42 protein-coding genes and 1 tRNA gene (2 of these 43 cut by a window edge) are annotated in these 57671 nt (G+C 60.5%); 26 read left to right on the top strand and 17 right to left on the bottom strand.

Translation table 11 applies throughout. From position 1 onward, the window contains the following. Nucleotides 1–2291 carry the 5' portion of a dermonecrotic toxin domain-containing protein gene (locus GVN17_RS13940; protein ID WP_166595842.1) on the bottom strand. It extends 217 nt beyond the left edge of the window, so only the first 2291 of its 2508 coding nucleotides appear in the window; the start codon lies at nucleotides 2289–2291; its stop codon lies beyond the left edge, outside the window. Between the two features lie 217 nt (nucleotides 2292–2508). On the opposite strand from GVN17_RS13940, the gene GVN17_RS13945 reads away from it, so the two are divergent. Continuing rightward, nucleotides 2509–2585, top strand: a tRNA-Arg gene (locus GVN17_RS13945). Nucleotides 2586–2754: 169 nt separating this feature from the next. Here the strand turns inward: GVN17_RS13945 and tagQ are convergent. From tagQ to tagH, 12 genes are all read right to left on the bottom strand, one after another. Continuing rightward, entirely contained in the window at nucleotides 2755–3696 is a 942-nt protein-coding gene (gene tagQ / locus GVN17_RS13950; protein ID WP_166595843.1) for a type VI secretion system-associated lipoprotein TagQ, read from the bottom strand. Between the two features lie 82 nt (nucleotides 3697–3778). Beyond that, the gene (locus GVN17_RS13955) at nucleotides 3779–5470 is read right to left on the bottom strand and encodes an SUMF1/EgtB/PvdO family nonheme iron enzyme (protein ID WP_166595900.1); all 1692 of its coding nucleotides are present in this window, start codon (nucleotides 5468–5470) and stop codon (nucleotides 3779–3781) included. Between the two features lie 34 nt (nucleotides 5471–5504). Beyond that, nucleotides 5505–6707, bottom strand: coding sequence for an ABC transporter permease (locus tag GVN17_RS13960; RefSeq protein ID WP_166595844.1), 1203 nt, complete (start codon nucleotides 6705–6707; stop codon nucleotides 5505–5507). Next, a complete protein-coding gene (locus tag GVN17_RS13965) occupies nucleotides 6707–7423 on the bottom strand; it encodes an ABC transporter ATP-binding protein (RefSeq protein ID WP_166595845.1) in 717 nt (238 codons plus the stop codon). The genes GVN17_RS13960 and GVN17_RS13965 overlap by 1 nt, the downstream gene beginning before the upstream one ends. Beyond that, nucleotides 7423–10503, bottom strand: a complete 3081-nt coding sequence (locus tag GVN17_RS13970) for a serine/threonine-protein kinase (RefSeq protein WP_166595846.1) — start codon at nucleotides 10501–10503, stop codon at nucleotides 7423–7425. The genes GVN17_RS13965 and GVN17_RS13970 overlap by 1 nt, the downstream gene beginning before the upstream one ends. An 8-nt stretch (nucleotides 10504–10511) precedes the next feature. Next, complete coding sequence (locus GVN17_RS13975) at nucleotides 10512–11243, bottom strand: PP2C family serine/threonine-protein phosphatase (RefSeq protein WP_166595847.1); 732 nt, start codon at nucleotides 11241–11243, stop codon at nucleotides 10512–10514. Next, nucleotides 11244–11897, bottom strand: a complete 654-nt coding sequence (tagF, locus tag GVN17_RS13980) for a type VI secretion system-associated protein TagF (RefSeq protein WP_166595848.1) — start codon at nucleotides 11895–11897, stop codon at nucleotides 11244–11246. Beyond that, nucleotides 11894–15397: a type VI secretion system membrane subunit TssM gene (gene tssM, locus GVN17_RS13985; RefSeq protein WP_178115726.1), complete on the bottom strand. Its 3504-nt coding sequence runs from the start codon at nucleotides 15395–15397 to the stop codon at nucleotides 11894–11896. The genes tagF and tssM overlap by 4 nt, the downstream gene beginning before the upstream one ends. Then, a complete protein-coding gene (locus GVN17_RS13990) occupies nucleotides 15394–16719 on the bottom strand; it encodes a DotU family type VI secretion system protein (RefSeq protein WP_166595849.1) in 1326 nt (441 codons plus the stop codon). The genes tssM and GVN17_RS13990 overlap by 4 nt, the downstream gene beginning before the upstream one ends. Before the next feature lie 6 nt (nucleotides 16720–16725). Then, nucleotides 16726–18060, bottom strand: coding sequence for a type VI secretion system baseplate subunit TssK (tssK, locus tag GVN17_RS13995; protein WP_166595850.1), 1335 nt, complete (start codon nucleotides 18058–18060; stop codon nucleotides 16726–16728). Between the two features lie 15 nt (nucleotides 18061–18075). After that, the gene (gene tssJ, locus GVN17_RS14000) at nucleotides 18076–18588 is read right to left on the bottom strand and encodes a type VI secretion system lipoprotein TssJ (RefSeq protein WP_166595851.1); all 513 of its coding nucleotides are present in this window, start codon (nucleotides 18586–18588) and stop codon (nucleotides 18076–18078) included. Between the two features lie 52 nt (nucleotides 18589–18640). Then, on the bottom strand, nucleotides 18641–20011 hold the full coding sequence (gene tagH / locus GVN17_RS14005; RefSeq protein WP_166595852.1) for a type VI secretion system-associated FHA domain protein TagH: 1371 nt from the start codon (nucleotides 20009–20011) through the stop codon (nucleotides 18641–18643). Nucleotides 20012–20402: 391 nt separating this feature from the next. Between tagH and tssA the strand changes: the two genes are divergently transcribed. The 18 genes from tssA (at nucleotide 20403) to cysC (ending at nucleotide 44730) form a co-directional block, all read left to right on the top strand. Further along, nucleotides 20403–21431, top strand: a complete 1029-nt coding sequence (gene tssA / locus GVN17_RS14010; protein ID WP_178115727.1) for a type VI secretion system protein TssA — start codon at nucleotides 20403–20405, stop codon at nucleotides 21429–21431. Nucleotides 21432–21539: 108 nt separating this feature from the next. Then, nucleotides 21540–22070, top strand: coding sequence for a type VI secretion system contractile sheath small subunit (gene tssB / locus GVN17_RS14015; protein WP_166595854.1), 531 nt, complete (start codon nucleotides 21540–21542; stop codon nucleotides 22068–22070). Between the two features lie 15 nt (nucleotides 22071–22085). Beyond that, the gene (gene tssC, locus GVN17_RS14020; protein WP_166595855.1) at nucleotides 22086–23579 is read left to right on the top strand and encodes a type VI secretion system contractile sheath large subunit; all 1494 of its coding nucleotides are present in this window, start codon (nucleotides 22086–22088) and stop codon (nucleotides 23577–23579) included. A 181-nt stretch (nucleotides 23580–23760) separates the two neighbouring features. Next, nucleotides 23761–24249, top strand: coding sequence for a type VI secretion system tube protein Hcp (locus GVN17_RS14025; RefSeq protein ID WP_166595856.1), 489 nt, complete (start codon nucleotides 23761–23763; stop codon nucleotides 24247–24249). A 74-nt stretch (nucleotides 24250–24323) separates the two neighbouring features. Continuing rightward, nucleotides 24324–24782 carry a type VI secretion system amidase effector protein Tae4 gene (locus GVN17_RS14030; RefSeq protein ID WP_166595902.1) on the top strand — a complete coding sequence of 153 codons (459 nt, stop codon included), beginning with the start codon at nucleotides 24324–24326 and terminating at the stop codon, nucleotides 24780–24782. Then, nucleotides 24782–25210 (top strand): hypothetical protein, encoded by a 429-nt coding sequence (locus tag GVN17_RS14035; protein WP_166595857.1) that lies wholly within the window; start codon nucleotides 24782–24784, stop codon nucleotides 25208–25210. The genes GVN17_RS14030 and GVN17_RS14035 overlap by 1 nt, the downstream gene beginning before the upstream one ends. Continuing rightward, nucleotides 25207–25719 (top strand): type VI secretion system baseplate subunit TssE, encoded by a 513-nt coding sequence (gene tssE, locus GVN17_RS14040; RefSeq protein WP_371928544.1) that lies wholly within the window; start codon nucleotides 25207–25209, stop codon nucleotides 25717–25719. The genes GVN17_RS14035 and tssE overlap by 4 nt, the downstream gene beginning before the upstream one ends. Then, nucleotides 25716–27575, top strand: coding sequence for a type VI secretion system baseplate subunit TssF (tssF, locus tag GVN17_RS14045; RefSeq protein ID WP_166595859.1), 1860 nt, complete (start codon nucleotides 25716–25718; stop codon nucleotides 27573–27575). Before tssE ends, tssF begins: the two co-directional genes overlap by 4 nt. Beyond that, entirely contained in the window at nucleotides 27539–28618 is a 1080-nt protein-coding gene (gene tssG / locus GVN17_RS14050) for a type VI secretion system baseplate subunit TssG (RefSeq protein ID WP_166595903.1), read from the top strand. Before tssF ends, tssG begins: the two co-directional genes overlap by 37 nt. Beyond that, complete coding sequence (gene tssH, locus GVN17_RS14055) at nucleotides 28611–31292, top strand: type VI secretion system ATPase TssH (protein ID WP_166595860.1); 2682 nt, start codon at nucleotides 28611–28613, stop codon at nucleotides 31290–31292. Before tssG ends, tssH begins: the two co-directional genes overlap by 8 nt. Nucleotides 31293–31397: 105 nt before the next feature. Beyond that, nucleotides 31398–33341 carry a type VI secretion system Vgr family protein gene (locus GVN17_RS14060; RefSeq protein ID WP_166595861.1) on the top strand — a complete coding sequence of 648 codons (1944 nt, stop codon included), beginning with the start codon at nucleotides 31398–31400 and terminating at the stop codon, nucleotides 33339–33341. Nucleotides 33342–33366: 25 nt separating this feature from the next. Continuing rightward, on the top strand, nucleotides 33367–33801 hold the full coding sequence (locus tag GVN17_RS14065; protein WP_166595862.1) for a DcrB-related protein: 435 nt from the start codon (nucleotides 33367–33369) through the stop codon (nucleotides 33799–33801). Nucleotides 33802–33825: 24 nt separating this feature from the next. After that, nucleotides 33826–38184, top strand: a complete 4359-nt coding sequence (locus GVN17_RS14070) for an RHS repeat-associated core domain-containing protein (RefSeq protein WP_166595863.1) — start codon at nucleotides 33826–33828, stop codon at nucleotides 38182–38184. Between the two features lie 9 nt (nucleotides 38185–38193). Then, entirely contained in the window at nucleotides 38194–38481 is a 288-nt protein-coding gene (locus GVN17_RS14075) for a hypothetical protein (protein WP_166595864.1), read from the top strand. Between the two features lie 45 nt (nucleotides 38482–38526). Next, a complete protein-coding gene (locus GVN17_RS14080; RefSeq protein ID WP_166595865.1) occupies nucleotides 38527–42906 on the top strand; it encodes an RHS repeat-associated core domain-containing protein in 4380 nt (1459 codons plus the stop codon). Beyond that, nucleotides 42893–43123, top strand: coding sequence for a hypothetical protein (locus tag GVN17_RS14085; protein WP_166595866.1), 231 nt, complete (start codon nucleotides 42893–42895; stop codon nucleotides 43121–43123). Before GVN17_RS14080 ends, GVN17_RS14085 begins: the two co-directional genes overlap by 14 nt. 265 nt (nucleotides 43124–43388) lie before the next feature. Continuing rightward, nucleotides 43389–44084, top strand: coding sequence for a sulfotransferase family 2 domain-containing protein (locus GVN17_RS14090; RefSeq protein WP_166595867.1), 696 nt, complete (start codon nucleotides 43389–43391; stop codon nucleotides 44082–44084). Continuing rightward, a complete protein-coding gene (cysC, locus tag GVN17_RS14095; RefSeq protein WP_256665225.1) occupies nucleotides 44077–44730 on the top strand; it encodes an adenylyl-sulfate kinase in 654 nt (217 codons plus the stop codon). Before GVN17_RS14090 ends, cysC begins: the two co-directional genes overlap by 8 nt. 209 nt (nucleotides 44731–44939) lie before the next feature. Here cysC and GVN17_RS14100 read toward each other — a convergent pair whose 3' ends face one another. Then, nucleotides 44940–46427, bottom strand: a complete 1488-nt coding sequence (locus tag GVN17_RS14100; RefSeq protein WP_166595869.1) for a YdgA family protein — start codon at nucleotides 46425–46427, stop codon at nucleotides 44940–44942. A gap of 216 nt (nucleotides 46428–46643) precedes the next feature. Here GVN17_RS14100 and GVN17_RS14105 point away from each other — a divergent pair, with 216 nt between their 5' ends. After that, nucleotides 46644–47336 carry an HAD-IA family hydrolase gene (locus GVN17_RS14105; RefSeq protein ID WP_166595870.1) on the top strand — a complete coding sequence of 231 codons (693 nt, stop codon included), beginning with the start codon at nucleotides 46644–46646 and terminating at the stop codon, nucleotides 47334–47336. A 39-nt stretch (nucleotides 47337–47375) separates the two neighbouring features. Here the strand turns inward: GVN17_RS14105 and GVN17_RS14110 are convergent, their stop codons facing one another. Further along, nucleotides 47376–48341, bottom strand: a complete 966-nt coding sequence (locus GVN17_RS14110) for a LysR family transcriptional regulator (protein ID WP_166595871.1) — start codon at nucleotides 48339–48341, stop codon at nucleotides 47376–47378. Between the two features lie 306 nt (nucleotides 48342–48647). On the opposite strand from GVN17_RS14110, the gene GVN17_RS14115 reads away from it, so the two are divergent. The 5 genes from GVN17_RS14115 (at nucleotide 48648) to GVN17_RS14135 (ending at nucleotide 53798) form a co-directional block, all read left to right on the top strand. Then, on the top strand, nucleotides 48648–49526 hold the full coding sequence (locus GVN17_RS14115; RefSeq protein ID WP_166595872.1) for an amino acid ABC transporter permease: 879 nt from the start codon (nucleotides 48648–48650) through the stop codon (nucleotides 49524–49526). Nucleotides 49527–49547: 21 nt separating this feature from the next. After that, the gene (locus GVN17_RS14120) at nucleotides 49548–50312 is read left to right on the top strand and encodes an amino acid ABC transporter ATP-binding protein (protein ID WP_110946697.1); all 765 of its coding nucleotides are present in this window, start codon (nucleotides 49548–49550) and stop codon (nucleotides 50310–50312) included. A 22-nt stretch (nucleotides 50313–50334) separates the two neighbouring features. Beyond that, nucleotides 50335–51156 carry an ABC transporter substrate-binding protein gene (locus tag GVN17_RS14125; RefSeq protein ID WP_166595873.1) on the top strand — a complete coding sequence of 274 codons (822 nt, stop codon included), beginning with the start codon at nucleotides 50335–50337 and terminating at the stop codon, nucleotides 51154–51156. A gap of 159 nt (nucleotides 51157–51315) precedes the next feature. Continuing rightward, nucleotides 51316–52500 carry an MFS transporter gene (locus GVN17_RS14130; RefSeq protein WP_166595874.1) on the top strand — a complete coding sequence of 395 codons (1185 nt, stop codon included), beginning with the start codon at nucleotides 51316–51318 and terminating at the stop codon, nucleotides 52498–52500. Nucleotides 52501–52793: 293 nt separating this feature from the next. Next, nucleotides 52794–53798 (top strand): aldo/keto reductase, encoded by a 1005-nt coding sequence (locus GVN17_RS14135; RefSeq protein WP_166595875.1) that lies wholly within the window; start codon nucleotides 52794–52796, stop codon nucleotides 53796–53798. 154 nt (nucleotides 53799–53952) lie between these two features. Here GVN17_RS14135 and lapD read toward each other — a convergent pair whose 3' ends face one another. Beyond that, complete coding sequence (gene lapD, locus GVN17_RS14140) at nucleotides 53953–55896, bottom strand: cyclic di-GMP receptor LapD (RefSeq protein ID WP_166595876.1); 1944 nt, start codon at nucleotides 55894–55896, stop codon at nucleotides 53953–53955. Between the two features lie 27 nt (nucleotides 55897–55923). Further along, a complete protein-coding gene (locus GVN17_RS14145; protein ID WP_256665226.1) occupies nucleotides 55924–56634 on the bottom strand; it encodes a transglutaminase-like cysteine peptidase in 711 nt (236 codons plus the stop codon). Between the two features lie 327 nt (nucleotides 56635–56961). Here GVN17_RS14145 and GVN17_RS14150 point away from each other — a divergent pair, with 327 nt between their 5' ends. After that, nucleotides 56962–57671: the 5' portion of a GntR family transcriptional regulator gene (locus tag GVN17_RS14150; RefSeq protein WP_166595878.1), read on the top strand. It continues 34 nt past the right edge of the window; the window shows 710 of its 744 coding nt (coding positions 1–710); its start codon is at nucleotides 56962–56964; the stop codon falls past the right edge of the window.

Below are 57671 nucleotides of genomic sequence, written 5' to 3' on the forward strand. Positions count from 1 at the left end.
AACACGACCTCCGCCTCTGCGGTGCTCAGCGACATTGGCCCGATGGGAACGCCACTGTTCATGCCCTTGCCAATCAGTTCATAGACCACCGAGGTGTCGTCGAAGACGTTGACCCGCTTCAACCCTTTTACCTGCTTCGGTGCTACAAAATCGCGTAACGCGTAGGGGTTTTCCGTAAACGACGTAATGTCCGTGGTGACCAGTACGTCGCCCACGGTTAGCTCTCCATTACGGAACTGCCCGCCGCCGGTCGCTCGCGCACCACTGCCCCCGCGCCATAAACGCACGGCTTCGCTGCGGGGCAACTGCTCCAGCGAATCGAACAGGTCATTCAGGTAAGCGACCATCTCATTGTCGATCTCCACGCCATGGCGGAACACGCCGTTGGCCTGCGTCAACTCATCGGTGTACGCAGCGACCAGATCATTGTTGAAGTATTCCTCGTCGACCCAGGTGTAAAACGGCTTGTCGTCCTTGAGCAGATAACGAAACTGCCGCGGGTTCTCCAACAACGGATTGCTCATCGAAGGGCTGGGCAGCGCGATTGTGGATAACGTTTCGCGCTGGCGTTCGAGCAACGCCTGCGACATCTCCCAGTGCGACTCATAGTTAGCCTGCATGTAGGTGTCCCAGAATCCCGAAGCAACCGTTTCCAATTGGCCGGACACCGCCAGTTCGGGCTGGGCGACTTCGAGCGGCGTCCACATGAAATCGGTCACCACTTGCATCCGGGTGTTCGGCAGGAAGGCGTACGGATCGTCATCATCCACCGCCAACCATCCCTCGGCCTCGGGGCTGTGCCTAACCCGGAGGGTCAGGTCGTTCATCTCGATCCAGGTCGAACCGTCATCATCGATGCTAACGCCATCAAGCATTCCCGGCGTGGTCATCGGCTCTGGAACGATGCGATTGCCGTCCAGACTCTCCAGCTCGTCATTCAACCGGTCAGTTGGCTCTAACACCCGAGTGGCGATTAGCCGCTCATGGGGCGGGGCCTGAAAATGCAGCGCCTTGACGCCCAGCCCGACATCAATGATCGAGAACACCGCAGCGACCGTGTCCGCCACCGCCGAGATGACCGCCTGCGTGCGCTCGACCACAGACCGAGCGCGCACCGCTGCGTCAATGTCCAGCGACAGGCGCGCCACGCCCGCTCCCAGCACCACCAGTCCCAGCGGCCACGCCAATACGGCAAAACCTCCGAACACCCCAAGAAATGCTCCGAGATACCCGCGCCAGAGCGACTTGCGCAAATCGGCGTTACTGACGGCCATCGTGTGGCTGACGGCAAGATCCGTCTTGGCCCAATCCCGCATTTCGGCAAACAGATCGCCCGTCACCCGCCGACCTACCCCGAATGGCCAGGCCGGCGCTTCCGCGGGCCCAAACCGCTTCAACAGGTTGCTCATCGCCTGCTGATGAGCCTCAGCGCCTGACTGCTGATGTACGCGAAACAGCGCATCAAAGGCTTCACGCGAGCGAAGCTGACGGCTCAGCCAATGCACCAGATCGCCGTGGTTGGCGAACGCGCGCGGCAGCCACTCGGTACCAGGGCAATACAACACGGTGCGGCCATCGTCAGCACGCAATGTGATCAGATGCCCCCCACCCGTTGCGAGGTAATGCCGAATGTGGAACGCGTGGGCAGGCGTCGGCATTTGGAGTTGCGTCAGCGTCACACCGCCTTGCCCTACTCTCAGCCACGCGCGCAGGCGCTGACGGTCGGAAGCCAACAGCGCGCCTTGATTTACCGCCTCATCAAGACTCGCGAGGAGCCGCACTTTCGCCAGCAGCGCAAAATCATCGCCATGTTCACGCCAGAAGCGTTCAGTGCGCTGCGCCAGAAGCGACGCAAAATCCATCGCCCACAAATCGCCCATCACCTTGCCCGGTTCGAGCGGAACCTCATTGTGCTGACCGTATTCACGAGCCCCGCTGCTTCGGTTATAGAAACCGCCATAAACCGGCAACACATCGGGGGCGACCTGAAAACCGTCGTTGAAACGGTGAATAAGCAACTGCGTGAACGTCATCGACTGTTTAGGCGGCCCGCTGTGACGCCAACCGGTAAACGTCGGCGCGCTGGCTGCACCGTCGAACACGTTCCACCACACCCGATCCGGGTCCAGCGGCTTGCCGGTGTGCTTGAGCAGGTACTCACCCGCCGTCTTGCGCGCCAGCTTATAAAGATCAGGCCACGCCTCTAAATAGCCACGTGCCTTCGCCATCACCGCCCGCGCATCCGCCATCGAATGCAGACTGCGTTCAAAGTGTTCGAGGTCGATCGCCATCCTGAAAGTCCTTGCTGATTGAAAGACCGTCAAGGAAGCAGCTGGCGCACTGGGATATGCGGTACATAGATACCGCTGAAGGCGGAAGGTAGTGGGTTAATCTGGCCGCGCATGACCAGAACGGCCACGCCCCGAGGGTCATTTGTCAGGGCGAAACAAACGGTAAGTCAATGCAATGGACGCTTTGGACCGAGATGGGTATCATGGCGCCCGCGTTGCACCTGTAGCTCAGCTGGATAGAGTACTGCCCTCCGAAGGCAGGGGTCGTGGGTTCGAATCCCGCCAGGTGCGCCATCTTCGATCCTGAGTCATGCACAGCAGACCGGGACCCGCTTTATAAAGAAGCCCGCCGATGCGCGGGCTTTTTTGTGGGCGCTGTCCCGTCCTGAAACAGGTCAATAAAAAAACCGGCCCCACTCTCTAAGAAGGGCCGGCTTTTTGTCACTCACTTACCCCAAACTAATCAAACATTCGGGCAAGGCACCGGTGCCCAGTCGCCGAGGTCCGGGTTTTTGCACATGGCGTTGACTTGGGACTGGCCGGTCGCGGCGACCTGCTGGCCTGCGGCCTGTTTGGTTTTTGCGTCCTGGATGGTCTTCTCGGTGGCAACTGCTTCTTGAGGTACGGTTGGCAGTTTTTTCTTCGCCGGTGCTTTCTTTTTGCTGGTTACAGGGGTGACAGGAGTGGTGTCTGCAGCCGCGACGGTGGCCACGTCGGCGCGTTGAACGCCTACGGTTTGCAGGTCTTTTTCGTACGCTTGGGTGTAGTTGTCGAGGTTTTCACCGGTGCGGCCGTTTACGGCGGTGATCAGGTCGTTGGACTCTTTGAGGCCTGCAACGATTTCAGCCAGACGCTTGCGGCCTTCGATGTCGTTCATGGTCTTGGCTTTGCGCGCGGAGAGGAGTTTGGTGAACTCGCCCTGATAGCACGTCTGCGACGCTTTGGCGTAACCGACGCTGCGGTCGATGTCGGCGGCGCTCTTGTCGATATCGGTGGCGTAGGAGCCGATGCGCTGGTTGTCGTCGGTGATCTGTTTTTGTTTCTCGGTGTAATAGCCAGCCGCGCCACCTACCAAAGCACCACCGGCGACGCCAATGGCGACGTTGCGCGCGCGGTCTTGGGAGTTGCCGACCAAGGCCCCGGCCAATGCGCCGCCCAGCGCCCCCACAGCAGCCCCGCCGATCACGGATTTGCTTACATCAGAGTCAGTCTGACGCAAGTGCTGCACCGGCTCGTAGCACGTCGGGTAGTACTCGACCTTGGTGCTGGCGCCGACCTTGGACACAGGCGAGTTGGCGCATCCCGCCATCAGTACGAAGCCAAATCCTGCGGCGACCAACAACAGCCCACGGCATTTGGAGTTCGAAACCACAGTGTTAACAGCAGGGTTACGGGATAACTGCATGGTGATGCTCTCTTTTTTGGTTTTACAACGCCGGAGGCGAATGACCGTCCGGACTCCCTTTAAGCTCGCTGGACAACGACCGTCATGGTTGAGCGGTCGAAGCGAGCAATTCCTTCAGAATCGCTTGTGGGTCCGCGCGGTTTTGCTGGCGGTAGTTGCTCACATGGCGAACGAATAACGTGGCGCGGGCGACCAGGCTCTTGCCCAGCACCGGTTTGCGATTGAGTTCTTCCTTGACCCGCTGGAACTGCGCCTGAATCACCGCGTCGGTGTAGCGCGTGCCGGTGGCAAGGTTGTCGATGTAGATGGCGACGGCCCCGTCCAGCGCACTGCTGCCGTTTTCGATGGCCACTGCGAACAGCTTGGCGCTGGCTTCATCCTTGGCATCGGCGGCCTGTTTTTGGCTCTTGCGCAGATTGGTGAGGCGAATGTTGTAGTTGTTGATGGTTTCAGCGACGAGGGCCGAGGACTGGATCAGGTTGCCGGCTGCTTCTTCGCGTTGTTGGGCGATGAGTGAGACGTTGCGCTTGAGCTCTTCGTTGACCAGCCCCAGTTCGGCTTGCAGGCGAGGGTCGGTGCTGGCGGCGATGATGGTGTCGAGGCGCTTGGTCGGGTCTTGGGCGTCGTCGATGGCGTCGGTCAACGAGGCCAGTCGCCCTTCTTTCTGCCATTGCTCGAACAGCTCTTTATAGCGGGAGCGCGGGGCAGACAGCGCCCCAATGGCGACTCGGAACCCGGTGGTTTCGTTGCTTTGCTCGGTGCCGTCGGCGGCGAACAGCGGGTACTCGCGGCGCATGCCCGTGAACAGCGTGCCCTCGCCTTCCAGGTAATTGCCGCCCTTGGCCACGAAGCCGCCGTACGCCCCTTGGCGCCGTCCTGCGTGCACGAGCTGGAATGACTCTTGAACCATTTCCGCAGCGTTGCCGATCACGTCGAACAAGCCGATGGGGTTGGGCAACTTGGTCCCGATGGGCATGAGGCGTGCGGCCTGTCCGGTGCCGCCCGCGACCTGGTTGAAGACTGCCCAGTCGCCCAGCGGGCCGTCCGTTTCGCTGCCTTCGACGCGACGTGGAAACAACCGGCCTTCAAGCTCCTGACGGCTGACGGCCTGAGCACCACGGGCAGCGTATTCCCACTCGACCTCCGTCGGCAGGCGCACGAAACCTACGCCGCCGTCATCTTCGGTTTTTCCCCGTCCGCTGACGGGCAGCAGATCGCGGTGATATTTCATCAGCCAGGCGCTGTAAACCGCCGAAAAACGTTCGGCTTCGAAGCGCGACAGCTTGACCTTGGGCAAGCGGCCCGCCATGCCTTCCGGCGCCTCACAGGCGGGGCCCGGCTCGCCACTGGCCAAGGACTGAGCCTGTGACATCACCTGGGCATATTGTCGAGCCGTGACTTCGTACTTACCGATGAAATACAGCATCGGCTTAAGCGGCGTGGCAGCGTCGGTCTTCGGCAACTGCGGGCTGATGCTCTTGCGCCAGTCGCCGGGCAGGTCGTTGAGGGTGAACTGGCCGTTGATGAAGTCACGCCGGTAACCGGAAATGAACGACTGCTTATACCCCGCCTCGCCCTCGCTGAACGGGTAGCCGAGGCTGACTTCGCGATCGTCCAGCGTGCCTTGGGCCAACACATAGACGTAGCGGAACACCATCTCGCCATCGCACGGCAACGGCAGCACCACATCGTCGGCCAAGGGTTTGGGGTTATCCAGCGTGTTTTCGTCGGCTGCCAGCAGTCCCGAAGACAGGCCGAGGCACGCGCAGATCATTGCGGCGGCCCTTATGTTGAACGCGCTGCACCACTTAAACATCGCGTATTCCTTCCGAAGCTTCGATGCGCGCCACACGCCAGCCACCCAATGCCGCCGCCATCGCACTGGCACCGAGCACCGCCAGCAGGGCCACGCAGTAATGACGTATCAGCAGATGGCTGGCGTATTCGCCCGGCACCTGCACGAACAGATGGTTGAGGCCGCGCTCGGCCAAGCCGTAGAGCGCAAAGCTGATGATCGCGGCCAGCACCCCGCTGTAGATCGCTTGCAGGACGACGAACAGCAACAGCGCGCCGGTGCTGAAACCAATCAAGCGCAGCACCGACAGCTCGCGACGCTTGCGCTCGACCGACGCCAAGGACCCGGCGAACACCGCGGCGATGGCACCGGCGACCGCGAGCGCAGCAATGATCCAGAAGACCAGCGTGAGGTTGCGGCTAAGGGACTGAACCTGAGCGATGGTCTGTGCCTGAGTCGACACCAACAGGTGCTGCTCAGCGAAATACACACGCAGCGGTTCGACGTCAGTCAGGTTGCGGGCGTAAAGCCGAAACGCTGGAAATACGCGCGTTTGAACGGTTTCGGGCCTCTCGCCCGCCCAGCCCATGGCCTCCACGGCGCGCCCGTCGCGGTAATCTTCCACAGCCTCCAACAGGGCGAGGGAGGTGAAGATTCCATCACGGCCAAACGCCTCAAGCGGCAAGATCCCCGTGACCTGCAATCGGGTGTGCTGGGCCTGTGGTTGTCCTGCGACCTGACGGGTGAAGGTGGCGTCCAACCAATCCCCGGCTTTGGCGCCGAGCTTTTCCGCCGCGGTCTGGGTCAGCAGTACGCGGTCCAGTTCGTTCGGCGCCAAGGCAGTGCCCAGCAGCGGATCGCCCACGGCAGTGGGGATCATTTCGACATTGAGCACTGAATCTTGCGCAGGCATCGACAGGTCCGCCGTCGCCGCAATCTGCCGAGTGCGAGGTAACGCGAATGCCACGTCCGGACGTTTCGCCAACGCATTGATGAATTCGGCATTGAAACGACCGCCGCCCATGGGGATCACTTCACGCACGGTGGGGTCACGTTCAAGGCGCTCGGTGAGGCTGCCCACCAGTCCGAACTTCAGCCCGAACAGGACGAGCAAGGGCGCGATAACCGCGACCAGCGCCAACACCGCACACGCCGACAGTCGCGAATCGGCGCGAAAATCCTGCCAGGCCAGCGACATCACCAGAGCCATACGCATCAGCGTGCGTCCTCCAGCGTTGCGGTCACGCCACCATCGTCATCACGTGAACACGCAATCCGCAGTGGATGCAGACCCGCATTACGCGCCAGCCCTTCGTCATGGGTCGCGATCACGCAGCAGGCGCCCTGCTCTCGTACGCGGCCCAACAACAATTGCATGACACGCAAGGCGTTCAGCGGGTCGAGCGAAGCCGTGGGTTCATCGGCGAGCAGCAAGTGCGGATGATGAGCCAACGCCCGGGCGCAGCTGACCCGTTGCCGCTGCCCGACAGAGAGCGTGTGGGGCTTTTTGTGCAAGTGTTCGCTCACTTCCAACTGCGCGGCCAATCGTTCGACTGAGCCGTCGTCGGCCAGCCCCAGCAATTGACGCGGTAGGTTGATGTTGCTTCGAACATCGAGGTAGCCCAGCAGTCCACCGGTTTGCAGCACATAGCCAATCTGCTGACTGCGCAGCTGCGCCAGCTGATTCTGTTGCGCCTCACGCCACAGCCCGGAGACATCGACATGCCCCCGCTCGCTGACGAAATCAAACCGCTGCGCCGCATCGGGCGAGAGAACCAGCGCCAGCAGGTCGAGGACGGTGCTTTTGCCGGACCCGCTGGGGCCGACCAACGCAAACTGCCTGCCCGCCGCCAACTCCAGTCGCGGAATCACCAGACTGTAACGCTGGCTGCCTTCGCCTCGCGTCTTGCGCACGTCTCGCAGACTCATCATCACGGCAGCGTCGACAACGGAACGCGGTACAGCGCATCACCCGGCTCGGCGTCGCCGAAACGGACCCAATTCGCCAGATCGTTGTGGAAGGTCTCGTAGAGGCGAATTTTCGAATCCAGCTCGTCGATAAAATCTTCCTGTTCGGCCACGCTCAGCGACAACCACAGATCCTGGGTCATGCTCAGGGATTTGCTGCGATACGGCAGGCCGTCCAGATACTCGCCCAGCACCCCGCTCTGCGCGAGGTTGCCGCCCTTGCGCAAGGCTGACGGATCGCGGCTCATGTAGGCGCTGGCGCTGGCAATTTCCTGAAAGAAGTCCTTGGGTGAGCTTTGGGTTTTACGCGCGGCATCGACGATCAGTTTCAGCGATTGCTGAAGGTCATTGAGCTGCAATTTGCTGAGCATCACGCACACCTGAAACTCGGGAAGCGTCGGGTTGGTGAGGTCGCGGTCTGCCGTCCAGGCGCTGACCAGTTGCGGCGCGCGCACGCCGGTCTGCTGACCGAGGAAGTCCATGCGCATCGCGTAGCCGATGGCGGCCGATTTGTCGGCGACAGTCGGGGCCGCTGGAAGCGTTGGCGCGACCTGGGGTTGATTGCTGCGCACCTGATGCACCAGATCGGCGAAGACGGAGCCGATCTCGGCCACGCGGTCACCGAATTTCTGCACATCGCCGCCCGGCACGGGCACGTACAAATCGCCAATCTGCGGGTTCGCGTCGGCCGTCAGCGTGCGGTATTGCTGTTCGGCGAAAGCGTGGTTTTTCTTGCCCGCATCGGTTTTGAGGTGCAGCGCGTAGATCTTGATCTGCTTGCCCAGCGCGGCCTGCCGCACTTCAGCCTCGTTCATCTGCGTACTGCTGTAAGGGTCATTCTTGCGCAGGGAACCGGCGTCGCTGACCAGCAGAATCAGGCGTCCGCCGTACCCCGACCAGTCCATGCCATTGACCGCCTGCATCACTCCGGCGAAGGCATCTTCGTTGAAGGAGTGGCTCGAAACGTGGGTGGCCTTGACCTGCCGCGCCAGCTCCAGAAAGCGCTGCGGGTCGCGGCCTTGCTCCAGCGTGACCAATGTCTTGCTCAGGTATTCCAGGCCCGGCGTCTTGCTGACGTTATTGCGAAAGCCCACCAGCCCGAAGCTGACGTTATCCAGCTCGCCGCGCTTGCCGATCTGGTTTTGCAACTCGGCGACCACATCACGCACCTGATCAATGTAGGGCTGCATCGACACCGACGTGTCCACCACCAGCACCACCCCGGTGCGGAAGGCGTCTTTGCTGGCAACCGTCTTGATCTGCTCACCCGAGGCCGTGCGTTGCGGGGTGTTGCCGGGATCGATGGAGGCGACGTTCAGCAGTTGGACCGGCTGACCGTTCTGATCAAAGGTCTCTTTGGCGTCGAAGATCGGCAGCAGGTAGAACTGGTTCTGCGGCACTGCACTCGCTGCGGGTTCCAGCGCCAGCACTTGATGGCTGGCGTCGGCGTTTTTCTGCGCATCCAGCAGCAGTTTTTTCGCGGCCGCAGGGTCATTCAGCAGCTTCTCCAGTTGCTTTGGCTCACGCATGAACATCGCCGGAGCGCGTCCTGAGCGTTCGCTGAATTTCAGCACCAGACTTTGCTTCCAGTCGCTGACTTGATCCGCTGGCAGCCAGCCTTCGCTATGACCGTCACTGCTCGCGCCGACGCGCAGCCACTCGCTACCATTCACGGTTTTGCGCTGATAGACGTACAGCACCGAAAACGCTGGGAGCGCTTGATCGCCCATTGTCCCGGCGTCTGCGGAAAACTTCGCACCCGGTTTGCTTAGCACACGCTGGAACAGCGTTTTTTTGTTCGCCATCAACAATGGGCGATCCCCACCATCAGCCTCCACCACTGAGGCTTGTGCAGGGGGTGTGACAGGTGTTTTTTCAGGCGATGCAGGGGACGTCTGTGTTGGGCTGGCGACAGGCGGCTTAGTAGCAGGGATCGTTGAAGCGGTTGCGGTTGAAGCCACCACAGGCTTGCCGTCGCTCAACCACCAATACCCGCCAAGACCCAATCCCAGTGCTGCCGCAATCGCCACGCCCAGCAAAGCCAGCACGGGACCTTTGCGCTGTCCGGACTGACTCGACGCTTCGCCCGCAGGCATGGGTCTCACCGGTGGTTCAGGCTGCTGCGGAGGCAAATCGGGTATTTCGATAGAGACAGGCGTCAGGCCAGCCAAATCGGTTTTCGGCGCAGGCTCGACGTGCAAGTCCGCTGGCGGCAGCGGCAAGACACGAATCTGCGTCGCGTCGATGTTGTCAGGCGGCAGGTTATCCAGCGCGGCGATCAGCTCGGCGGCGTCGGAGAACCGGTCATCGCGATCCTTGGCCAGCAATTTGGTGAGGATGTGCTGATAACGCCCGTGATGAATCGGCAGTTCCGGCAGTGGCTCGGTCAGGTGCGCGAGCGCTGTCGAGAGCGCATCGGTACCGTTGTAAGGCAGCTTTCCGACCAGCATTTCGTAAAGCACGACACCCAGCGCATAGAGGTCAGCGCGACCGTCGATTTCCAGCCCGCGCGCCTGTTCGGGACTCATGTAACTCGGGGTGCCGACGGCGAAACCGGCTTGGGTGAACTGTGTGCGGTCGTCCAGCGATTTGGCGATGCCGAAGTCCGACAACACCGCCGAGCCATTGGCGCGGAACAGGATGTTGGCGGGCTTCACATCGCGGTGCACCAACCCCTGCGCGTGGGCATAGCCCAGCGCCGAGGCGATCTGGCGAATGTAGGTCAGGCCCTGTTCGGCACTCATGCCCGCCGCAACGCGTTCTTTCAGCGTGCCGTTGGGCAGGTATTCCATGGCCATGTAATACAGCGCGCCGACATTGCCGATGTCGTGGATGGTGACCGTGTGCGGGTGCGACAGGCGCGCCAGGGTTTTGCCTTCGCGCAAAAAACGCTCGCAGAACGTGGCGTCGGCCGCCAGCGCTGCCGCCATGATTTTCAAAGCGACCTTGCGCTCCAGCGAGCGTTGGGTGGCGAGATAGACGGTGGCCATGGCGCCTTCGCCAATCTCACCTTCTATGTCGAATCCGGGAATCTGTATGTCCATATCTGTCTTCAGGCAGCCTTGACGACGATGGCCGTGATGTTGTCGGGGGCGCCCCGGGTCAGTCCCAAGTGCACGAGGCTGCGAACCACTTGCCAAGGGTCGGGGTGGGCGAGTACGTCGCGGATCTCATGGTCTTCGACGATTTTGTTCAGGCCATCGCTGCACAGCAGGTAGGTGTCGCCGGGCAGGATGTCGAGGTTGATCATGGCCAGGTCCAGCGAGTCCTCGACGCCAATGGCGCGGGTGATGATGTTGCCGCGCGGATGCACCCGCGCTTCCGCTTCGCTGAGTAAGCCGCTGTCCTGCAAGTCCTGCACGTAGCTGTGGTCGCGGGAAAGGCCCTGCAATTCGCCGTCGCGCAGGCGATAAAGTCGGCTGTCACCGGCCCACAAGCACACGCCTTGATCGCCCTGTACTAAAAGCGCCACGACGGTGCTGCCCATCATGATCAGGCCACGACGGCGAGTTTCTTCACGTACGGCGGCGTTCACTTCAGCCAGGGTCGTGCGAATACCGTCGGAGTAGAGCGAGAGCGGCGTGAAGAGTAGGGAACGGCGCAAGCTGTCGACGATCAGGCTGGCGACGTAATCCCCAGCCGCGTGACCGCCCATGCCATCGGCGATGGCCCACAGACCGTTTTCCGGTAATTCGAGAAAGGCGTCTTCGTTGATCTGCCGCACCATGCCGACATGGGTCTTGCTGGCTGAGCGCAAAAGAGGGTTTTGGGGTAATGCAGGCATCTAGATCGACGCTCCTTGTCCCAGCAGGTAGCTGCCGAATTCGGCCGGATCGGGCAAGCCCTGACAGCGCATTAATCCCGGCGCAATACGCTCGGACCCTTTGCCCCACCACAGGCTCGCGCCCTCACAGGCCAACTCGGCCAGCATCCGATGGCGGCTATCCGGGTCGTTCGCGCTGGTGCGCTGCAAGCCGGCAAAGCGGCTGATGGACTCGCGGTGTATGGTGGGCAGGAAGCCGAGCGTGGACGCGCGGTCATCAAAAACTGAAAAGTCCGCACCCTCTTCCAGCGTCCCCAGCAGCAGTGTTTCGACCTGGTCAAACCACGCGTCTGGCGCAGCGGTGAGCGCCGCCAGCGATTGGTCGGGTTCAAGCGTCTGCGCCATCGTCAGCGGGAAATACCGTCCGACCCGATCAATGCTCGGCATCAACACGCCGACGACCGCATCTGGCCCACATACACCCGCCGCCAGCGCAAAACGCCACAACGGGCTGACCAGATAAGCGTTGAGCCAGTCTTCGCCGAGCTGCTGCTGACTGACCTGCAACCCCGCCGCCAGCCACGCGTCCCAGGGTTTGATGAAGCTCTGCGGCAATCCGCGGCTGACAAAATCGCCACGACTGGCCAACTTGCCGTAAAAACCCAGCGTCGTCATAACCGCTCCGGCAGGCTGAAACCGCTCAACACACGGCTTTTGAAAGGGTTGAACGCGCTGTTGGCGCGCAGCTCGTAGGAAATGCTGGCGTTGTCGACCCGCAATCGCAGGTTGAAGCGGTCGGGCGATCCACCGGCGACGAGGTCCGATTGCTCCAGCAAACGGAACCACGCCCAAGGACCATCGAGTGTGATGCCGGAACGACCATTGGCCGCAGGCGGCGAGATCGACAGGCGCACCACGCCGATGCTGCCGGGGTTCGGCCATTGCATGGCGACGGGGCGGCTGGGGCCGTGGTCGTAGCTGATCTGCTGCCCGTCGAGGTCCAGCAGGAACTGGGTGACTGAAGCGTCCATCGCGACAGGTTTCAGCTCGAAACGCACGGTCGGCTGCACGCCACCGGAACGGAAGAAGGCATCACGAATCGCGGCTGCGCGCTGGAAGGTCTGCAAGACCGAGGCGTTGATGCCCAGCTTCTGCGCGGCGCCCGGTTGCCAGCGCCAGCTTGAAGCCGAAGTGTCGACATAGGGCTGAAGGTATTTGCGGAAGTAATTGTCCATCACTCCGCCCACGCCGAAGAACTGACCGAAGTCGTCCAACGTGGCGTCCCGTGCGCTGCCCGGTGTGAGCGGGTAACGGCCGCTCAGGGACTGGCGATAAACGTTCACCACATCGCTGACCCACGCCGCATTCAGCTGATTGCGCACGCCGCCCATCATCGTGTTGGTGGTCGAACTGACGACTGACTTCACCAGACTCTGCACCACCGGTGGTTCCCGGTCGGCGTTCAGATTCACTCGCGTCGCCGCAGCGCTTGCGGAGTTTTTCGCTTCGCCCAACAACGCATCGCCACTGGCACCGACCATCGCGCTGACCTGAACGTACAGCGCGTTCATGTCCGCGAGCAGGCCATCGACAGCTGCCGGTTCACCCTCTCCCTTCGTGACAAACGCGTTGAGTTCAGCGAAGTGCGCGCTCACCGGATCTTCAACAGCGGCAGGCGCGGCTGCCTGACTGACCTGTTCCTGACCCAGGATCGAGCCCAAGCGTTGCTTGAGCTGATCGACACCGCCCTCGACTTTCTTGCCCTGATCGGCGAGCAGCTTGTCTTCCTGTTGCAGGTCGGTTTCCTTGGCCACCGCCACCAGCAGTTTTTTCAACGGCGAGGTCGGCCCGGAAATCACCCGCAACACGTCAGCCGCCTGCGCCACGCTGGTGATCGGCACAAAATCAATGTCAGCCAGCAACGCATCCCACTGACGCTGGTAATCCTGAAAGTACAAACGGCGGACATCGCCGGCGAGGCTGGCGACGTTCTGTTGATCGGCACGATCCAGCCCCAAGACCCATTGTTCTTCCGCCAGGGTTCCGGCCTGGCTCAGGCTGGTGGCCAGAAACACCTCGCGGTAGCCCTTGGCCGTGAAGAAGCCGCTCAGCGGTTCGCCCAATGGCTTGCCGCTCTTGCGCGCGAAGACCAGTGCAGCATCACGCCCCGCAGCGTCGGTCAGGCGAAAATCCGGCACGTTGTCAGGCAGCTTCTGGCGTTTGACCCGGTCGTAGACCCGCTGAGCCACTGGCAGTTGCTGCAATTGCCGACGTAAATCATCGATCAGCCGTTGATCCAGACGCGCATCAGGCGGATGACGTTCGAACAATGCCTGCAAGTGCTCGCCCAGTGCCTGACGCTGATCAGGCGGCAGATCGCGAGGCAGGCTTTGATCCCAATCCAGCGCGACCCACGCCTTGATGAAATCCGGGTCGTAATGCTCGCTGTCAGCCAGCATCAGATAAGCCTTCAAACCTTCATAGAGAAAGTCCGAACTGCCACCGCTGCGCAATTGCTCTTCCACTCGGGTGACCAGGCGCGGCGCGAACACTGCGATCAGCAGTTTGCGGTACACGCTGCCGGATTCGGCTTCCAGCATGTCGCCCTGATACAGCCCCAAACCTTGTGCCATGCCCGGAGGATCGCCCGCCAGATGACGCACGGCGTTGAGCAGCGGCAGTACGGCCAATACGTCGCGCTGCGCAGGGCTCAGGCTCTGCACGCTTTGGCCGAGAGGTGCGACTCTCTGATCGACCTGCGCGATGTACGCCTGATTGGCGCGGTAGCTGATCACCCACAAGGTGCCGACCACCAACACCACCGCAACGGTCGCCGCCAGCGCGCCACGGGTCAGCCATTTGCGACGACGTTCGACTTTCGGGTTCACACCCACCAACCCGCGCTCGGCGAAGGCGACGGCGGTGAACAGTTTTTCAATGAAGTAACTGCGACCCGTGCCGGTCTGGCGTGCCAAGTGCTGGCGGTCCAGACTCATGCTCTGGGCCATGGCGCCGATCAGCCGATCGATCGGGCTGCCTTCCTGTGTGCCGCTGGTGAAATATACCCCGCGCAGCAACGCCCGGTCTTCGAACGCATTAGGCTTGAATACGCCTTCGAGAAAGCCTTGCAGGGTTTCTTTCAGCGCGCCGAATTGCTGAAGAAAGCCGTAAATCAGATCCCGTCGCGCCGGGTCGCGCTCCTGTTGCAACCGCTCGACCAGCCGAGCATTAAGACGCTGTTCCAATAGGGCAAATTCGCTGAGGAAATTCGTCAGCGGGCCGTCAACCTGCTTGCCATCGTCGAGGGCGAAGGTCATGCCCCAGACCTGCGCGCGCTCTTCCTTGCTCAACGCATCGAAGAACTCCATGAAGCCGGGCACCAGGTCGAGCTTGGTCAGCATCACGTAAATCGGGAAGCGCACGCCCAGTTGACTATAGAGCTCCTGAATCCGCGCACGAATTGCCGTCGCATGAGCAGCGCGCTCGGCCTCGCTGCCCAGCAGCAGATCAGACAGGCTGATGGCGATGAATGCGCCGTCGATGGGGCGACGGGCGCGCTGGTTCTTCAGCAGGTCGAGAAAGCCCAGCCAGGCTGCTTTGTCGACTTGAGCGTGGCTGTCTTGCGTGGTGTAGCGGCCTGCGGTATCGAGCAGAACGGCCTCGTCGGTGAACCACCAGTCGCAATTGCGCGTGCCGCCCACGCCTCGAATCGCGCCCGCGCCCATCTGTGCGGCCAGCGGAAAATGCAGCCCGGAATTGACCAGCGCGGTGGTCTTGCCCGAACCCGGCGGGCCGATGATCACGTACCACGGCAGCTCGTAGAGGTTGCGACGTTCATCCCCGCCCAAGCGCGCTTTTTTCAGGAGCGTGAGGGCTTCGTCCATGCGTTGACGCAAGGTGGCCAACTCTTCCGCAGTGGCGACGCTGGCAGGGTCAGGCGCGGTTTCCGCGGCCAGGCTCGCCATGACGTTCGCCGCGTGGCGACGGGCCTGAACGGTGCGAAAGACCCGCCATGCGATCCAGATGGCGAACAGCAGAACGATCAACGCCCAGCGCCGACCTTCGGGCACCAGCACGTCCAGCACCGGCCCGACGAACCAGATGATCAGGCTCAGCGCGATCAGCCCGAGCACTGGCACGACCCAGCGAATCACAAAACCGACAAACGCTTTCACTCGACCCCCTCCGCCAACACAGTGATTTCAACCCGGCGATTCTTCGCGCGCCCTTCGGCCGTAGCGTTGGAAGTCACAGGCTCGGTGTCGCTACGCCCTTCGGCAGAAAAACGTTCAGGCTGGCCGGTCTTGGCCGCCAGTATGTGCAGGACCTGTTCGGCCCGTGCCTGGGACAGCGCCCAGTTGGAGGGAAAACGCAGGGTGGCGATGGGGCGGTTGTCGCTGTGGCCGGTAACCCGCACCTGGCCTTTGACGTTGCGAATGGCATCGGCGATGCGCAGCATCAGCGGCTGAAAATCGTCAACGATGGTGGCGCTGCCCGACGAGAAAATTTCGTCTCCGCGAATCGTCACCACCGAGCGATCCACCGCATCCTCCACGGCGACCCGGTTGGCCTTGATATCTTCCACCAGAAAACCCGCAAGACGAGGCCGTTCGATGACTTTCGGCTGGACGACAGCGGGCGTGATGGCCTGGACCGGAATTTCGCCCAGCGCGTGAATGTGCTTGAACACCGGTTCGGCGTCGGACGCCAGCTTGAGGCGCAGGCCAAACAGCAGCATCAGCAACAGCGCCAACCCCACCGCGAATCCGACCCAAGGCGGCACAAACTGCGAGAGCCGGTCACGAACAACACTCAGCCCGCGCCAATGAGGCGATAGCTCCCGCTCGAATTCCCCACGGGCCGTGCGAATCGCAGCGCTGGTCCGTTCACGCAACGCTTCCAACTGGCTACGACCGTCGTTCATCACCCGATAACGGCCTTCGAATCCCAAGCACATGCACAGGTACAAAAGCTCCAGCAGATACAGACGCTCGCGGGGGCTTTGCAGGCAGTGCTCCAGCAGTTGGAAGACCTTTTCACCGCCCCAGGATTCGTTGTGCACCGTGATCAGCAGACTCTGTTTGCCCCACTCGCTGGTGCTGCCCCACGGCGTGCTGAGAACGGCTTCATCCAGTGCGGTGCAGAGGGCGTAGCGCGCAAGCAGCACTTCATTGCGGACGACGCCTGCTGCCTCGGCGCGCTCTTCGAACTGGCGCAGATAACCCAACAGCTGTGCCCGCAGACTCGCGGGCGCGGGGTGGGCGATGGTGCTGCGCAGACGGGTGAGCAGCGCCAGCAACGGACCGGCAGCGGCTTCAAGCGGGTTCAAACCTTGCGCCTGCCCCAACGGCAACGGCGCAGCGGGCACGGACAGTGGCGGCGGCGCCGGATTCGCTTGAGCAGCGGGTTGCGGCGAGCGGCCACCGGGACGCGGCATGAACTGCGTGCGGTCGTTTCCGGGCATCGGCGGGTTGAGGGGTTCGTCGTGGGAAGGCATCGCGCGTTATCCTCGGATGGCCCAGAAAGCCAGGTTCAACCCGGGAAATTCGCCGGCGACATGGAACGCGAAACCGCCCGACTGTGCCAGCAGCTTCCAGTGCTCGCTGCCACGATCCAGTTCGTAATAAGTCGACCCTGCGTGGAACGGAATCTGTCGAGGCGCCACGGGTAACGGCAACAGGCTGATGCCCGGCAATTGCAGGTTGACCAGATCGCGAATGTGCTCGACCGAACCGATCTTGCTCTGCTGTGCAAAGCGGCCACGCAGCGTCTCGCTGGGCATGTCGGCGCGCACCACCAGAATGAAGCTGGCGTTGTCGATCAAGGTGCGATCCTTGAGCATACCCACGTGAATGCCGTACGCCTTTTCGAGGATAGGGATCGGCGTGGCCTTGCTGTCGATCAACATCGAGAGCGCTTCGCGCAACGCGTCTATCACGGGTGCGAAACTCGCCGCCAGATCGTCATGTTGATAACGCACGAACGCGTCCGGCCTGCGTCCCGCGTTCGAGAACGTTGCGAACTCCCCCGCGAGGCTCACCAGTTCGCTGTAAAGACGCTCAGGGTGCAGCGGACTCAACTGGCTGAGGTGACTGATCAACGGTTGAGCGCGGTTGACCAGTTGCAGAAGCATGAAATCGGCAATTTCCGAAGCGCCGCCCGCGCCCGACGCGACCACCCGTCCCGCCAATGCCTCGCCGCGTTGGTGGAGCAGGCCCGACAATTCGCTGTGAAAGGCCGTGAGCGAGGCCGACGCCGCCACATCAAGGACCGGCGGGATGTAACTGTCATCCAGCACCAGTGCGCGGTCGGCGCGTCTTTCCTTGATCCGCACCAGTCCAACGGCAGCGTAGTCGCTCAAGCCGTCCTTCTCGGTGAGCAACCGAAAGGCCCGCGCACCAACGGCAACCGGTGCGCGATTTTCGAATGGCGCGTTGTCGTCGCGGACTTCGCGTACCTGACTGACGAAGCGCGCGCCGCCCGGTGCTTCCCCCTCGTCCACCGTGTCTCGCTGCCCCGCACGCTTGAGCGGCAGGGCCAGGTAAATCACGCCATCGCGCAAACCGTCCTCGACGTTCAGCGGGCTGGGCGCCAGGTCGTCATGGGGAATGTTGAACGGCGTGCCATCGGGAAGCAGTCCGCGTGCAGAGGTGATTGCCAGCTTGCCCTGCGCCAGCAGTCCGTGATCCAGCGACAGCTCGGAAAAGCCCCATGCTCCCGCCGACAGCGGACGGCTTCGAGCATCGATGAGATTCTCCAGGTAGCGGTCATGCTGCTGAAAGTGCTGTGTTCCGATGAACATGCCTTCCGACCAGACCACACGATTGTTCCAGGCCATGGGTTCTCCGATTGTCTATTGGGCAGGGCGGACAGATTGAGCGGCAGATGCGCGGCTCACGCTGACGGCGTGGGTATCAAGGTGGATCTGGTATTCGCTGGCCTGACGTGGCGTGACGCTCAGCAATGCGCGCCATTGGGCTTGATCGATTTCGCGATAGCCCACGGCGAGTCCGACCTGGCGAGTGGCTTCGTTGAGGTGGCGCTCCAGGGTCAAGTCCTGGCCCGGTTGCAACAGCACTTCATCCTGATCGATCAGGTCGGCGGCCAACGCACTCGGAGCACGCTCGGCCAAGGCGAAATAATCCGCACGACCGAAACTGGCAGCGTTTTTCAATTCGAAAATCCGCACTCGCACAGGCGCAGGTTGGCCATTGCTACCGGGGTTCAGCCCTGAGGCAGCGCTGAAATGCAGCGTGACGGTGGAAGCATCAGGGGTCGTGTCGACCGGCTGCGGCGGTTCCGCGTTTTTGGCACAAGAAACCAGCAACAGCGCCATGGCCATTGCCGATACCACTCTTCGAAACATCCTTCGTCCTCGTGACGTACTGACTGTCTATCCGTTTTTCCTGGTGTGTCGCTCAAGAGCGGCGCAGTCGCGTGCTGTGTTCCTCGTAGGCGCGGCTGAATTCACGGCCGAAGAGCACTTGAAAATCGTCTTCGGCTTCGCGGGAAATCTGTGTGTAAAGCTCGGTGAATTGCTGCCAGTGCTGGGCCTGACGTGAGCCGAACAGGTTCGACAGGGCGCCGGGCTTGCCCATCCGCGCCTCAAGCTCCGCAGGTTCGAAACGCTTGAGCAGCGCTTTGATTGCCGCCTCAACACCCGCCATCACGGCAAGCTGGTGGGCACGCAGATCGTTGAAACTGTCCGCAATTGCGTGATCCGGGGCCATGAACGCCTGATTGCCGTGACGCAACAGCAACATCAGCGCCTCGTCGGCATTGGGCGCGAATTTCAGTGGATTGTTTTCCACGGGCTGAATCATGGTTTGCTGCAAGCGAAACTCACCCTTCAGGCTGCTGCGCGCCCGCAGCACGTCAATCAGCCCCTCAACCATCAGCCGATAACTGCGCCCGATGGACTCCATCTGCGTCTCGGTCTGTGCCGGATCGATCCGCAGGTGATCGAGACCCGCACCGCGCAGAAACGCCTTGAGCAGATCCGGATTTGACACGGAGGAAGCAGACTCCTGTGGGTTGTCCACAGGAGGGCTTGGCACCATGGAAGCAGGCTCCGGATGAATCACTGAAACAACGGGAACAGGATCGGGCTGCACGACAGGAGCAGGCGCCTGGACCTTGGGCGTGTCAGCGAAAAGGTCCCAGTCTTCGGGAATGACGCCAGGTGCCGAAGCCTGTTTGGGCGGTGCGGGCGGAATGTTGGGCATGGGCGGCCGAAAATCATGACGTTCCGCCGGGACATGATCCGACTGGGTGGCTGGCGGGACGCTGGACGGGGTCAGGAAATCGAACAAATCGGGGAACGTGTCCTGAGCCGCGCCGCCTTGAAAATGCGCGGCAGGAGAAATGTCCAGCGCGACCGGCGTAGAGCTGTTCTGACGCCCCATCAACGCTTCGAAACTGTCGGAATAGTCAACTTTTGAAAGTCCCACTTCAGGCTCTTTCATTGCTGAATCAATGCGCGCTTGAATCTCGTAATCGCCAATGCGGATAACTTCACCGTTTTCGAGCAGTTCGCTGTTTCCACGACGAAGCCGGACGCCCACGTTTACGAGCTCAACACCATTAGTGCTGTTGTCGGTAATGTAGTAACGGCCGTCTTTATATTGAATGACGCAATGTCGTGAAGAAACAAGGCGTTCGGGATCGGGAAGTACCCAGTCATTTTCTTGACTGCGGCCAATTGCCATCACCCCGGTTCCCAGTGTTTTTCCGGGAACTTGGCCAGGGGTTATCTTGTGATAACTGGTGATAGTCAGACAGAGCGACACTGTGCCTCCTTGCTTGCACTTTGGGCCTCCGGACACAGACACGCGGGTCTACGCCTGACAGGGGAATGTCGTGCAAAAACGCTCAAAAAACAGTTTTAAACGGGTCAAACGGTGGCTTTTTCAAGATTCTAACCACACATCCGTGACAGTCATACAGAGACTGACTCGCCAGTCCTGCTGGCTGTTACATACATCACAACTGTCACAGAGGGCGCATAGCTTACCTTGACAACGGATAACTTCCACACCAAAAATGCACAACTTTCTGAACATGAATGATGTCCATGTGACATCACAGATCGTATAAAACAAAGAATGTTCCGTAGTTTGCGTAGGAAATTTCCTCGTTAACTATCAGAGTTATCCGCACCCGATAAGGAGATCGATTTTGGTGGATGTTCCGTTGTTGCTCGCTGCAGTTTCCGCGAACTCTCCCTGTGGCGAAGACCTGGAGTATGACGCAGACTTTTTGCAGTTGGAGCGCGACGCCCAAGGCAAGCCCGAGCGCACTATGGGTGATGCCGTTCACCCGGCAGAGCCGCCTGATTGGCGACTTGTGGAACAGTCCAGCATTGCACTTCTGCAACGCAGCAAAGACCTGCGGATCACCCACTTCCTCCTGCAAAGCGCCTTGGCCCTCGACGGATTTTCAGGGCTGGCCAACGCCCTGACGCTGATCAACGACCTGTTGGGACAGTACTGGCCAACGCTCTACCCGCAGCTCGATGCGGACGACGACAACGATCCCACCGTACGCATCAACGCCCTGTCCGGAATCGCCTGCGACACCAACGTTCGGCTGTTGCGTGAGAGCCTGCTGACCCGCTCACGTGCGCTCGGCTCGGTCAGCCTGCGAGCTGCGCTGAACGCCAGCGGCTTGCAGAGTTTCGCAGACGAACACCTCACCGCCGACGAATTGGCAGGTGCACTGCGCGACACCGACGCCGAGCAGTTGTCCGCCGTGCGCTCCGCATTGCAGGAAGCCCACAGTGCTGCCGACGCCATCGAGCATTACGTGTCCAGCCAAGTGGGTTCGGCGCAGGGCGTGGATTTGTCCGCCCTGAAGCAACCGCTTAAACAGGCGCTGCACATCCTCGCCGAGTACGCGCCGGGCGGCATCGTGACCGAGCCCCATGCCCGCGAAACACGCGAAACCGAGACGTTCGTTGAGCCGTCACCAGAACGGGCTGAACTCGCCGCACCGCGCATGTCCGGGGACGTGAACAACCGCGATGACGTGGTCCGCAGCCTCGACAAAATTCTGAGTTACTACGCCCGCAGCGAGCCCTCCAGCCCGCTGCCAGTGTTGCTGAATCGCGCGAAAAATCTGGTGCACGCTGACTTCGCGACCATCGTGCGCAATCTGATTCCCGACGGCATGTCCCAATTCGAAAACCTGCGCGGGCCCGACGTCGAGTAACCCGGTTCGCTCAGGCAGCGAACCGATACCGATCAGGATCACGCAACCCCGTTACCGGCCTCGACCGATGACGCCAATCACGTCGCAGCAGCGACCAGGAGGAGCAACGTGGCGAACACCAGTTCTCAGAAATTCATTGCGCGCAACCGCGCCCCGCGGGTCCAGATCGAATACGACGTCGAGCTGTACGGCGCCGAGAAGAAGGTCCAGCTGCCTTTCGTGATGGGCGTGATGGCGGACCTCGCCGGTAAGCCCGCCGAACCGCTGGCCGCCGTGGCGGATCGCAAGTTTCTGGAAGTCGATGTCGACAACTTCGACTCGCGTCTCAAGGCCATGCAGCCTCGCGTCGCGTTTCATGTCCCGAACGAACTGACCGGCGAAGGCAACCTCAGCCTCGATATCACGTTCGAGAGCATGGACGACTTCAGCCCTGCCGCCGTGGCACGCAAGGTCGATTCGTTGAATCAATTGCTCGAAGCGCGCACTCAACTCGCCAACCTGCTGACCTACATGGACGGCAAGACAGGCGCAGAAGAAATCATCATGAAGGCGATCAAAGACCCGGCCCTGTTGCAGGCCTTGGCCAGCGCCCCGAAACCGCAAGGCGCTCAGCCCCAAGACACCGAGCCGAAGGCCTGATCAGGACGAACGACCATGACTGAATTGCTGCGTGACACCCAGGCCCCAGCCGCCCAGACCGAAGACGCCAACGCGTTCGCGTCGCTGCTGTTGCAAGAGTTCAAACCCAAGACCGAGCGCGCCCGCGAAGCCGTTGAAACCGCCGTTCGCACCCTTGCCGAGCAGGCACTGGCGCAGACCGATCTCGTCTCCAACGACGCCATTACCTCGATCGAGTCGATCATTGCCGCCATCGACGCCAAGCTCACCGCGCAAGTGAATCAGGTGATCCATCACCCGGAATTCCAGCAATTGGAAAGCGCGTGGCGCGGGCTGCATTACCTCGTCAACAACACCGAAAGCGATGAGCAACTGAAGATTCGCGTGCTGAACATCTCCAAGCCGGAGTTGCACAAGACCCTGAAGAAATTCAAGGGCACGGCGTGGGACCAAAGCCCGGTTTTCAAGAAGATGTACGAGGAAGAATATGGCCAGTTCGGCGGCGAGCCTTACGGCTGTCTGGTCGGCGATTACTATTTTGACCAGTCGCCACAGGACGTCGAGCTGCTGACCGAGCTGTCGAAAACCTGCGCGGCGATGCATGCACCCTTCATCGCAGCGGCCTCGCCGACCGTGATGGGCATGGGGTCGTGGCAGGAGCTGTCGAACCCGCGTGACCTGACCAAGATTTTCACCACCCCGGAATACGCAGGCTGGCGTTCGCTGCGTGAATCGGAAGACTCGCGCTACATCGGCCTGACCATGCCGCGCTTCCTGGCTCGCCTGCCGTATGGCGCCAAGACTGATCCGGTGGAAGCCTTCGCGTTCGAAGAGGACACCGACGGTGCCGACAGCGCCAAGTACACCTGGGCCAACGCAGCCTATGCGATGGCGGTGAACATCAACCGGTCGTTCAAGCATTACGGCTGGTGTTCGCGAATCCGTGGCGTGGAGTCCGGCGGCGAAGTGCAGAACCTGCCTGCCCATACGTTCCCGACCGATGATGGCGGCGTGGACATGAAGTGCCCGACCGAAATCGCGATCTCCGACCGTCGCGAAGCCGAGCTGGCGAAGAACGGTTTCATGCCGCTGCTGCACAAGAAAAACACCGATTTCGCCGCCTTCATTGGCGCGCAGTCCTTGCAGAAACCGGCCGAATACGACGACCCGGACGCCACGGCCAACGCCAATCTGGCGGCGCGCCTGCCGTACCTGTTCGCCACCTGCCGCTTCGCCCATTACCTGAAGTGCATCGTGCGCGACAAGATCGGCTCCTTCAAAGAGAAGGACGAGATGCAGCGCTGGTTGCAGAACTGGATCTTGAACTACGTCGATGGGGACCCCGCACATTCCACCGAAACCACGAAGGCGCAGCAACCGCTGGCGGCTGCCGAGGTGGTCGTCGAGGACGTCGAGGGCAATCCGGGTTACTACAACTCGAAGTTCTTCCTGCGCCCGCACTATCAGCTTGAAGGGCTGACAGTGTCACTGCGCCTGGTGTCCAAGCTGCCTTCGGCGAAGGGCGCCTGATCTCGACACTGTGGGAGCGAATTTATTCGGGAACTGACTGGCAGGCGCCGAAAATGTATCACCCGTCAGACCGCGTCGCGAACGAATTCGCGCCTACAGATTGAATCCCGAATCCTGAATGCCCACCGAATCCGGGCATTCGGGTCATCAACATCGTGGTGAAGACCACACTGGAGAAAACATGGCTGTTGATATCTTCATCAAGATTGGCGACATCAAGGGCGAGTCGCAGGACAAGGCCCACAAGGACGAAATCGATGTTCTGAACTGGAGCTGGGGCATGACCCAGTCCGGCAACATGCACACCGGCGGTGGCGGTGGTGCAGGCAAGGTCAGCGTTCGGGACCTGTCGTTCACCAAGTACATCGACAAGGCAACGCCGAATCTGATGATGGTGTGCTCCAGCGGCAAGCACATCGACAAGGTCACCTTGACCGTGCGCAAGGCCGGTGGCGAGAGCCAGGTCGAGTATCTGGTGATCACGCTGGAGGAAGTCATCGTGACCGGCTACGACACCGGTGGCTCGGGTGCAGAGGATCGCCTGACCGAGAAGTTGACGCTGAACTTTGCCCAGGTTCGTGTCGACTACCAGCCTCAGAAAGCTGACGGCACCAAGGATGGCGGCCTAATCAAGTACGGCTGGAACATCCGCACCAACACCAAGCTGTGATTGTCTCCATGCGCCTGCCCGTCTCGGGGCAGGCGCGTGGCCCAAATGGACATTTTTTGCAGGGAGCCATAGCCGTGGCCAAGCCGTCGTTTATCAATTTGTGGAATGCCTACGAAAGGTTGATGGCCGATCATCCCGCCGGCGATCCATGTGATGGGCCTTGGCTCAACCAGTGTGCGATTCGCATGAGCATCACGCTCAATGCAGAGCATACGATAAAGGTAAACAAATCCACCTACAGCGAACCCAAATGCGCCCATGAGCACGCCAGAGGGGCAGAGTCCCTGGCCAATTGGCTATGGAAAAACCAGCTCGGGCGTCCGGCGATTTATACGAATGGCGCATCTGATCGCGACAAAATCCTGAACAAGGTGGGGATCATCTTCTTCAAGGATTTCTTTTATCAGCCCAATGATGCAGAAGGACATCCGAGCGGAGATCACATTGATCTGTGGGACCGCGGGATTACCGCTACAAGGGGCAGCGACTACTTCCATCGATCCAAAAGCGTCTGGTTCTGGGAGCTCGCGTGATGAAATCTCTTGCTGTCATCCTTCTGAGCCTGCTGACCTTCGCAGCGTACGCTGGCACTAAACCCCAAGATCAGAAGGAAATACGCAAACTCGCTTTCGATGGCCGGAACATCAGCTTGATCAACGACGAAGGTCAGTGCGCCTTGGCACGCTCAGACGATTCGTTGCTGCGCCTTGACGTGAAATGGCCTTGCCAATTCAGCCAAAACTTTCTAGGTAAGGCAGTTCTCGAAAACTACCTTTCGGCAGACATATTTATGGTTCAGCACAGCGATCGCGCAGCATCTCCCGACACAAACTGCACGACGGATCTGCAGGCCATCCGCTATTTCAAAGGCCACGTGGAACTTGCTCCGGTACACCAAGTGGAAAGATGCAATATCCGCCGGTGGGACCAGAAAATCTTCGTTGGGCAGTTCGACTGGTGAACACCCTGACCTCTCGCGAACGCCTGCAGCCCTCGCTGCTCGACCGTCTGACCGATGATGAACCCGGCAATCTGCAGGAAAGCGCGGACAAACGCGTGCTGTCGCTCACTCAGCTCAAGGCGTCGGTATTACGAGACCTGACCTGGCTGCTCAATACAACGTCCTTGCTCGATGCCGATGCCGCGTCGCACACCCCTGCCGGCACATCAGTGATTAATTACGGTCTGCCTGCACTGGCCGGCAACAGCGCGTCGAGCATTGATGTCGGTGTTCTGGAGGGCTTGATTCATCAGGCCATCGCCACATTTGAGCCACGCATCCTGCGCCACACCTTGCGTGTCCGCGCCCAGACCTTGCCCGACCAGATGAACCACAACGCCCTGAGTTTCGAGATCGAAGGCGACCTGTGGGCGCAACCGGTGGCGCTGCCGCTCTTATTGCGCACCGATCTGGATCTGGAATCCGGTCATGTGCAGGTTGTGCCAGCCGAACAACGGAGACGCACATGAACCCGCGTCTGCTGGAACTGTACAACCAGGAACTGCAACACGTACGCGAAAGCGCGGCGGAGTTTGCCAAGGAATACCCGAAAATCGCCGGGCGCCTGACGCTGTCCGGGCTGGACTGCGCCGACCCGTATGTCGAGCGCCTGCTGGAAGGATTCGCTTATCTCACGGCGCGAGTGCAGCTGAAGCTCGATGCCGAGTACCCGACCTTCACCCACAACCTGCTGGAAATCGCCTACCCGCATTACCTCGCACCGACGCCGTCGATGACGGTGGTGCAGATGCAGATCGATCCAAACGAAGGCTCGCTGAGCAGCGGCTTTACCCTGCCCCGTGACAGCGTGTTGCGCGCCACCTTGGGTCGGGACTCTCAGACTTCCTGTGAATACCGCAGCGCCCATGCCATCACCCTGTGGCCGCTCAAGGTCAGCCACGCTGAATATTTCGGCAATCCCGCGACTGTATTGGGCCGCCTCGCCGCCAGCGAACCCAAGGCGAAAGCCGGGTTGCGGATCACGCTGAAGACCGGCGCCGAACTGCCGTTCAATTCGCTGAATCTGGAAAACCTGCCGCTGTACCTTAATGGCGCGGATGAATTGCCGTTTCGTCTTTACGAGCAGTTGTTGGGCAATGCCTGCGCAGTGTTTGCACGACAGCCCGGCAGCGATTGGGTGGAGCGCCTGCCAAGTGACGCGCTGAAGCCTCGTGGATTCGACGACCGGGAAGCCGCAATGCCCGTGGTCGCGCAGGCGTTTCAGGGCTATCGGCTTTTACAGGAATATTTCGCCCTGCCCCAGCGCTACCTGTTCGTCGACTTCACCGGGCTGAGTCGTGCGGTGCAACGTTGCGAAGGCCAAGAGCTGGAATTGATCGTGCTGTTCGAGCGCCTTGATCAGAGCCTTGAAGGCAGCGTCGGGTCTCAGCAGTTTGTGCCGTTCTGCACTCCGGCGATCAATCTGTTTCCGCGTCGTGTTGATCGGATTCACCTGTCTGACCGGGTCAACGAACACCACGTGATCGCTGACCGCACGCGCCCGATGGATTTTGAAATTCATTCGCTGACCGGCGTGACAGGGCATGGCACCGGTCCCGAACAGGCTTTTTTACCGTTCTACGCGGTGCGCGATCCATCGCGTTATGGCCGCGACAAAGCCTATTACACGCTACGTCGCGAACCTCGCGTGCTGTCCAGCGAACAACGCCGCACCGGCACGCGCTCAACCTACGTCGGCAGCGAAACCTTTGTCAGTCTGGTGGACAGTCAACAGGCCCCGCATCGTCATGACCTGCGCCAGCTGGGCGTCAGCGCGTTGTGCACCAATCGCGACCTGCCGTTGTTCATGAACGTGGGTGGCGGCAAAACCGATTTCACCCTCGCCGACAGTGCGCCCGTCACATCGATTCGTTGCCTGGCGGGCCCAAGCCGTCCTCGCGCCAGCCACGCCCACGATCAGAAAGCCTGGCGCCTGATCAGCCAACTCTCGCTGAATTACCTGTCACTCAGCGAGCAGGGCCAAGGCGCTGCGGCATTGCGCGAGTTGCTGCGCCTTTACGGCGACGCTCAAGACGCTGCCCTGCAATTGCAGATCGAGGGGCTGGTTGACGTGAGCAGCAAGCCCTGCACCCGACGCCTGCCGATGCCGGGGCCCATCGTGTTTGGGCGTGGATTGGAAATCACCCTGGAGTTCGACGAGAACGCCTTTCGCGGCACGGGCGTCTTTCTGATGGGCTCGGTGTTTCAGCGCTTTCTGGCGCGTTACGTGTCCATCAACAGCTTCACCGAAACCGTGATTCGCACCCGCGAGCGCGGCGAGATCATGCGCTGGAAAGCTCAGCCCGGTCGGCGTCCGACATTGTGAGTACGCTCACCGACATGCACGAAGCGCCGTGGGAGTACGATTTCTTCCAGGCGCTGCGGCGCATCGAGTGCGAATCCCCGGAGCTACCACGCTTCGGGCACTCCGTGCGACTGGCCGACGACCCGTTGAGACTGGGTCAGCAACCCGACTGCGCTTTCGCGCCTTCGACCCTGGCGGCGCTGACGCCTGCTGAAGACGAACGGCCCGCGCGGCTCGAACAGTATTTCTTCGGTCTGGGCGGCCCCAACGGCCCGTTGCCGCTGCACCTCACCGAGTACGTCCGCGAGCGCGAGCGCAATAACGCCGACAGCACCAGCAAGCGCTTTCTTGACGTGTTCCATCATCGCCTGCTCAGCCTGTTTTATCGGGCGTGGGCGGAGGCTCGCCCCACCGTCAGCCACGACCGGCCCGACGATGACTATTGGTCCGCCCGGCTCGCCGCGTTCAGTGGCAGAGGCATGCCGAGCCTGCTGCATCAGGGGCTGATTCCCGACACCGCCAAGCTGCACTTCAGCGGTCACCTGTCCGCGCAAACCCGCTACCCCGATGGCCTGAAAGCGATCCTTGAGGATTATTTCGGCCTCCCGGTGGCGATCGAGGAGTACGTGGGTCAGTGGCTCGAATTGCCCGAACGGAGCCGCGTGGGTGTCAGCGCCAACCAGTTGGGGATCGATTTCTGTCTGGGCAGCCATGTCTGGGATCGCCAGCATAAATTTCGCATCCGCCTCGGTCCTCTCACGCTCGACGAATACATGGGCATGCTGCCCGACGGCGAGCCCTTCAAGCACCTGGTGGCGTGGGTCGCTGAATACCTGGGCCATGAACTGGACTGGGACCTGAACCTGATCCTGCAACAACCACACATTCCCACACTGCAACTCAACGGCCAGTTCCGCCTAGGGTTCAACACCTGGCTGGGACAGCCGAAAGAAGACGCCGACGACCTGATTCTCGCCCGACATTACGCCGATCAGGCGAGCGCGGCGGAACCTGACGTCGCGCCTTCACCACACCAATTCGCAAGGAGCACGGAACATGGGTGAAATCAGTCGCGCGGCGCTGTTCGGCAAACTCAACAGTGTCGGTTACAAGGCCATCGAAGCCGCCACGGTCTTTTGCAAGCTGCGGGGCAACCCGTACGTGGAACTGGCGCACTGGTTTCATCAGTTACTGCAACTGCAAGATTCCGACCTGCACCGCATTATTCGCCAATTCAACGTCGAACCGGCGCGCCTCGCCCGCGACTTGACCGAAGCGCTGGATCGCCTGCCACGCGGGTCGACGTCGATCACCGATCTGTCGTCCCATGTCGAAGAAGCCGTCGAGCGCGGCTGGGTCTACGGCAGCCTGATGTTTGGTGAAAGCCAGGTGCGCACGGGCTATCTGCTGATCGGCATCCTCAAGACGCCAAGCCTGCGTCACGCGTTGCTCGGCCTGTCGGGTGAGTTCGACAAGATCAAAATCGAGGCCCTGAGTGAGCGCTTTGACGAGTACGTCGGCGACTCCCCGGAAAACGCCCTCAGCGCCAACGACGGCTTCAACGCCGTCTCGACACCCGGCGAAGCCAGCGGCGCAATCGCGCCGAGTGCGATGGGTAAACAGGAAGCCCTCAAACGTTTCACCGTGGACATGACCGAACAGGCCCGTAGCGGCAAGCTCGACCCTATCGTCGGGCGGGACGAAGAGATTCGGCAGATGGTCGACATTCTCATGCGTCGTCGGCAAAACAACCCGATCCTCACGGGTGAAGCGGGCGTCGGCAAAACCGCCGTGGTCGAAGGCTTTGCGCTGCGTATTGTGGCCGGTGACGTGCCGCCTGCACTCAAGGACGTCGAACTGCGCAGCCTCGACGTCGGCCTGTTGCAAGCCGGGGCGAGCATGAAAGGCGAGTTCGAACAGCGTCTGCGCCAAGTCATCGAAGACGTTCAGGCCTCGCCCAAGCCGATCATCCTGTTCATTGACGAAGCCCATACGCTGGTGGGCGCGGGCGGTACGGCGGGGACGGGCGATGCCGCCAACCTGCTGAAGCCCGCTCTGGCGCGGGGCACCTTGCGCACGGTCGCGGCGACGACGTGGGCCGAGTACAAAAAACACATTGAGAAAGACCCCGCCCTCACCCGACGTTTCCAGGTGGTGCAGGTCGGCGAGCCTTCGGAGGACAAGGCCCTGCTGATGATGCGCGGCGTCGCCTCGACGATGGAAAAACACCATCAGGTGCAGATTCTGGACGAAGCTCTGGAGGCCTCGGTCAAGCTGTCCCACCGCTACATTCCGGCGCGTCAGTTGCCGGACAAATCCGTCAGCCTGCTGGACACCGCCTGCGCCCGCGTTGCCGTGAGCTTGCACGCGGCGCCTGCGGAGGTGGACGACAGCCGTCGTCGGATCGAAGCGCTGGAAACCGAGTTGCAGATCATTGCGCGCGAGCATGCGATTGGTATCGACACGGGCGCACGCCGCACCAACAGCGAAGCGCTGCTCAACACTGAGCGCGCACGGCTGACAGAACTGGAAAGCCGCTGGAAGGAAGAAAAATCGCTGGTGGACGAGCTGCTCGCCACACGCGCCGAGTTGCGCGAAATCGCGGGCGTCGTCGATCAGGACGTTGAGGCCGGGCAAAGTCACGCGCAGCGGGAAAAGCTGGCCGACCTGCAATCACGCCTCAGCGCCCTGCAAGGCGAAAACCCGCTGATTCTGCCGACCGTGGATTATCAGGCCGTCGCCTCGGTGGTCGCTGATTGGACCGGCATCCCCGTCGGCCGCATGGCGCGCAACGAGCTGGAAACCGTGCTCAACCTAGACCAGCACTTGAAAAAGCGCATCATCGGCCAGGACCACGCGTTGCAGATGATCGCCAAGCGCATCCAGACGTCTCGCGCGGGCCTCGACAACCCGAGCAAACCCATCGGCGTGTTCATGCTCGCGGGCACGTCGGGCGTGGGCAAGACCGAAACCGCCCTCGCCTTGGCCGAAGCCATGTACGGCGGCGAGCAGAACGTCATCACCATCAACATGAGTGAGTTCCAGGAAGCTCACACGGTCTCGACGCTCAAAGGCGCCCCGCCCGGTTACGTCGGCTACGGCGAAGGCGGCGTGCTGACCGAGGCGGTGCGTCGCAAACCGTACAGCGTCGTGCTGCTGGACGAGGTGGAGAAAGCTCACCCGGATGTGCACGAAATCTTCTTTCAAGTGTTCGACAAGGGCGTCATGGAAGACGGCGAAGGCCGGGTGATCGACTTCAAGAACACCCTGATCCTGCTCACCACCAACGCCGGTACCGAGCTGATTTCACATCTGTGCAAAGACGCGCAAAACGTGCCCGATCCGGAAGAGATCGCCAAAGCCCTGCGTCAGCCGTTGCTGGAAATCTTCCCGCCCGCGCTGCTCGGGCGGCTGGTGACCATCCCGTATTACCCGCTGAGCGACACCATGCTCAAGGCGATCACCCGCCTGCAACTGAACCGCATCAAGAAACGCGTGGAAAACACGCACAAGGTCGCATTCGACTACGACGACGCGGTGGTCGATTTGATCGTCTCGCGCTGCACCGAAACCGAAAGCGGCGGCCGAATGATCGACACCATTCTGACCAACACCCTGCTGCCGGACATGAGCCGCGAGTTCCTGACGCGCATGCTCGACGGCAAGCCCATGGCGGGGGTCAGGATCAGCGAGCGGGATAACCAGTTGGATTATCGATTTAGCGATGTCGGGGTTTGATCCGACGCCATCGCGAATGAGTTCGCTCCCACGGGTCATCACGCGCCTCTGCGGGAGCGAATTCATTCGCGAAAAAACGCCGCTCCCGAACTTATGAGATAACCCATGCTATTCACGCAACTCACCCGCTTGGCGCAAGTCAGCAGCCCGCTCGGCCCGAATGTTCTGCTGCTCAAAAGCCTGGCCGGCACGGACGAATTGGGTCGGCTGTTCACCTACGAGCTTCAACTGACCTCCCACGACGACGCCATCGACCTCAACCAACTGCTCGGCAAGCCCATGAGCGTGTCGGTGCAGTTGGACGGTGGCGGCAGCCGTCACTTTCACGGGCTGGTCGCGCGGTGCGGTCAGGGCGTGGACACGGGCCAGTTCGCCAGCTATCAAGTCACCTTGCGCCCTTGGCTGTGGATGCTGACCCGCACGTCCGACTGCAAGATTTTTCAGCACCTGACGATCCCGCAGATCATCAAGCAGGTGTTTCGCGACCTCGGCTTTTCAGATTTCGAAGACGCTCTCAGCCGCCCGTATCGGGAGTGGGAATACTGCGTTCAGTACCGGGAAACCAGCTTCGATTTCGTCAGCCGCTTGATGGAACAGGAAGGAATTTATTACTTCTTCCGCCAGGAAAAGGACCGTCACGTGCTGGTCCTGGCCGATGCCTACGGCGCTCATGCACCTGCGCCCGGTTACGAATCCGTGCCGTTTTATCACCCCGACGGCCAGCATCGGGAACGGGATCACATCAGCGGCTGGAAACTCGCGCAGGAAGTCCAGCCCGGTTCTCTTGAACTCAACGACTACGATTTCCAACGCCCCAGCGCGCGCATCGACGTGCGTTCCGCCATGCCCCGTCCACACAGCGCGGGCGACTATCCGCTGTTCGACTACCCCGGCACCTACGTGCAGAGTGAGGACGGCGAACACTACGCGCGCACCCGCATCGAAGCGATTCAGAGCCTGCACGAACGGGTCGAGCTGAACAGCAACGCACGCGGTCTTGGCGCCGGCCATGTGTTCAGCCTCAGCGGTTTCAGCCGTCAGGATCAGAACCGGGAATACCTGATTGTCCGCGCTGAATACACGGTCACCCAGGAGAGCCTGGAAACCGGTCAGGGCAATGGCGGACTGCAATTCGAAAGCGACCTCACCTGCATCGACGCGCACCAGAGTTTCCGTCCTCTGCCCGCCACTCCACGGCCCATCGTCAAAGGCCCGCAGACCGCCCTCGTCGTCGGCCCCGAGAAAGAAGAAATTTTCACCGACTCCTTTGGCCGCGTGAAAGTGCACTTCTATTGGGACCGTCACGATCAGTCCAACGAAAACAGCTCCTGCTGGATTCGGGTGTCCCAAGCCTGGGCCGGTAAAAACTGGGGGTCGATGCAAATTCCGCGCATCGGCCAGGAAGTCATTGTCAGTTTTCTGGAAGGCGACCCCGACCGTCCGATCATCACCGGCCGCGTCTACAACGCCGAACAGACCGTGCCCTACGACCTCCCCGCCAACGCCACGCAAAGCGGCACCAAAAGCCGTTCGAGCAAAGGCGGCACGCCCGCGAACTTCAACGAAATCCGCATGGAAGACAAAAAGGGCGAGGAGCAGCTGTACATCCATGCCGAGCGTAATCAGGACATCGTGGTCGAGGTCGATGAGAGCCATTCGGTAGGACATGACCGGCATAAAAGCATTGGTAATGACGAGCAGGTGACGATTGGTCGAAACCGGGTTCGCGCCGTCAAACAGGACGATGTGTTGCTGGTGGGGTCGAGCAAAACCGACAGCATCAGCCGCAGCTATCTGATCGAGGTCGGTGACAACCTGCGTCTGGTGTGTGGCAAGAGCGTGCTGGAGCTCAACGCCAGCGGCCAGATCAACCTGACGGGCGTGCAGTTCAATTTCAATACTGAAGGCAGCGCCGAGATCAACACCGGCGGCAAGCTGCACTTGAACATCGGCGGTGGCCCGGGCGCAACGCCCGATGGCCAGGGCGACAAGGGCAGCATCGATGCCGCCGTCAAAGGGATGTTTCCCGAACCCAAATCCAGCCAGTGACCCTATTTAAAGAGAAGCCGTTGTCATGACTTACCGCATCAATGAATTCCAGTTCGCGCTGCCTGATGCCGAGCTGCAAGACAGCTCCATCAACATTCTCAAGTTTCCGGCGCTTGAGACCAGCCTGATTATCAGCCGCAGCTTTCTGGCCGATGACGAAACATTGCACAGCAATTTCGATGCACAGCTCAAGCGCCTGGAGCAGCAGGTCAGCGGCCTGCGTTATCAGCCCCCGCAGGCCGTCCGCGTGGGTCCGGCGCACGAAATCGAGGCCTTGGAGTTGCGCAGCCAATTCAGCAAGGCCGCCGACAACGTGTATCAATACCAACTGGCGCTGGTGCTGCCCGGCACCCGCAAAATGCTCGCGCTGAGTTACGTCAAGGCTCAGCCGCTGGGCGAAGCCGAGGCTGAACACTGGACGCGCATAAAACTGTCCCTGACGTTCGACGGCATTCAGTGAGGTCGCCGCGAATGAGGGACACGGATGTCTGACGCGTTATGGGCCGCCAGGGTAGGCGACGCGCTGTCACATACCTCGATGATGGCGGACATTCTCGGCGGCGTACTCGAAGTGGCCGCCAACGTAGCGATAGGCGCATTGGCCACGGCTGCGGTGGTGGCGGCGACAGGCCTCACCGTCGCCACGGGTGGTCTCGGTGCCTGCGTGCTGGGGGCGGTGGTCGGCGTGGTGGTGGGCGTGGTCATGAGCAAGACCGGCGCCGACAAGGGGCTGAGCTCGTTATGCGAAGACATCGGCAACGGGCTGTTCCCGCCCACGGTGCAGGCCACGATTTCGACAGGCTCTACCGACACGTTCATCAATGGCATCCCGGCAGCGCGAGCGGCAGGCTCGGTGCCGTCAATGCTCGCCCCCACCGGCTCGGCCGAGGCAATTCCCGAGGAGGCTCAAGGTGAAGAGCCGGGCTTTCTCGACATGGCCAAAGGGTTCTTCTCGCAAATGTGGCGTCCCACGGTGGCCGTCCCCGCGCCGGGTGTCGTTCCCAAGCCGCTGGACCTGGTGCTTTGCACTCGGCATCCGCCAATGCCACCGCAGTTTCTTGCCGAAGGCTCGGACAAGGTCACCATCAACGGCCAGCCCGCCGTTCGAAGTGGGGATCGCAGCACCTGTGATGCCACGGTCGTGTCCTCGGGACTGATCTCGCCCAACGTGCGCATCGGCGGCGGCAAAGTCGTGGTCCGCGAGATTCGCAGCGGCAAAACGCCGGGCATCGGTTTGGCGATTACCGCGTTAATGATGCTCAAAGGCAGCAAAGGCAAATTTCTCAGCAATTTGCCGTGCATGCTGATGAGTGGGGTGAATTCTTTTGTCGTGAGTTCTGCGATGGGCGCGTTGACCCACGCTATCGCCGGCTCGCCGAATCCTGTCCATGCGGCGACAGGGGCGAAAGTCTTGGGAGGCGCCGAAGAGCTGGATTTCGCCTTGCCCGGCATCCTTCCGCTGGCATGGCAACGCTTCTACAGCAGCCGGGACGAGCGGCGTGACAGCCTGTTCGGTGCGGGTTGGAGTGTCGCCCATGAAATCAGCGTGCAGGTCGAACCGCATCCCGACGGCGGCGAACGGCTGGTTTACATCGATGAACAGGCGCGGCGGATTGATGTGGGATCGATTCCGCTGGGCGGCGCCACGTTCAGCGCAGGCGAAGGTTTGGCCGTGCGGCGTCATGGCAACGGCCAGTTACTGATCGAAAGCGAAGACGGTCTTTATCGTCTGTTCGAGCCTACGTCGGCCGACCCAGCCCGCCTGCGTCTCACGCAATGGGGCGACCGGAATGACAACCGCCTTTATCTGGATTACGACGCTGACGGGCGGCTGATCCAGCTGCGCGACACCTTCGATGTTGTACGGGTGACGTTGGTCTATTCGGCGCAATGGCCGGGGCGCGTCGAACGCATCGACCGGGTATTCGACGATCATTCCGTGGAAACGCTGGCCACCTACGGTTTTGACGCGCGCGGCGATCTGTCCGAAGTCCGTGATGCATTAGGCCATGTGCAGCGCCGCTTCACCTACGACAGCGCTCAACGCATGGTCGAGCATCAATTGCCCACAGGGCTGCGCTGTTTTTATGACTGGGCGTTGATCAATGATCGTGAGTGGCGCGTCGTGCGTCACTGGACCGATGAAGGCGACGAGTACCGCTTCGACTATGACCTGAGTGCAGGCGTGACGCGGATCACCGATGGCCTGAACCGAGCGAGCTTTCGTCGTTGGAACGCGCAGCACCAGATCACCGAGTACACCAATAATCTGGGCGATACCTGGCAATTTTCGTGGAACGATGAGCGTCAGTTGCTGGGGGCCATCGATCCCCAAGGCGGACAGTGGCAGTACGCCTATGACGAGGCAGGCAATCTCTGTTCAAGCCAGGACCCGTTGGGGCGCATCACCTCAACACTCTGGCTGGAGCACTGGTCGCTGCCGTTGACCGAAACCGACGCGGCGGGCCATAGCTGGCAATACCGTTACGATGCACGCGGCAACTGCACCCACGAGACCGACCCGCTCGGTCATCCCACCCAGTACCGCCACGACGAGCGCGGACAGGTCCGGGAAATCGTCGATGCCACAGGCAAGATCAAACGGCTGCATTGGAACGAACACGGGCAGTTGACCGAACACATCGACTGCTCCGGATACCGCACAGCGTTCGGCTATGACCGACGCGGCCACCTGCACTTCATCGCCGATGCGCTGGGTGAGCGCACGGTGTATCAGCACGACGTTCAAGGACGGCTGCTGCAGCGCCAGCTGCCCGAAGGGCGCGTCGAGCATTACATGCGAGACAGCAGCGGACGACTGACCGGCTACACCGATCCCGCCGGCCATACCACCCGTTATCAATACGACCGCCGTGGCCGGGCGCGGCAACGCCTTGACGCTCATCAGCGTCAGGTGCAGTTTCATTACGATGGCTATGGTCGGCTGGACGCGCTGACCAACGAGAATGGCGAGCGCTATCGATTTGCGTGGGATGCAGGGGATCGGCTTGTCGCACAGCAGGATCTGGATGGCAGTCAAAAGCGCTACACCTACGACGCGCTGAACAATCCGGTTCGAATCGAGCAACATCCCTCACTGGATGCGGGCATTCCCGCTTCTAACGCGATGAGCCATCTGCTGGAACGCGATGCGGCGGGACGGTTGACTGCCAAGACGACCGCCGATGGTCGAACGGATTACCACTACGACGCGCGGGATCAACTCACCGAGATCACTTTCACCAATCCGGACGGCGCGCAGCAAAGGGTGGGCTTCACTTACGACGCCGTTGGCCAATTGCTGACTGAAAACTCTGCCTCCGGGGCGCTTGAGCATCATTACGACGAACTGGGCAATCTCACTCAGACCCTGCTTCCGGATGGCCGCTGGCTCAATCGTCTGCATTACGGCAGCGGCCATCTGCACCAGATCAATCTGGACGGCGAAGTCATCTGCGACTTTGAACGTGACCGGTTGCATCGCGAGGTGCTGCGCACTCAAGGCCAAATCAACACCCGCATCCAGTACGACCGCAGCGGCCGGTTGCGCACGCGCCAGCAACGCCTCGCCGGTCAGCCGGTTCAATTGCCCGCTGAGAGCGCAAAAGACTATGAATACGATCCTGCAGACAATCTGATCAGCCGCCTGCAGCGGAATCGTCAGAGCGATCAGCGCACACTGCTGCACTACGATGCCACGGCGCGAATTCTCGCTACCCAGGAAAGCGCTCACGGTCGCGATGAAATCTTCGCCTACGACGCAGCGGCCAACCTGCTGGACGGTCCCTCTCCCAACGCTGGATGGGTCCGCCATAACAAGCTGCTGACCTGGCAGGACAAACGCTATCGCTACGACGGCTTCGGCCGAATGATCGAAAAACACAGCGTGCGACTGGGCACTCAGCGCTTCGTTTACGACGCCGAGAGCCGTTTGATCGAAGTTCACAACCCGAATGGCCATGTGGTGCGCATGACCTACGACCCGCTGGGTCGACGCGTCGGCAAAAGCGAACACAACGCGAAGGGTTTGCTGATCGGCGAAACCCGCTTCACCTGGGACGGCCTGCGTCTGCTACAGGAGCACCGTCACGCCCAGACCAGCCTTTATGTCTACGCGGACGAGGGCCACGAGCCTGTCGCGCGGGTCGACGGCAGCGGCGACTTTCAGAAAATCCGCTATTACCACAACGACCTCAACGGCCTACCCGAACAACTGACCGAGACCGACGGCCACATCGTCTGGCAGGCGCGTTACCAGGTCTGGGGCAACACCGCCGAAGAGGTCCGCGAGCCCTATTTCATTGAAGAGCAGAACCTGCGTTTTCAAGGCCAATACCTTGATCGCGAGACGGGACTGCACTACAACACCTTCAGGTTCTACGACCCGGACGTGGGCCGGTTTACCACGCCAGACCCGATTGGGCTGGCGGGTGGGATCAATCTGTATGCGTATGCGCCGAATCCGATTGAATGGATCGACCCACTTGGTTTAGCCGCTTGCGGGAGGAAAGTCGAAGCGCTGCGTAATGGGCCACAAAAAACAGTCGTAAGTGTGAAATCCAAAACCGAGGCTCACGAGCTGGTCACGGAAGCGTTCCCCGGCGCGCAAAAAGTTCGTGGCATTGGCCCGCAGGATGCGACGGGAATAAGAAAGAAACACAAAATGGAACAGTTCAAAAAGAAAGACGGGACGGTTCGTTATCGAAAAGACTATCCCATTGACAAAGCGACCGGACGGGTGTTCGGACACGATGATCCAAAAGGGACAGGACACGGAGAGCTCCCGCACATCAACATCAAACGCGCGGATGGCACGATGGTACGCATCGATGTCACTGGCTGAGAATATCGTATGGACCACTTGATCAAAGCTCTCGACTCGGGAAAGAGGCGTGGATATGACGAAGTCCGCCCGCTCGACTCAATTCAATATCTATTTCAGTACGCCATAAAGAAAGAGAAGGAGAACTACGTCACCTATTTCTTGAAAATAGAGGAGTCCAAATATGACGTATTTGAAGACTATGCCGATGAAACAATCCTCACATTTTCAACCTTGAAAGACGCCCTGCAGTATTTGGAAGGTAAGGGAGCGGACATCAACAAATTAAGTCCCATCAAAGGAACATTACCGTTCTAACGATGGGGCTCATCTGAACTCAAGGCACGGATCTGATGCAGTCAAATGTCTGACCCCCTCTACGCAGCCCGCCTCGGCGACGCCCTTTCCCACACCTCGATGATGGCGGACATCCTCGGGGGTGTGCTTGAAGTTGCGGCCAACGTTGCAATCACTGCCCTCGCCACTGCGGCGGTCGTGGCCGCGACGGGCATCACCGTGGCCACCGGCGGGCTCGGTGCTTGCGTGCTGGGGGTCGTGGTCGGCGTGGTGGTCGGCGTGGCGATGAGCAAGACCGGGGCGGACAAAGGGCTAAGCGAGTTATGCGAGGACATCGGCAATGGCCTGTTCCCGCCGACGGTACAGGCCAACATCCTCACCGGATCGACCGACACCTTCATCAACGGGATTCCCGCCGCGCGCGCCGCGGGTGCTGTGCCGCCCGACCTTGAAGCCAGCGGTACGCCCGAGACTGCGGAGCCCGCTGCCGAACCCACCTATCTGGACATGGCCAAGGGGTTCTTCGCCCAAATGTGGCGCCCCACAGTGGCCGTTCCCGCGCCGGGCGTCGTGCCCAAACCGCTGGACTTGGTGCTTTGCACACGGCACCCGCCCATGCCGCCGCAGTTTCTTGCCGAAGGGTCGGACAAGGTCACCATCAACGGGCAACCCGCCGTTCGCAGTGGCGACCGCAGCACGTGTGATGCCACTGTCGTTTCGTCCGGATTGATCTCACCCAACGTGCGCATTGGCGGCGGCAAGGTGGTGGTGCGGGAAATTCGCAGCGGCAAGACGCCGGGTATTGGCTTGGCGATCGCGGCGTTGATGATGCTCAAGGGCGGCAAGGGCAAATTTGTCAGCAATCTGCCGTGCATGCTGCTGGCCGGTGCGACATCGTTTGTCACCAGCATGGCCGTCAGCGCCCTGACTCGCGCCAGCAGCGGCGCGCCAAACCCGGTTCACGCCGCCACCGGCGCCAAGGTGCTGGGCGGCGAAGACGAGCTGGACGCCGTCCTGCCTGCCTTGCTGCCCATCCACTGGCAACGCGTTTACAACAGCCGAGACGAACGAATCGACGGGCTGTTCGGCATGGGCTGGAACGTTCGCTTTGAGGTTAGCGTCGAGCTTGAGCCTCATCCCGATGGCGGGCAGTGCCTGATTTACACCGACGAGCAAGGCCGACTCATCGACATGGGCTTGATCCCGTTGGGTGGCGCGGTATTCAGCGCCGGTGAAGGGTTAAGCGTGAGGCGCCACGGCAACGGCCAGCTGTTGATCGAAAGCGAGGACGGCCTGTACCGACTGTTTGAACCGACGCCCTCGACCCCGGCCCGTCTTCGATTGACGCAACTGGGCGACCGCAACCACAACCGCATTTACCTCGACTATGACGACGCGGGACGCCTGACCCAACTGCGCGACACGTTCGAGCAGCCTCGTCTGGTGCTGGGTTATTCAGCGACTCACCCTCGCCGCGTCGCGCGTATTGAGCGGGTGATCCCCCACGAAGCGCGGGAACTGCTGGCGTCCTACGACTACGACGCACGCGGTCAACTGATCGAGGTTCGCAATGCGTCGGGCATCGTGCAACGCCGTTTCGCCTACGACGAGGGCTTGCGCATGTGCGAGCACCAACTCCCGGCCGGTCTGCGCTGTTTCTACCAGTGGGCATGCGTAGACGGCGAATGGCGCGTGGCGCATCACTGGACGGATCAGGGCGATGAGTACCGCTTCGATTACGACGTGGCAGCGGGCGTCACGCGCATCACCGACAACCTGAACCGGGTCAGCACGCGCTGCTGGAACGCGCAGCATCAAATCACTGAATACCGCGACAACCTGGGCCACCTCTGGCGCTTCGAGTGGAACGACGAACGCCAGTTGTTGAGCGCCACTGATCCGCAGAACGGCCGGTGGGAGTACGGCTATGACGAGGCGGGAAATCTGTGCTCTACCCTCGATCCGCTAGGGCGCAGGGAATCGACGGTGTGGCTGGAACACTGGGCGTTGCCGCTGGCCGAAACCGACAGCGCGGGCAGCACATGGCGTTACCGCTACGATCAGCGCGGCAACCGGACAGAGGAAGTCGACCCTTCGGGGCACGCGACCCGTTATCGACACGACGCGCTCGGAAGGGTGGTCGAGATCATCGATGCCAGCGGCAGGAGCAAGACGCTGCGCTGGAACGACTTCGGGCAATTGCTCGAACTCATCGACTGCTCCGGCTACCCGACCCGCTATCAGTACGACGCACGTGGACAGTTGATCAGCATCACCGACGCCCTCGGCGAGCGAACGCAACTGACCTACGACGCTCAGGGGCATCTGAACCACTGCACACTCGCGGACGGCCGCACTCAGCAATACCAACGCAGTGCCAGCGGCCAGCTCATCGGCTATCTCGACCCGGCTGGGCATCTGAGCCAGTACCACTACGACAGGCGCGGCACCATTCGCCAACGTGTCGACGCACAAGGGCGACGGCTCGACTTTGAGCATGACGCGTTTGGTCGGCTGAACGTTCTGACCAACGAAAACGGCGAACATTATCGCTTCACCTGGGACGCCAATGACCGTCTGACCGAGCAGCTCGATCTGGACGGCAGCGCCCGTCGCTACCGCTACGACGCATTGGGTAACGTCACGCAGGTCGCCTATTGGCCCGCTCCGTTTGGGGAGGGCCTGGCAGCGGTGCCCGACACTCCGCCTGCGCCCATCGTGCACGAGCTTGAGCGGGATTCGGTGGGGCGGCTGATCGCGAAAGTGACTGATGACGGTCGCACCGAATACCAGTACAACGCGCGCGACCAGATGTGTTCGGCCAGCTTCACGGACACTGATGGCGTGCGACAGTCCCTCAACTTTGCCTACAACGCTTCAGGACAGCTGCTGCAAGAGCAGAATGACGCGGGCTCTCTGACCCACGTTTACGACGAGCTGGGAAACCTGGCGCAAACGCAATTGCCCGATGGCCGCTGGTTGAATCGCCTGCACTACGGCAGCGGCCACCTGCACCAGATCAACCTGGACGGCGTCGTCATCAGCGACTTCGAGCGCGACCGCTTGCATCGCGAAGTGCTGCGCACCCAAGGCCAAAGCACGATGTATCAACGCTACGACCGCACCGGGCGTCTGCACACACGCCTGCGTCGGCGCAGCGATCAGCCCGCTCAATTGCCCGCGCCCGACCAGCAGCATTTCGAATATGACCCCGGCAACAACCTGGTGGGCGAGACCGAACGGCAAGCCGGTCAGGATCATCGCCAGTTGCTGCATTACGACGCTACAGGCCGCATTCTGGCCAGTCAGGGCGCCGTTCAAGGCCAGCATGAAATCTTCGCGTATGACCCGGCCGCCAACCTGCTCGATGCCACGCAATCGGGCAGTCGCCACGTGCTGCACAACAAACTGCTCACCTATCAGGACAAGCGTTATCGCTACGACGCCTTTGGCCGAATGGTCGAAAAACGCAGCGGCTCAGCGCGGGTGCAGCGTTTCAGCTACGACGCCGAGCATCGATTGACAGAGGTCCGCACGCGCGACGGTGTGCGTGAAACGATCGTGCACATGCAGTACGACCCATTGGGGCGGCGCATCGCCAAGGTCGAGCGAAACGCCCAAGGCACCCTGCTGGGAGAAACGCGGTTTGTCTGGGACGGCTTGCGCCTGCTGCAAGAACACAAGCACGGGCTGAGCAGCCTGTATGTCTACGCTGACAACGGCCAAGAGCCGTTGGCGCGCGTGGACGGGACAGGCGCTCCACAACGCATTCGTTACTACCAGAACGATCTCAACGGTTCGCCGCAACAGCTTCTGGAGCCGGATGGCACGACCCTCTGGCGCGCCCGCTATCGAACCTGGGGCAACACCGTTGAAGAGGTCCGTGAGGCGCATTTTCTGGAAGAGCAGAATCTGCGGTTTCAGGGGCAATATCTGGATCGTGAAACGGGCCTGCACTACAACACCTTTCGGTTTTATGACCCAGACATCGGGCGCTTCACGACCAAGGACCCGATTGGCCTCCAGGGTGGTTTCAACCTCTATGCCTATGCCCCGAACCCCATCACGTACATTGACCCGCTGGGCCTTAGCACTGCGCTCGTCCCCTACTGGCCGCCAAACCGGGGCGCTCTGGGCCCTATCGACAACATCACGCTACAACCGGGCACGATCATCGACCGTTACGGCTATCCGGGCGGGACATTCACGTCGCCGGTGGGCATTCCTTACACCATGCGCGCACTGCCGCCGGGCACGAACCTCAAGCCCTACACGGTTTATGAGGTCATGAAGCCGATTCCTAACGTATCCTCCAGCAAGATCGCGCCGTGGTTCGGCGAGTTGGGTTACGGACAGCAATTCGAGCTTGAGAAATCAGTCCAGTCGTACCTCGACTCCGGACATTTGAGAGAAGTCAAAAAAGGAGGCAAATGTGGATCGCCTTGAGTTGGGCCAACAGCTGAAAGCCCTGAACGCCCCCGCCGACAGTTACGCCATCAGCGACGTCCGCGATGAAGCGCTGTGTCTGATCGAAGAGGGAGGGGTATGGAAGATTTTCTACAGCGAACGGGGCCTCCGGACTGAGGAGCAGTCGTTCGACCGGGAGGACGTCGCGTGCGAGGCATTTCTGCAACGCTTGAAGCGGATGCTGGGGATGGGCTGAATCGTGAGGGTTGGATCAAGATCAGCGTGCGCAGTCTGCCCTTGATTCCCCTGTTTCAAAACCGTACTAAACACCCTGTTTAAAATCGCGTAGTTACAGCAGTTCTTTCATTTTTTATTTCGGCAATGTATCCACTTATAGAGCAATGGATACATTGATTCGACGACGCTCGCGTCTGCGTAAATTATTTGCAAAGTTTACCCTGTCCGTTTCTAACTGCCTGTAGTCTGAACATTGCTTCATCCCCAGCTACAGGTCACTCCCTATGAATCATTTACTGTGGAAGTTATTTCCAAAGACCCAGCGTGAGTTTTTGTTAGAGCGGCTCTCCGTCGTGGACCGTCAGGTGGTGAACAAGACGCTGTCGCGAAAGGCCCGGTTTCCCGAGGCCTTCGACCATTTTGAGTGCATTTTCATTCACGTGCCCAAGTGCGCGGGCAGCAGCGTGGCGATGTCGATCTTTGGCGATACGCCGACCGGTCATTTGCCGTTGTATTGGTACGAGAAGCAATTCAAAGAGCGTTATGAGCAGTATTTCAAGTTTGGCTTTGTACGTGATCCATTACATAGAGCATTGTCGGCTTATCGTTATTTATTGCAAAACCCGCAGCCGCGAGACAGGGCGGCTTTCGAACTGGTCAGCCGTTATTCTCGGTTCGATACGTTCGTCGATGGCTGGTTGCACGCAGAGAATGTGTCGAAGCAAATACACTTCGCGCCTCAATATCATTTTCTGCAAAACGGCATGGGGCAGATTGCGGTGGATTTCATCGGGCGGCAGGAGCATCTGGAGTCAGACTTCACAGCACTGTGCGAACACCTCGGGATCAGCGTCCCGTTGCGCCATCTCAATCGCTCGCCTGGTGCCCACTATCGAACGAACGGTTTGTGTTCCGATGCCTCGCGCAAGCGTATCCGAGAGGTGTACGCCCGCGACTATGAGCTGTTTTCCTATGACTGACGTCCGTTACGAATCCCGCCCGCTGATCATCGATGCACCGCTCGCGGTCAGACAACAGGAGCGTGAGTCGCTCAAGCAGCAACGTGCCTGTTGCATCTGGTTTACCGGGCTGTCGGGCGCGGGGAAGACCACGCTGGGCAATCATTTGGATCAGACGCTGGTGGCGCACGGGCTGCACAGCTACCTGCTCGACGGCGACCGGTTGCGCAAGGGGCTGTGCCAGGACCTTGGCATGAGCGAAGAGGGTCGGAGAGAAAATGTCCGTCGCATTGGTGAGGTCGCCAAGTTGATGGTGGACGCGGGCTTGATCGTGATCGTGTCGGCGATCTCGCCATATCGCGAAGACCGCGATGCCTGCCGACGTCATTTTGCCGAAGGGCAATTCATTGAGGTGCATGTCAGTACGTCGTTGCGCGAGTGCATGCGACGGGATGCCAAGGGGCTGTATCGGGCAGTGCGCGAGGGAAAGATCCGCAATTTCACCGGGATCGACAGCCTGTACGAACCGCCGATTGAACCAGAGTATGTGGTGGACACCCGCATGGATTCTGGCGCCCTGTTCATTGATCAGTTGCTGTCGCAGTTGCTGGAGACGCGACCGAGGGGCGGTGCTTACCCAGCATTTACAAGTTCGCGTGCGCTGTAGCGTCAGTTATCCGCTGGACGACTGGACTATCGCTTCGCTGCCGTCGTACCTCCGGCGTCTTCCACAGGATTTGATGCACGCCGAAGCGTTGCGACTGACATCAAATCCGGGATGCGGGTCGACCCCAGAAAAGGCGGCCGACGCTTAACCTGTGGGAGCTGCCGGAGCTGTGCGACGGCCGCGAAAGCGGCCTGTCAGGCAACGAGAAATCAATACCCGCGATTGAACATCACCACCTTGCCCATCATCGCGGCGGCGAATTGTTGAGCGGTCATTTTTTCGCCATTGAAGTCTACGACGTCGTCGGCGTAGTGCAGGTTGGACACGATGTTGTCGCCCTCGACCTTGCCCACTTGCAGCATGATCGCCATGCCGCCCACCGTTTCAGCGGCGCCCTGCGCCTGTTGCGCGATGGCGGCCGGGTCAGTCAGGCCGGCCGACTGCGCTTGCAGCGAAGCGAGGTCACGGATCATCGGTTTGGACAGCACCAGCTTGGCGTCGGCCTGGGTCAGCAGTTGTTTGAGCAACGCAGCGCCTGGCTGGTCGAAGGACGTCGGGTTCCCCAAGTCCATCGTCAGGCTGAAATGGCTCTCGCCATTGGCCGTCTTCAACGACAGTTTTTCCAGCTCGATGTGTGGTTTGGCGGCCAGCATTTTGCCGACTTCCGCTTGCACCAGCGCTTGGTCTGCCGCGCTCAACTGTGGCGTGTAGGACTCGCCCATCGCCGCTGCCGCCTGGGCTTGCGGCTGGATTTTGTCCTTGTAGATCTGCAGCAGGTTCTTGGTGGAGGCGATGTCGAAGTTGGCAAACTTCCACAGCATCTGCGACGAGCCGATGGTTTTGCCCGCGACGCTGATGTTGCCGATGTCGTAGCTCACTTGCGCGTTCAGGCTGCCTTCCACTTCCTGCAACAGGCTAGTGTTGACGAAATCCTTGAACTGGATCGGCGGCTGGCCAGCGGCCTGGAACGTGGCCGAGGACACCTTCGCGTCGCTGTGACCCAAGTAGAAGCCGGACTTGCCTTTGGTGCCGCCCGTGTTGAAGGTCACGTCGTTGAGGGTCAAGTGCACCGGGCCCTCTTCGGAGGTCGCGGTCACGTCCAGGCTACCCAGCACGCCGTTGGCTTCGAGCTTTTCGCCGTCGGCGGTGCCCGACGCGTTCAGGGTGAAACCGGAGAATTTGAACGAGCCGTTCTGATCGTCGAACTGGAACGGCAGGAAGTCGATCCGGCCCTGCCCGGCGCGGTCGTAACCCATGCTGAAATGGGCGGTCAGCGGCGGTTGGCCGTTGGTCATGGCGAACCATTTCTCGGAGAAGACGTTCTTTTCCAGTTCAGTGTTGCTGGCGGCCATGACCGGCATCAGGTTCAACGACTTCACGCGGCTCCACGGAAACGGCCCGTGTTCGATGTTATCCACAAACAGCAACTCGATGGGCGCGCCTTCATTGAGCCTGGGATTCTGGATCGTGAACTTGTAATGGGCGGTGCTGGTGAAAAAATGCCGATCCAGCGACAGCAGCTGCACACTCGCGCTGCCTTCGTGACCCGCAAAGGCGGTCTGGATCTGTTGGTTGCCCTGCTGAACGGCATCGCCGAGCACGCCTTCAAGGCGGGTGCCCGTGTACCAGGCGCCAGCGGTGATGAGAGCGCCTGCGACTATGACCACGCCTACGGCAATGTTGACTGATTTTTTCATGTGTCGACTCGAAGATGTCCGTTCTTGAAGAGAGGTGATGTCGTCCCTGACCCCGGAGGGTTCCGGCGCCACAACAGGGGCGCCGAGCAGCACCTTGCGCTGCCCAGAGCCCGTCGAGAGTAGCACCTGACGAGGTCATTTTGCAGCCGTTGCGCCTAGCCACGGCCTTTGCCGAGGCGTTAGGCTGGGCGTCACTCTGCAAACGGGATCGATGAAATGAGCAACGTGCAAACGCCGAAGGGGCCGATCAAGGCCGTGATTTTCGACATGGATGGCCTGTTGCTGGACACCGAGGGCATCTACACCGAAGTCACTGACACCATCGCCAAATGGCATGGCAAGACGTTCGACTGGGCGGTGAAGCAGCACTCCATCGGCCGTGGCTCGCAGGATTTCGCCGAGTATGTGATCAGCGCGCTGCAACTGCCGATGACCGCCGAGGAATTTCTCACGGTTCGTCAGCCAATGCTCGACGAGCGCTTCCCTCACGCAACGCCGATGCCGGGTGCCGAAGCGCTGGTGCGCCATCTCGCCGAGCACAATATTCCGATTGCCGTGGGCACCAGTTCGTCGCTGCACTATTTCAAGGTGAAGACGGATAATCATGGCGCGTGGTTCGAGCTGTTCCGCCACGTGGTGACCGCTGACCATCAGGACGTCAAGGCCGCCAAACCGGCGCCGGATATCTTCCTGACGGCTGCCCGGTTGTTGGGCGTCGATCCGAAAGACTGTCTGGTGTTCGAAGATTCGCCGTTTGGCGTGACCGCTGCCAAGACAGCCGGAATGTACGCAGTGGCTGTCCCGGATTCGCACATGCCAGTGGCGCAATACGCCCATGCGGACCTGATACTGGGGTCGCTAGCAGAGTTTCCGTTGGAAGATTGGGGTTTACCGGGGTATCGCCGTTGAGGCATACGCTTTTGCATCTCGGGTGTGTCAGCCAGCGCCTTAAACCACCTGCTTCAAATCCACCCCCAACGCCTGCGCAAACGCCTTGACCAGCGGGCTTCTCGGGGCGTTTTGGCGGAGGATGAGGTTGAAGGGGGTGCGCAGGTGAATGAGGTCGGGACGCAGTGCGCGGAGCTTGCCGTCGCGGATCAGATTGCGCGCGAAGTGTTCGGGCAGGAAACCGACGAAGCGCCCGGTGAGGATCAGCATCGCGACCGCTTCGACCTGAGAGGCCGACGCCGATTGGCTGTCGTCATTGACGAAACTGGCCTTGTCGCGGTGAATGGCATAGCGGTGGTTCACCACTTGGGAATGACGCAGGCTGTCAATGTCCAGTTCTCGGTCATCGACGTTGAACAGCGGATGCCCGACCGCGCAATACGCGTGGGACAATTCTTCATAGAGCTCAAAATAATCAAACTCTTCACGACGCTGATACACCGGCACGAGGCCGACGCTCAATCGCCCTTCGACCACGCCCCGCTCTATTTCGTCGAGTTGCGAGGCATGGAGGCGCAGTCTTACTTTGGGCGCGTCGTCGTGCATTGTTCGAAGCGCGGCAATTAACGGCGAACTTTGATCGGACATCGTGTTGTCGATAACGCCAATACTCAGGTCGCCGATCAGTTCATTTTGTGCCGAACTAATCCGGTCGCGAAAAGTGTCCACCGAGGCAAATAGTTCGATGGCTGCCTGATAGACCAGCTTGCCCTCTTCGGTCAGATGAAAGCCTTCGCGACCGCGTGTGCAGAGGCGCATGCCGATACGAATTTCGAGGTCGGAAATTTGCTTGCTGATGGCTGCAAGCCCCACGTTCAGCTCGTTTTGCGCGGCACTGAAGCCGCCTGCCTCGACCACAGCCTGAAAAACCCGCAGGAGCTTGAAGTCCATTCCACTGAGCGATAAAGGGGGACGAATCCCCGGTTTCGGCGGCACGTTTCCAGAAGTGGAAAGTGGAGTTTCCATAATGCTTATTTACCTCGCCCGTCATATTCAACAGGCTTTGACCCACAACAAAAACATGCCCGATTGATAATAATGAACACAGAAAATGGCGATTGGCAACCATCTGCACGACGCCCTGATCAGTGACCCGGTCGCTGCAATCAGAGAATAAAACCTGACACTTCGATCAGGACTTTTAACGCGACACTGCCCCTCACTCTCAGCGAATACCCAGCCTCGGATGCGTGCCCGAACACTCGCCAATCCGCCTGAAGTGCACTCGCTGAAATCGAACATGCGCGGCCTGAACAGCTTCGGAGAGACACCATGAACCAGAATCCGGCAGAGCGTCTGCAAGCCGAGCGCAAAAAGGCCGAAAACGAGTTCGACATCACTCAGTACGAACACGTCCCGCGTCGCTACTACGGGCGCATTTTCTTCGCCACGCTGATCGTCATTGCCTTGGCGGGTCTTGCCCGGGCGTTCGCCAACGGTCAGATCGAGTGGAGCTACATCGGCCAGTTTCTGACCTCCGAAGCGATTCTTTGGGGGCTGCTCAACACCATCATCATGTCAGTGTTGGCGATGGCGCTCGGTGTGGTGATCGGCGTGATCACCGCGATCATGCGCATGTCCGCCAACCCGATTCTGCGTTACGTCGCGATCACCTACACCTGGCTGTTTCGCGGCACGCCGCTGATTCTGCAATTGCTGCTGTGGTTCAACCTGGCGCTGATCTTCCCGGTCATCGGCATTCCCGGCCTGTTTCAGCTCGATACCGTGAGCCTGATGACGCCTTTCGTGGCCGCGCTGCTGGGCCTGAGCATCAATCAGGGCGCGTACACCGCCGAGGTCGTGCGCGCGGGTCTGCTGTCGGTGGACACCGGCCAGTACGAGGCCGCGAAATCCATAGGCATGCCGCGTTTGCAGGCGCTGCGTCGGGTGATTCTGCCCCAGGCGATGCGCGTGATCATTCCGCCGGTGGGCAACGAATTCATCGGCATGGTGAAGATGACCAGCCTGGCCAGCGTGATTCAATACTCCGAGCTGCTGCATAACGCTCAGAACATTTACTACGCCAACGCCCGCGTCATGGAGCTGCTGATCGTCGCCGGTATCTGGTACCTCGCCGTGGTCACTGTTTTGTCGTTCGGTCAAAGCCGTCTGGAGCTGCGCTTTGCTCGCGGCGCCGGCAAGCGTTCGTAAGCAAGGCCAGGGAGATCAAGCATGAGAAGCATCGTCAAAGCCGTTGGCCTGAACAAATACTACGACCAGTTTCACGCCCTCAAGGACGTCAGCATCGAGGTCGAGCAGGGCGAGGTGCTGTGCATCATCGGGCCCTCGGGCTCGGGCAAGAGCACGCTGCTGCGTTGCGTCAATCAGCTGGAAAAGATCGACAAGGGCGGCCTGTGGGTCGATGGCGAGCTGGTGGGTTATCGTATCGTCGGCAACAAACTGCATGAGCTGAACGACGCGCAGATCGCCCGTCAGCGCCTGAGCACCGGCATGGTGTTCCAGCGCTTCAACCTGTTCCCGCACATGACCGCGTTGCAGAACGTGATCGAGGGCCCGATCCAGGTGCTCAAGCGTTCGCCCAAGGAGGCCAACGAAGAGGCCGTCGAACTGCTGGCCCGCGTCGGCCTTGCGGACAAGCGCCATTCCTATCCCGTCGAACTGTCCGGCGGCCAACAACAGCGCGTGGCAATCGCTCGCGCGCTGGCGATGCGGCCCAAGCTGATGCTGTTCGACGAGCCCACTTCCGCCCTCGACCCGGAGCTGGTGGGCGAAGTGTTGTCGGTGATGCGCGACCTGGCGCACAGCGGCATGACCATGATCGTCGTGACCCATGAGCTGGGCTTCGCTCGCGAAGTCTCCAACCGCATGGTGTTCATGGACGGGGGCCAGATTGTGGAGGCCGGCAGCCCGGAAGACATTCTAATAAGCCCACAAAACCCAAGAACCCAAAGCTTCATTTCTGCCGTTCGCACCTAAACCAGAACAAACGAGAACGACCATGAAAAAAATGATCCTCCCGACGTTACTCGCAGGCCTGATGGCCTCCTCCGCGGTCTTCGCTGACGTGCCCGCCAGCCTCAAGGAAAAAGGCGAAATCACCGCCGCCATCGTGCCGAACTACCCGCCGATGGACTTCAAAGACACCAGCACCAACACGCTGACCGGTCTTGACGTGGACCTCGGCAACGCGCTGGCCGAGCGTCTTGGCGTGAAAATCAAATGGCAGGAAACGGCTTTCGAGCAGATGGTCAGCGGCTTGGTCACCAAGCGCTTCGACATCATTCTGTCGGGCATGACCGATACCGCCGAACGCCAGAAATCGGTGACGTTCATCGACTACTTCACCAGCGGCCCACAGCTGTACACACTCACCAAAAACACCGAGCTGAATCAGCCTGAAGACCTGTGCGGCAAGAAAGTCGGCACCAGCCGCCGCACCACCTGGCCTGCGGAAATCGCGGCGTGGAGCAAGGAAAACTGCGAGGCCAAAGGCAAACCCGCCATCGTCGTCAGCGGGTCCGAAGGCTCGGCCGATGCCCGTGCGCAACTGCGCCAAGGTCGTCTGGATGCCGCCATGCAAGGCAGCGAAACCATTCCTTACCTGATGTCGCAGGAGAAGGACACCTACAAGCCCATCGGCCTGGCGATCTCCAAGCAGTTCACCGGCCTGGGCGTGAACAAGTCCAATCCTGAGCTGGCGAAGGCGATTGCCGAAGCGATGCAAGCGATGGTCGATGACGGTACATACGGCAAGATCCTGAAGAAGTGGGAGCTGGAACAGGGTGCAGTGGCCAAGGTCGGGATGGATCAGGGCAAATGATTCGCCGCTTTGTATAGGTACGCCGACAAACTGTAGGAGTGAGCTTGCTCGCGATTGCGATCTGTCATTCAGCATCCCTATGGCTGTTCGACCGACATCGCGAGCAAGCTCACTCCTACAGGCTCCGGGTCACGATCAAACAAGGACATAAAAACAACAGTGGCCACCTATTCCCTCGTCATCCGCCGCCTGATGGTCTGTTCGCTGACCATCGTCATGAGTCGCGCGATGACCAGCCCGTTACTCACGCTGTTTCTGAGTACCAAGCTGGGGTTGAATCAGCAGGACGTCGGGCTGTTGATGGGCATCGCGGTGTTCCTCGCGACGCTGCTGGGGCTGTACGGCGGGTACATCATCGATCGGCTGGAAAAGCGCAAGCTGCTCATTCTGGCGATGCTCTCCAGTGCCATCGGCTTCACGCTGCTGACCTTCGCCCAGAACGTTTACCTGACCACCCTGACCCTGGTGATCACCGAAACCGCCTCGGCGCTGTTCCTCATCGGCTCCAAAGCGATCATCAGCGAAAACCTCCCCATCGGTCAGCGCGCCAAGGTGTTTTCGTTGCGCTACACCTTGACCAACATCGGCTACGCCACCGGCCCCATGCTTGGCGTGCTGATTGCCGGGCAACTGCCTTTGGCGCCGTTTCTGATTGCCAGCGCCATCGCGTTCGGCAGCATGTTTCTGATGATCGGCATCCCGCCGACCGTGGCGGACAATCAAAACCAGCCGCGCAGTTTTCTCGACACCCTCGCCACGCTGAAGAGCGACCGTACGCTGATCCTGTTCACCGGCGGCAGCCTGCTCAGCACCATCGTTCACGGCCGCTACACGCTGTACCTCTCGCAGTTTCTGCTGGTCACCCACACCCCGGCGCAAGCCCTGAAAATCCTCTCTGCGGTGCTGGCCTGCAACGCGATCACGGTGATCCTGATGCAGTACCAGATCGGCCGTTTTCTCAAGCGCGAACAGCTGCCGTACTGGATTTGCCTCGGCACGGCGCTGTTCGCCGTCGGCCTGTTCGGCTTCAGCTTCGCCCAGACGACGGTGGCGTGGTGTGCGGCAATGTTCGTGTTCACGCTGGGCGAGATGATCATCTACCCCGCCGAGTACCTGTTCGTCGACACCATCGCCCCGGAACACCTGCGGGGCAGCTACCTGGGCGCACAAAACCTCGCGGCCTTCGGTGGCGCGATGAGCCCGGTGATCTGTGGTTATTTATTGATCAACTCGCCTGCGCCAACGATGTTTTACATGCTGGCGGGGCTGACGGCGGTGGGTGGAACGCTGTGCTTTTTGGCGGGGCGCAATGCGAGGCTCACAACCGCTGACATCGCTCCCTGAACCAGCGGCTCGTTGCCCCTCGCCCTCATGCGAATGAATACCTGTAGGAGTGAGCTTGCTCGCGATTGCGGAGTGTCAGAAACGAATACATCAACTGGTAAATCGCGATCGCGAGCAAGCTCACTCCTACAGTGGATGGCGTACATCAGGCATTCCTGTGAAACCCGTGCGGCAATAAGCGTCTACCTCGCCGTGCCGAAATTGTCACTTTTCAAATCCGTCATAAACAGGCGAGTATGTCCGGCCTAGAGCTGTCCTTATTTCTATCTCCCTGACGAAAAGGATATCGAGCAATGAACCACCGCATTCTTGGCCAATCCGGCCTCAAGGTTTCGACACTGACGCTGGGCTCCATGATGTTCGGCGTGCAGACCAGCACCGAAGAGTCGCTGCGCATCATCGACAAAGCCTGGGATGAAGGCGTGAATTTCATCGACACCGCCAACGTCTACAACGCCGGTCGCTCCGAAGAAATCGTCGGTGAAGCCATTGCGTCCCGTCGCAGCGAATGGGTCTTGGCCACCAAGGTCGGCAGCAGTTCAGGCAACACTGCGCCGAACACCAGCGGCCTGAACCGCAAGCACATTTTCAATGAAATCGAATCCAGCCTGCGCCGCCTCGACACCGATTACATCGACATTCATTACCTGCACAAAGAAGACCACAGCACCCCGCTGGAAGTGACGGTTTCCGCCATTGGCGACCTGATTCGCGAGGGCAAGATCCGTTACTGGGGCGTGTCCAACTTCCGGGGTTGGCGCATCGCTGAAGTGGTCAATGTCGCCGAGCGTCTGGGCGTCGACAGACCCGTGATCAGCCAGCCGCTGTACAACATCGTCAACCGTCAGGCAGAGCTTGAGCAGATCACCGCCGCCAAGTTCTACGATCTGGGCGTGGTCCCTTACAGCCCCTTGGCGCGCGGCGTGCTCAGCGGCAAATACGCGCCAGACGTTACGCCCGACAGCAGTACCCGTGCAGGGCGTCAGGACAAGCGCATTCTGGAAACGGAGTGGCGCACCGAGTCGCTGCACATCGCGCAGAAATTGCAGCAGTACACCAAGGATAAGGGCGTCGGCCTGGTGGAGTTCGCCATTGCCTGGGTGCTGAACAACCAGGCAGTGACCTCGGCCATCGTCGGCCCGCGCACCGAAGAACAGTGGGACAGCTACACCAAAGCGCTGAGCGTGAAGATCACGGCGGAAGATGAGGCGTTCATCGATTCGCTGGTCACGCCGGGTCATGCTTCGACGCCGGGGTTCAATGATGTGCAGCACTTCGTGACGGGTCGGTATCTGTAACTCCTCCGGCTTTCTGAATCCCTGTGGGAGCACATTCATTCTGGGCGGCATCCCGACGAAAATGTGTACAGGCGACGCATTCATGTCGACTGAGCACGCCTCTCGCGAATGAATTCGCTCCTACAGTTTGTTAGGCGAGCTCTGGTCGAGCGCCTCATTCCCAAGGCGCAGGATCACCAAACAACTGCCCCTGCACCCCCTGAATTCCCATCTCCCGCAGCACGACAAACTCCCCTTCCGTCTCCACCCGCTCGGCAATCAGCGGCAGATCGATGCTGTGCGCCGCCCGTTGAATCGCCTCGATGAACAACCGTTTGTGCCGCTCTTGATCAATGGCCCGAATGTAGCTGCCATCGATTTTCAGGTAGGCCAATCCCAGGCTCGACAGGTTGCCAATCATGCTGAACCGCCCACCAAAGTGCTGCAGCGCCAACGAATAGCCCAAATCCTTGAGACGGCGAGTAAGTGCTTCAAGGGCCTGCTGATCAGGCACCTGCTCCTCACCGATTTCCAGAATCAATCGAGGGGCCAGATGCGCGTGGCGCTTGAGCAGGTCCATGACCTCGTTCAACGCGCCCGCGTCGGAAAGCGTCGCAGCGGACAGGTTCAGCGCCAGCTTCTGGTCATGTCGAGGGAGCTGGTCGAAGACCGTTTCGAGCATCACCCGGTCGTGCCGCGCCGACCAGCCGAAGCGCTCGATCCACGGCAGGAATCGCCCCGCGGGCAGGGTCTGCGATTCGTCGTCGATCACCCGCGACAACACCTTGAAATGCAGCACGCGGCTCACGTCGCGGGCGTCCATCACCGGCTGGAAAAACAGCTGAAAACGACGCTCGGTCAGGGCTTGATCCAGCAACTCATACCAGGCGTGGTGATCGTCCTCCAGACTCTCGACCGCGCTGTGCTCGATGCAGTACCAGATGCAATCAGTCTGGGTTTCGGCTTGGGAAAGCGCCTGATCACCAAGGCCCAGCAAGGTCTGCGCTGAATCGCCAGGGCTGTACGGCGCCAGGCCGATATACGCAGCGGGGCTAACGTCCGACGCGCCGGTGCCAGCCAGGCTGCACAACGCCGTTTCCAGTTCATAGGCCAATTGCAGCGCTTCTTCCTTCACCAGCCCCGGCGCCAGCACGGCAAACTCGCCCCCGCGAATCCGGCTGATCAGCTGCCGCGCTTCGGCATGATTGAAACACTGGCGCACCAGCACATCGCTGACGGCCACCAGCAGCGCATCGGCTTTCTGGCTGCCCAAGCGCTCGTTGAGCCCTGTCAGGTCGTTGACCCGCATCAGCAGCAGATAGCCCGAGCGGGCGTCCTCGACCTGACTGACGTGCGCGTGCAAACGCATGTCGAAATAGCGGCGGTTGGCGAGCCCCGTCAGGCTGTCTTCGTAGGATTCCATGCGCAGTTTTTCGGTGCGCTCGGCCTGTTCGAGAAACAGCGCTTTGAGCTTGTCGACCATCTGGTTCATGGCCTGCACCACCCTGCGCAGCTCAGGGGTCATTGGCAGTTGCGGCACGCTGAGAAATTCGCGGCGGCCAATCGCCTGAGACTGCTCGACCAGATAATCCAGCGGCCTGAGCTGACGCCGCAGCAGCCACGCCCCCAACAGAAAACTCACCACCCCACACAGCAACAACCAGCCTAGATTGCCCAGCGCGGACTGCCATAGCTTGCCGATGGCGAACATGGGATGGCTGACCACTTCAACCCGGGCCGCAGGCCGCCAGCCACGGCTGACAATTGCGCTGGCTCCTGCGGGCTGCAAGGCGATCAGTTCGATGAACCAGTCCGGCGCGGTCGCTGCAGGCACGGCGCTGCGCTCGACGAGGATTTTGCCCGTTGCAGGGTTTACCACGCGAATTCGCGCGTAATAGCCGCTATCGAAGATTGAGCTGACCATCAGGTCCATCATCGTCGGGTCATCCACCGACGGTGTCAGGGACAGCGCCAGCGCCGTGGCTGCGTCTTGTGCGTGGGAGCGCAGTTGGTTCACGTATTGGTCGCGGGAGCTTTCCAGGCTGACCATGAAGCCGCCACTGAACGCGACAAGCATGAACACGCAGATGGCAAGCAACAGCTGTTTGAACAGGGTCATGGGCGATTCCTTGTTCTGTCGAATGGATCAGGGCGTGTTGCCCTCGACCGGAAAACCTTCGGCTTTCATCTTGTTCAACACGTCCTGCCAGCGGGACAGCTGTTTGATATCCCCCGCGATACTGTTGCTCCCTATGGTGGCGTCCGTGGCATCCGGCAACCAAACGCCCTCACCGTTGAAGGCATACACCGGCAGCAGGTCCTTGCGTGCGTCGGCCGGTTCGAGGCTGTCGGTCAGGCTGTCGAGCACGATCGGCTCGCCATCCCCGTCCGGGTAATACGTGAGCACCATATGCGGGCGCTCGGGGTTGAGGACCTTGACGTACGTGATCAGCAGCTTGTCGGCGGGCATACCCCATTGCCGCAGGCTGAAATACTTGGCAATGGCGAAATCCTCACAGTCGCCAGCGCCCTTCCACAGCGCCTCGACAGGCGTGGCCCAATAATCGTCGACGCCCCATAAATCGATGTCTTCGACGTAATGCAGCTCCCTATTGAAGAAGAGGTTGACCCGCTGCAGCAGCTCCAGGTCGGTGGCAGGCCTGCGCCCATCGAGCATCGCCCGCCATTCATCGACCCGGTGGCGCCCCTCTATCGAAGCGCCATACAGCGCAGTCGCCCGGCGGGTGATCAGCGAGAAATCCCAGTCGGTACTCGCCAGACTCGCCAACACGACACCCGTCAGCAGAATCTGACAAAGCGTGCGTAGAGGGCGGTCGAGGACGAATCGGATCGCCAAGGCAGTCAGTCCATGGGATCGACCGGAGGTACTCGCTGTCGAGCCTCCAACCGAGGAAAATAATGGCATCTGGCGATCATTGCCTTGCGATTCAACGACTTCGATCGACTGCTGGCATGCGCGTGGAAATGCCTTGTCCAGGCGACCGTTTTCCGACGCCCCGTGTCGATGTCAGGATAGATCACCGTACGCACATGAATGTCAGAAAGCCTTGTAGAATGCGGGCCGCCTCGGCCGAGTCAAAGACTTTGCAAAGTTTGACAACGCCAGACACGGCCTCTAGTGTTCCATTGGATCCAATGCCCGATCAGTGAAGAAGAAATAACGATGCGCAGGACAGAGAAAGAGCAGTTTCTCCGAGAAATTCTAGGGAATGAACAACCGCCCGCGCACATGGCGCGCGCCGTTATTGAAGCGAAACTGCGTAGCGCGATTCTCGATGGCCGCTTGCCAGCCGGGATTGCCTTGCGCCAGCAGGAGCTGGCCACACTGTTCGGTGTCAGCCGTATGCCGGTACGTGAAGCGTTGCGCCAGCTTGAGGCTCAATCGCTACTGCGCGTCGAAACCCATAAAGGCGCCGTCGTTGCACCACTGATCAATGAGGACGCGACCGACGCCTACGCGCTGCGCATTTTGTTGGAGTCTGAAGCCCTGCGGCAGTCGATCCCGCTCCTCACCGCCCAGGACATTGCAACTGCCCGGGATTTCATCGAACAGCTTGAAGTTGAAACCGACTACACGCGGATCGGCACGCTCAACCGAATGTTCCACATGACGCTCTATTCCCGTGCGTCCAACAAACGCCTGCTCAAGCTGGTCGAGGACGGGCTGAACGAGGAAGAACGTTTTCTGCGTTTCAACCTCAAGTACATGGGGCTGGGCAAGCTTTCCCAGCACGATCACCTGGAACTGTTGCAGATGGCTGAGGCTGGCGCCATCGAGTCGACCGTCAGCGCCCTCGCACACCACTTGAACCGTGGCGTCGAAGCCATCAACGGATATCTGAAAAGCCGTCCAGCGGAAGTCGCCAACTCCGC

Source organism: Pseudomonas sp. SLFW, from assembly GCF_009905615.1.
Classification (GTDB): Bacteria; Pseudomonadota; Gammaproteobacteria; order Pseudomonadales; family Pseudomonadaceae; genus Aquipseudomonas; species Aquipseudomonas bambusae.

What these genes read in the sequence shown, in the direction of transcription:
- tagQ (WP_166595843.1), bottom strand. Translation starts at nt 3,696, where the DNA reads ATGCAGTTATCCCGTAACCCTGCTGTTAACACTGTGGTTTCGAACTCC.
- GVN17_RS13955 (WP_166595900.1), bottom strand. Translation starts at nt 5,470, where the DNA reads ATGATCTGCGCGTGCCTCGGCCTGTCTTCGGGACTGCTGGCAGCCGAC.
- GVN17_RS13960 (WP_166595844.1), bottom strand. Translation starts at nt 6,707, where the DNA reads ATGCGTATGGCTCTGGTGATGTCGCTGGCCTGGCAGGATTTTCGCGCC.
- GVN17_RS13965 (WP_166595845.1), bottom strand. Translation starts at nt 7,423, where the DNA reads ATGATGAGTCTGCGAGACGTGCGCAAGACGCGAGGCGAAGGCAGCCAG.
- GVN17_RS13970 (WP_166595846.1), bottom strand. Translation starts at nt 10,503, where the DNA reads ATGGACATACAGATTCCCGGATTCGACATAGAAGGTGAGATTGGCGAA.
- GVN17_RS13975 (WP_166595847.1), bottom strand. Translation starts at nt 11,243, where the DNA reads ATGCCTGCATTACCCCAAAACCCTCTTTTGCGCTCAGCCAGCAAGACC.
- tagF (WP_166595848.1), bottom strand. Translation starts at nt 11,897, where the DNA reads ATGACGACGCTGGGTTTTTACGGCAAGTTGGCCAGTCGTGGCGATTTT.
- GVN17_RS13990 (WP_166595849.1), bottom strand. Translation starts at nt 16,719, where the DNA reads ATGCCTTCCCACGACGAACCCCTCAACCCGCCGATGCCCGGAAACGAC.
- tssK (WP_166595850.1), bottom strand. Translation starts at nt 18,060, where the DNA reads ATGGCCTGGAACAATCGTGTGGTCTGGTCGGAAGGCATGTTCATCGGA.
- tssJ (WP_166595851.1), bottom strand. Translation starts at nt 18,588, where the DNA reads ATGTTTCGAAGAGTGGTATCGGCAATGGCCATGGCGCTGTTGCTGGTT.
- tssC (WP_166595855.1), top strand. Translation starts at nt 22,086, where the DNA reads ATGACTGAATTGCTGCGTGACACCCAGGCCCCAGCCGCCCAGACCGAA.
- GVN17_RS14025 (WP_166595856.1), top strand. Translation starts at nt 23,761, where the DNA reads ATGGCTGTTGATATCTTCATCAAGATTGGCGACATCAAGGGCGAGTCG.
- GVN17_RS14035 (WP_166595857.1), top strand. Translation starts at nt 24,782, where the DNA reads ATGAAATCTCTTGCTGTCATCCTTCTGAGCCTGCTGACCTTCGCAGCG.
- tssF (WP_166595859.1), top strand. Translation starts at nt 25,716, where the DNA reads ATGAACCCGCGTCTGCTGGAACTGTACAACCAGGAACTGCAACACGTA.
- tssH (WP_166595860.1), top strand. Translation starts at nt 28,611, where the DNA reads ATGGGTGAAATCAGTCGCGCGGCGCTGTTCGGCAAACTCAACAGTGTC.
- GVN17_RS14060 (WP_166595861.1), top strand. Translation starts at nt 31,398, where the DNA reads ATGCTATTCACGCAACTCACCCGCTTGGCGCAAGTCAGCAGCCCGCTC.
- GVN17_RS14065 (WP_166595862.1), top strand. Translation starts at nt 33,367, where the DNA reads ATGACTTACCGCATCAATGAATTCCAGTTCGCGCTGCCTGATGCCGAG.
- GVN17_RS14070 (WP_166595863.1), top strand. Translation starts at nt 33,826, where the DNA reads ATGTCTGACGCGTTATGGGCCGCCAGGGTAGGCGACGCGCTGTCACAT.
- GVN17_RS14075 (WP_166595864.1), top strand. Translation starts at nt 38,194, where the DNA reads ATGGACCACTTGATCAAAGCTCTCGACTCGGGAAAGAGGCGTGGATAT.
- GVN17_RS14080 (WP_166595865.1), top strand. Translation starts at nt 38,527, where the DNA reads ATGTCTGACCCCCTCTACGCAGCCCGCCTCGGCGACGCCCTTTCCCAC.
- GVN17_RS14090 (WP_166595867.1), top strand. Translation starts at nt 43,389, where the DNA reads ATGAATCATTTACTGTGGAAGTTATTTCCAAAGACCCAGCGTGAGTTT.
- cysC (WP_256665225.1), top strand. Translation starts at nt 44,077, where the DNA reads ATGACTGACGTCCGTTACGAATCCCGCCCGCTGATCATCGATGCACCG.
- GVN17_RS14100 (WP_166595869.1), bottom strand. Translation starts at nt 46,427, where the DNA reads ATGAAAAAATCAGTCAACATTGCCGTAGGCGTGGTCATAGTCGCAGGC.
- GVN17_RS14105 (WP_166595870.1), top strand. Translation starts at nt 46,644, where the DNA reads ATGAGCAACGTGCAAACGCCGAAGGGGCCGATCAAGGCCGTGATTTTC.
- GVN17_RS14110 (WP_166595871.1), bottom strand. Translation starts at nt 48,341, where the DNA reads ATGGAAACTCCACTTTCCACTTCTGGAAACGTGCCGCCGAAACCGGGG.
- GVN17_RS14115 (WP_166595872.1), top strand. Translation starts at nt 48,648, where the DNA reads ATGAACCAGAATCCGGCAGAGCGTCTGCAAGCCGAGCGCAAAAAGGCC.
- GVN17_RS14120 (WP_110946697.1), top strand. Translation starts at nt 49,548, where the DNA reads ATGAGAAGCATCGTCAAAGCCGTTGGCCTGAACAAATACTACGACCAG.
- GVN17_RS14125 (WP_166595873.1), top strand. Translation starts at nt 50,335, where the DNA reads ATGAAAAAAATGATCCTCCCGACGTTACTCGCAGGCCTGATGGCCTCC.
- GVN17_RS14135 (WP_166595875.1), top strand. Translation starts at nt 52,794, where the DNA reads ATGAACCACCGCATTCTTGGCCAATCCGGCCTCAAGGTTTCGACACTG.
- lapD (WP_166595876.1), bottom strand. Translation starts at nt 55,896, where the DNA reads ATGACCCTGTTCAAACAGCTGTTGCTTGCCATCTGCGTGTTCATGCTT.